The sequence below is a fragment of the Lentzea sp. NPDC059081 genome, assembly GCF_042738015.1.
Lineage (GTDB): Bacteria > Actinomycetota > Actinomycetes > Mycobacteriales > Pseudonocardiaceae > Lentzea.
The window spans coordinates 1-56860 of the sequence record NZ_JBHYGW010000010.1 but is presented as its reverse complement, the minus strand read 5'-3'; the positions used below and the strand labels follow the sequence as shown (position 1 = coordinate 56860).

Sequence of the window (56860 nt, the reverse complement as noted above, 5' to 3'; positions counted from 1 at the left end):
GTCGCGTTCGATCGGCGGCGTCGCCGGGGACTCCGCCACCTCCTGCGGGCGCGCCGCCTTCGCGCGCACCCGGTCCGTGACGATGTTGCGCGCCACGGTCAACAGCCAGCCGCGCACCGATCCCTTGCCGTTCACGAGGGCGTCGGGGTGGCGCCACGCTCGGACGAGGGTCTCCTGGACCACGTCCTCGGCAGCCGCCCGATCGCCGGTCAACCGCGTCGCGTAGGCCAGCAGAGCCCGACCGTGCTCCTCGTAGAGCGATCGGATCAGCGCCTCGTCGGCCGCGGTCTCCCGTTTCCGGGAGAACAAAGCCGCCATCCACCCACTCCTCCCCGCCCGCGAACACCACTTGCGGGCGTCCTGTTCAAGACCTCAGCCGTCACACGAGTGGGGGCTGGTCTTGGTTCAACGAAGCCTCGAAAAGAATCGGGGCATGTTAGCGGGCACCGTTGAGGTGCCCGGTCAGCTCGGTCATCAACGCCTCCGGCATGGCGTTGATGAACATCGCGTGGTCGGTCGCCGGGTCGCGCATCTCCTCGGGGAAGCTGTCGATCGCGAACGGCCTGCCCTCGGGGACGTCGTAGCCGACCGTGACGCGCAGCCGCGGGATCGGGAACGTCTTCTGCGGGCACGCGCCGCCCGCCAGCGGGAACACCACGTGCGTGCGGTGCGAGGCGCTGTCGGTGTTGTTGCCGTCCCAGCAGCTGCCGAAGTCGTAGGTGCGCACCGTGGTCGCGCTGCCGCACAACGGGTACTTCGTCGTGTACCGGCCCGGCTGGTCCGAACAGCCCCACCGCGCCCGCGTGTTCGGCCCGTACCCGCCGGTGAACGCCGCCGGGTCGCCGGTGATCAGCCGCAGGAACCGCGGCATCGGCAGCACGGCGCTCACCGGGCTGCCCTCGTACCGGATCTCCACGCTCTTCGGCGGGAGCACCTCACCGGTGTTGCCGTGCACGCCACCGCCCTCGGCGTGGGCGTCCGGCCCGGTGCCGTCGGTCAGGCGCAGCACGGGCCAGTAGTAGGTCGAACGGTCGTCTCTCTCGCACGTCGTCGGGGCGGCCGCGAGAGAGTCGTTCGTCGAACGCGCGTCAGCCGACTTGTTGCCCACGTACTCATGGGTGTGGTGCGCGCCGAAAGGGATACCTGGTGAGACGACCGGGTTGTCCGCGTTGAGGTGGCGGTCCTCGTTCGTGCCGCAGCGGACCACGAAGCTCGCCGTCTCGGGCTCCTGCGCCACCTGGTCGAGCTCGCTGACGTACTGGCCGGCGCTCGACGTCCCGTACAGCACGACGGAGGTCGCCAGCACCAGTACCGCGACCGCCGCGACGGCGACGGTCACCGGTTTGTTCCGGACCACGGCTACAGCTTGCCAATCGGAGTCGTCGGCGTGGCAGGCGGCCGCCTGGACCACCTGTCCGAGAACTCCTACGCACGTCACCGGCGCCGGGTTCAGCCGTGCGTCTCGATAGGCGGTGGGGAACGCGGCGACCGCGTTCCCCACCCCCGCCCGCCTGGACCGGCGGGAAATCGGTTTCCTGCTCTAGTGGTGTGGCTCGGAACGTTGCCGGGGGAATTCGCGGTCAGACGGGTGCATCGCGGTGCCGCCCCCACGCTCTCGTACTGGTTGTACGGGGGCGTGGGGGCGGTGCCGCGAGGTGCCCTGCTGAGCGTGGATTACCTCGCCGACGTTCCGAGACGCGCCACTAGCTCGCGGTGACCAGCGGCTGCCGGTCGTGGTTGACCACGCTGACGCCCGCTACGTCCCCCGCCCGCACCATCGCGGACCCGGCCAGCGTCACCTCCCCCGCGTGCGCCCTCCACGAGCCCGCGGTGAAGGTCCTGCCGTCCCTCGTGTGCACGACCAGCCAGCAGGCTTCCCCGTCCTGCACGCCGTCGACGGTGGCCACGAGCCTCAGGCCGCCCTCGGTGTCCGTCACCTGGACGGCCATGTGCGCGCCCTCCGCCGAGGTCCCCTGCAAGACCGCGTCGGTGCCGCCCACCCCCATGCCCTGGCCCATCCAGACGCCGCCGGCCAGTACGCCGGCGACCACGAAGGTCGATGTCACGGCCGCGATCCGCCCTCGGCGGCGCACGGCCTGGTGTCTCTCCTCGCGGACCGTGCCCAGCGTGCGCAGCAGCAGGTGGTCCGCGTTCGGCGGAGGCCCGTCCAGCATGGCCTCCGGTGGCAGTTCTTCCATCAGCATGTCGTTCTCGTTCAACTCGTTGGTGCCCAGGACGTTCGGTGCCATGCGCTGGCGGACGCGGCAACGGACACGATCACGCGGAACGATCCACTCACATTTCTCCTACTCCAGTCCCGCGCACAGCGGTGACCAACACCTTCAAAACGAGCCTGCGAGGAAGTTGGTTCAAACCGGATACACGGATTTTCCGGACGCCTCGACGACCGGTTGACCGGGAGAACTCGCAGCTCCTAGGGTCTCGTATATGATGTATGACCCGTTCTCGGCAATTTTCTTGAACCATTCAAGAAAACGGTTCGCCGCGGAAAACCGGCGTTCCCGGAAAGCGGGGAGCTGACGATGTCGTTCGACGACCTCTCCGGCGCGCTGGCGTCCGTCGTGGGGATCACCGTCACGCCGTTCGACGCGGACGGGGCGGTGGACGAGAAGAGCTACGCCGCGATCGTCGGCCGGATGGTGGACGGCGGTGTCTCCGTGGTGACGCCCAACGGCAACACCGGCGAGTTCTACGCGCTGTCGCCCGCCGAGACCGAGCGGGCGGTGCGGATCACCGTGGATGCCGTCGGCGACCGTGCCGCGGTCGTCGCCGGTGTCGGGCACGACGTCGCCACCGCGGTCGAGGCCGCGCGGTTCGCGGACCGGGCCGGCGCGCGCGGCGTCATGGTCCACCAGCCGGTGCACCCGTACGTCTCGCTCGACGGGTGGGTCGCCTATCACCAGGCGATCGCGGCCGCGGTGCCCGAGCTGAGCGTGGTCCTCTACGTCCGCACGCCGCGCGTCGGCGGTGCGCGGATCGCGGAGCTCGTGGACGCCTGCCCGAACGTCGTGGGCGTCAAGTACGCGGTGCCGGACCCGGTCCGGTTCGCCTCCGTCGCGCGCGACGCCGGGCTGGAGCGGCTGACGTGGGTCGCGGGGCTCGCCGAGCTGTCGGCGCCGGGCTACTTCGCCGTCGGCGCCACGGGGTTCACCTCCGGGCTCGCGAACGTGGCGCCGCAGCTGTCGGTGCAGCTGCTCAACGCGCTCAGGGCAGGTGAGTTCGGCGCGGCGATGCAGCTCTGGGAGTTCGTCCGCGGGTTCGAGGAGCTGCGGGCGGCGAACGAGTCCGCGAACAACGTCTCCGTCGTGAAGGAGGCGCTGGCCCAGCTGGGGCTGTGCCGCCGGGACGTGCGGCCACCGGCGTCCGTGCTGAGCGAGGCCGACCGGTCCGCCGTGGGTGTGCTGCTGAACTCGTGGTCGCTGCTGTGACGTTGCGCAGCGCCCAGTGGTTCGACGGCGACGGGCTGCGGGCGTACTCGCACAACGCGCGGATGCGCCAGCTCGGCCTGGGTTCCGGCGAGCACCTCGGCAAGCCCGTCATCGCGATCCTGAACACGTGGAGCGGTATCAACCCGTGCCACCAGCATCTGCGGGAACGGGCCAGGCAGGTCGAGCGCGGGGTGTGGCAGGCCGGCGGGTTCCCGCTGGAGTTCCCGGTGTCCACGTTGTCGGAGACGTTCCAGAAGCCGACGCCCATGCTGTACCGGAACATGCTGTCGATGGAGGTGGAGGAGGTCCTCCGCTCCTACCCCGTCGACGGCTGCGTGCTGATGGGCGGCTGCGACAAGACGACGCCGGCGTTGCTGATGGGCGCGGCGTCGGCCGGTCTGCCGGCGGTGTTCGTGCCCGCCGGGCCGATGCTGCGCGGGCACTGGCGGGGCGAGCCGCTCGCGTCCGGCACGGACATGTGGCGGTTCTGGGACGAGAAGCGCGCCGGCACGATCTCGTCCGGCGACTGGGCGGAGATCCAGGAAGGGCTCGCCCGCTCCCCCGGCACGTGCATGACGATGGGCACCGCGTCGACGATGACGGCGGCGGCCGAGGCGCTCGGGCTCACCCTGCCAGGGGCGTCGTCGATCCCGGCGGTCGACTCGGCGCACCACCGGATGGCGGCGGCGTCGGGCGCGCGGGCCGTCGAGATGGTGCGCGAGGGGCTGACGATCGGTGACGTGGTGTCGCCCGGTGCCTACGAGGACGCGGTCAGGACCGTGCTGGCGCTGGGCGGGTCGACGAACTCGTACATCCACCTCATCGCGATGGCCGGCCGGTCGGGGATCCCGTTGACGCTGGACGACTTCGACGCGGTGTCGCGCGAGGTCCCCGTGCTGGCGTCGGTCCAGCCCGCCGGGGAGCACCTGATGGAGGACTTCTACTACGCGGGCGGGTTGCGGGGGCTGCTGTCGCGGTTGCGGGAGTCGTTGCACCTCGACCGGACCACGGTGACCGGGCGGACGTTCGGCGAGGACCTCGACGGCGCGCGGGTGCACGACTCCTCGGTGATCAGGACCCTGGACGACCCGGTGTCGCCCGAGGGCGGGCTGGCCGTGCTGCGGGGCAACCTCGCCCCGGACGGCGCGGTGATCAAGTACGTGGCGGCGGATCCCGCGCTGTGGCGGCACACCGGGCCCGCCGTGGTGTTCCACGGCTACCAGGACCTGCGGGCACGGATCGACTCGCCGTCGCTGGACATCACGGAGGACTCGGTGATCGTGCTGGCCGGTGGCGGGCCGAAGGGCGGGCCCGGCATGCCGGAGTACGGGATGCTGCCCATCCCGGACAGGCTGCTGCGGCAGGGTGTCCGGGACATGGTGCGCGTGTCGGACGCGCGGATGAGCGGGACTTCTTATGGCGCCTGCGTTCTGCACGTGGCCCCGGAGGCGCACGTCGGTGGTCCGCTGGCGCTGGTGCGCGACGGCGACCTGGTGACGCTGGACGTCGAGGCGCGGGTCCTGCGGGTGGAGATCTCCGACGAGGAGATGGCGCGGCGCCGGGCCGCGTGGACACCGCCGCCGCCGAAGTTCGAACGCGGGTACGGCGCCCTGTACTACGAGCACATCACGCAGGCCGACCAGGGCTGCGACTTCGAGTTCCTGTCCCGGCCGGGGCGCAACCCCGAACCGGACGCGCACTAGCTCTTGGACTCGACCTTGCCGAGTTCGGTGGTGGCGAGCCATTCCTGCGCGCGCTGCCAGTCGTCGGTCTTGTCCAGCTGGGTGCGCAGGTAGGCGGTCGTGAGCTTCTGGACGGCCGCGACGCGCTCGGGGCTCTCGTCGGTGGTCTCCGCGACGTCGTAGCCGGAGACGCCGCCGAACCCGTGCTCCGCGCCGAACAGCGTGAGCAGGTCCTTCTCACCGGGGGCGAGGTGGTACGGGTCCTCGTGCCACGCCGGGCCGGCGACGGTGAGGTGCTCGGACGCGTCGTTGTCCCCCGCGACGACGAGCGCCGGGGTGGTCATCGTGCCGAAGTCCGTGTCCAGCATGAACGGGTAGTGCTGCCGCACGAAGTCGCTGACGGCGTCGCCGCGGCCGGGTGCGCCGAGCAGCACGCCGGCCAGGATCCGGGGCTCCCGCAGGTCGACGCCGCCGGTCCGCACGCCCAGCAGCAGGCCCGCGGTGTGGCCGCCCATGGAGTGCCCGACGACGGCGACCTTCGCGCGGTCCAGCCGGCCGCGCAGCTGCGGCACGGCCTGCTCGATCTCGTCGAGGCGGTCGAGGACGTGCGTCATGTCCTCGGCCCGCGAGTGCGGGAACAGGGGTGCGCCGGGGGTGTCCTCCGGCAGCGTGAGCGTGCGGCTGCTCAGGTGGGTCGGCTGCAGCACGACGAAGCCCTGCTCGGCGTAGTGGTTCGCGAGCGGCGCGTAGCCGTTCAGCGAGGAGAGGTGGTTCGAGTAGCCCTGCCCGTGCGAGAGCAGCACGATCGGCAGCTCCTCGCCCTCGGCCGGCGCCGAGACCTTCACCTGCAGGTCGACGGGGCGGCCGGGGATCCGGAGCACGACGGGGCTCACCGTGAGGACGGTCATGACTTTCCCTTCCGGTAGGCGCTCCACATCAAACGGAGCGACGTTCCGGAACGATACGGAGCGTTGTTCCGCTTGTCAACGGGAGGCGGTCCGGCTCCCCGGCGCGAGATCGCCGTCCACTTCGGACCCGGCTGCCGCGCGGGCCGTCGGCACCCCGCCCGTCATGATTGGATCAACGGGGGAGCTCGAGGGTGAGGTGCAAGTGGCAGTCACGATCCGCGACGTGGCACGCAGGGCGCACGTGTCGGTGGCCACCGTGTCGCGCGCGTTGACGTCGCCCGACCTGGTGCGGCCGGAGACGAGGTCGCGGGTGCTGGCCGCGGCGACCGAGCTCGGCTACCAGCCCAACCGCGCCGCCCGCGGGTTGATCACCGGCAAGACCGGCAACATCGGCATCGTCGTGCCCGACCTCGACAACCCGTTCTTCACCGGCGTGCTCAAGGCCGTGCAGGCGCGGGCGATGCAGGCCGACTACGCGGTGTTCGTGGCGGACAGCGACGAGGACCCGGTCGCCGAGGCGAAGCTCGTCCACGCGATGGCGAAACAGGTCGACGGCGTCGTGCTGTGCGCGCCGGGGCTGGAGGACTCGCAGGTCCACGAGGTCGCCGGGGTGACGTCGCTGGTGCTGCTGAACCGGCGGCTGCCCGGCGTGCCGGCCGCGTTGATGGACTCGGCGGGCGGGATGCAGGCCGTCGTCGACCACTTGGTCGCATTGGGACACCGGCGGATCGCTTACCTGAACGGGCCTCGCACGTCTTGGTCCAACCAGGAGCGTCGCCGTGGACTGATGACCGCGGTGGCACGCCACAAGGTCGGCCTCGTGGACCTCGGGCCGTTCGCGCCGCGCTACGAGGGCGGTCTGCAGGCGGCCGACCTCGCCGTGGCGGCGGACGTGACGGCGATCGTGGCCTACAACGACATCATGGCGCTGGGTGTGCTGGCGCGGTTGCGCGACCGCGGGATCGGGGTTCCCGGCGACGTGTCGGTGACGGGGTTCGACGACCTCACGTACGCGGCGCTGTGCTCGCCCGCGCTGACGACGGTGGCGATGCCGGTGGCGCAGGCGGGCCGCACGGCGGTGAACCTGTTGCTGGACTGGCTCGACTCGGACCACTCGGAGGTTCCGCAGATCGTGGCGGACACGCAGCTCGTCGTGCGCGGAACCACGGCGCCGCCGAGGCGCTGAGGTACAAGGCGCTGCGAGACAAGTGCTGAGACGCAAGGCGGCCCCGGCTGGGCGTCTGGGGGGAGTACGCCTTGAGCCGGGGCCGCGAAGCGGCTGGGCCCGAGGGGGGAGGGGGCCTGGCGCCGCTTGGTGTCCCACTCTGCCCTGAGCGGACCGAAACCGCCAGGGTGGATGTACCTGTTTTTGGATTTCTCGTACGTACGGGTTACTCGTAGAGGCTTTCGTACAACCCAGAGTGAAGACGGTGCACCACACCGCGCTTGACCTTCAGCGTCGGCGTGAGCTCACCTTCCTCCTGGGACAGATCCCTGGTGAGCAGCGCGAACTTCTTCACCTGGGAAACACTGGCGAAGTGCGAGTTCGCTTCGTCGACAACTCCCCGCACGAGCGCCACCACGTCCGGGTGTCCCACCAAAGATTCGACGTCGGACGGCAACCCGCGCTCCGCCGCCCACGGCAGGATCTCGTCGGCGTCCAGTGTGATCAGTGCCACGCAGTAGGGCCGCCGGTCGCCGAACATCACCGCGTGCGAGACCCAGCGCGACTGGCGCAGGGCGTTCTCCACGTTGGCGGGCGCGATGTTCTTGCCGCCCGCGGTGATGATGATGTCCTTCTTGCGCCCCGTGATCGTCACGAAACCGTCCGCGTCGATCTCGCCGAGGTCGCCGGTGCGCAGCCAGCCGTCCTGGATCGTGGCGGCGGTCGCCTCGGGGTTGTTCCAGTAGCCCGCGAACACGTGCGGGCCGCGCATGAGCAGCTCGCCGTCGTCGGCCACCTTCATCTCCAGCCCGGCGACACCGGACGCGCCGACCGAGCCGATCTTGAAGCTCTCCACCGTGTTCAGCGTTCCCACCGCCGTGGACTCTGTCATGCCGTAGCCCTCCAGCACCGGAACCCCGGCCGCGTGGAAGAACTGCAGCACCTCGCGGGAGATCGGCGCGGCACCGGACAACGCCTGCACGAGCCGGCCGCCGAACACGCCGCGCACCTTGGCGAACAACGCGTCGACCTGCTCGAACGCCGCCGCCATCGCCGGCGGGACCGGTTCCCCGACGGCACGGCGCCGCCGCACCTCCAGTCCCAGCGTGATGGCCTGCCCGAGCTGGTCCGCGGGAACGGCGGAGGTGACGAAGGTGTAGATCTTCTCGAAGATCCGCGGCACCGACGGCAGGAACGTCGGCTTCACCTCGGCCAGTTCGGGCACGATCGCCGCCATGTCCCCGCCGAAGTAGGCCAGCGCACCACCGCGGTACATCGTCCCGAACACGACGACCTGCGCGAAGACGTGCGCCAGCGGCAGGAACAGGTAGACGGTGCCGGTCATCGCCTCGATGCCGGCCTCCTCGACGAGACGGCACAACGCGACCCAGTTCGCGTTGGTCAGCACGCAGCCCTTCGGCGGGCCGGTCGTGCCCGAGGTGTAGATGATCAGGCTCGGGTCGCCGGGGCCGATCGCGGCACGGCGGGTGTCGAGCTCGGCGGCCAGCGGTGACGTGCGACCGGTGTCCTGCACCGACGCCACGGTCGGGCGGATGCCGGCGGGGTCGATCGTGAGGACGGTGCGCAGCGCGGGCAGCCGCTCGGCGACCGACTCGACCTTGGCGCACTGCTCCTCGTTCTCCGCCACCACGATCGACGCGCCGGAGTCGCCGGCCACCCACTCGACCTCCTCCGCCGTGCTGGACGGGTAGATCGGCACGACGACACCGCCCGCCGCGAGCACGGCCAGCTCGACCGCCGTCCACTCCGGACGGGTGGCCGCGAGCACGCAGACGCGGTCGCCCGCCTCCAGTCCGGCGTGGACGAACCCCGACGCGAGGTCGAGCACCAGCTCGGACACCTCGGCGAAGCTCTGCTCGCGCCATTCGCCGTCCCGCTTGAACCGCCACGCCACCGCGTCGCCGTGCGCCTGCTCCGCGAGGAACGGCAGGTCGGCGATGCGGCGGACGGCGCGCACCGCGCTCGGGCTGGTGACTCCGGCGGTCATGGCGGCTCCTGGGCTCGTCGGGGAGGTCAGGCGGGGACGACCTGCACGCGGGTGCCGTTCAGCACGGCGGTGCCCGAGAGCGGGTCGACGCGGAGGTCGTCGGTGAGGAGGTTGACGTTCACGCCGGCGTGCTCCCCCGCGACGGTGAGCCGCGTGCCGGGCTGGTCGTGGCCCCAGCCGTGCGGCATCGAGACGACGCCGGGCGCGATGTCGGCGGTGACCTCGACGAGCACCTCGATCTTGCCGACGCGCGAGGTGACCTGGGCGGTCGCGCCGTCGGTGAGGCCGATCCTGGTGGCGTCGCCGGGGTTCACCAGCAGCGTGCACAACGGCTTGCCCTTCACCAGCGCGGGCACGTTGTGCATCCAGGAGTTGTTGGTGCGCAGGTGCCTGCGGCCGACGAGCACCATCCCGGTCTCGGGCGTGCGCAGCGCTTCCAGGACGCGCGGCAGGTCGTCGACGATCGGCTGCGGGGTCAGTTCGATCTTCCCGGACGGCGTGCGCAGGACCTCCGGCAGGCGCGGGGTGAGCGGGCCGAGGTCGATGCCGTGCGGGTGGTCCAGCAGCTGCCGCAACGAGATCCCGTACGCGCCGGTGCGGAGCTTCAGGTCCAGCAACCGTTCCTCGCGGGTCTCGCCCTCGGGTTCGAAGTCGACGCCGGCCTTCTCGACGAGGCCGGCCAGCTGGAACGCCGAGATGGCGTCGAGGTCGGCGTCCGGTCCGAGGCCGCTGAAGATGGTGGCCAGCCGCAGGAAGATGTCCGTCTCGTCGACCCTGCCCTCCTCCAACGGGATCGCGGCGCGCGAGTACTTCGCGACGTTGCGCACGGAGTTGTTGAGGAACGCGATGTCGTAGTGGTCGCGGCGGGACGGTGGCGGCGTCGGCAGGATGACGTCCGCGTGCCTCGTGGTCTCGTTGAGGTACGGGTCGACGCTGACCATGAAGTCCAAGGAGGACAGTGCCTCGTCGACGCGCGCCGAGTTCGGCAGCGACAGCGCGGGGTTGCCGCCGATCGTGACCAACGCGCGCACCTGGCCCTCGCCGGGCGTCTCGATCTCGTCGACCATCGTGACGGCCGGGAACTCCCCCATGACCTCCGGGTGGCCCTGGACGCGGCTGTGCCAGCGGCCGGTCGTGAACCCCTTGCCGGTGCCCGTGCCGCGCCTGCTGTGCGCGGGCAGCGGCCACATCGCTCCGCCCGGCCGGTCGAGGTTGCCGGTCAGGACGTTGAGCGTGTCGACCGCCCACGACGCGACCGTGCCGAACTCGACGGTCGTGGTGCCGATCCGCCCGTAGACGACCGCGCGCTCGGCCTGGGCCAGCTGCCGGGCCAGGTCGCGGATCGTCGCGGCGTCGATGCCGGTGCGGTCGGCGACGGCGTCCGGGCTGAAGTGCTCGACGTGCGCGCGGATGACCGTGTGGTCGGTGACGTGCCCGGCGAGGTCCTTGAGGTCGACCAGGTCCTGCGCGAACAGCTCGTGGACCAACGCCAGCAGCAGGAACACGTCCGTGCCCGGCCTGATCACGACGTGCTGGTCGGCGGCCTGGGCGGTCCGGCTGCGCCGCGGGTCGACGACGACGAACCGGCCGCCGCGCTTGCGCAGTTCCTTGAACCGGCCGGGCGCGTCCGGGACCGTCCACAGGCTGCCGTTGGACGAGAACGGGTCGGCGCCGAGCACGAGCATGAAGTCGGTGCGGTCGATGTCGGGCACCGGGATGGAGAAGATGCCGCCGAACATGTAGCCGACCTGCACGTGCTTGGGCATCTGGTCGACGGTGCTGGCGGTGAAGACGTTGCGGCTGCCCAGCGCCTTGCGCAGCGGTCCGGCGTAGAGGCCGCCGGCGAGCGAGTGCACGACGGGGTTGCCGAGGTACATGCCGATCGTGTCGCGGTCGGGGAAGTCCTTCAGGCGTTCGTCGACGTACCGGAACGCCTCCTCCCAGGTGACCTCGTGGAACTCCCCGTCGCGCTTGACCAGCGGCGCGGAGAGGCGGTCGGGGTCGGCGTCGAGGGTGCCGAGGGAGGCGCCCTTGGGGCAGAGGAAGCCCCGGCTGAACTCGTCCTCGCGGTCGCCGCGGACCTTCGTGATCCGGTCGCCCTCGACCGTCAGCTCCAGCCCGCACGTCGCCTCGCACAGCGGGCAGGTCGTGAACACGGTCCTCATGCGTCTCCGTCCACCGGGTCGTCATCTCTGGTTACTGGTCGGTCACCACCGTGCGCAATCACCCGGCCGAGGTCAACCACGAAAGCTCGCTCACCTACGGGGTGAGTCCAGGTGGGTACGGCGGGTCACCAGGTCTGGCGGACATGTGTGCACAGGTGCAGCATGTTCCGGTGAACGCCGCACTGCGCACCGCCGTCACCATCGTCGCGGTCGCGCTCGCCTACTACGCGACCGCCCAGGTCGGCCTGGTCCTGGCCCTGGTCAACGGCCAGGTCACTCCACTGTGGCTGCCGACCGGCATCTCCGTGGCGGCGTTGCTGATGCGGGGCCGCGGGATCTGGCCCGGCATCGCGCTCGGCGCGTTCGCCACGAACATCGCGCTGAACGCCGGCTTCTGGTCGGTCGTCGTGATCACGGTCGGCAACACCGCGGCGCCGCTGGTGGCCTGGTACCTGCTGAACCGGTTCGGTTTCCGCCCCGCGCTCGACCGGCTGAAGGACGCGCTGCTGCTCGTCTTCGCCGGGGCGCTGGGGGCGATGCTGGTCAGCGCGCTGGTCGGGGCGACGGCGCTGCGGATCGGCGGTGTGATCGAGTGGCCGGACTTCCTCGCGGTGATGTCGGTGTGGTGGACCGGCGACGCGATGGGCGTGCTGGTGTTCACTCCGCTGCTGCTCACGCTGCCCCGGCGGTGGACGGTCTCGCCCCGCCGGCTCGTCGAGGGCGGGGTGCTGCTGGTCGTCACCGCGGGTCTCGCGTCGGTCGTGACGGTGTCGGAGTCGCGGTTGCTGTTCCTGGTGTTCCCGATGCTGATCTGGGCGGCCCTGCGGTTCCAGCACGCGCTCGCCGCGCCGTGCGCCGTGATCATCTCGGTGGCCGCGGTGATGGCGGCGGCCGGCGGCCACTTCTCGACCCAGGCCCTGCCGGCGACGATGATCGTGCTGCAGGCGTTCAACGGGACGGTGGCGCTGACCGGGTTGATCCTGAGCGCCATCACCCGCGAGCGGAACCAGGCGCGGCAGGCAATCGAGCGCGCCTGCGAGCAGCTGGCCGAGACCGTGGCGCGCTACCAGGAGGAAGGCGTGCGCAAGAGGCTCGGCAGGGTCGTCCCGCCCGGTTCGCCCGCTTCGTAGCGTCGCGGGCGGAACGACCTCGGTGCGTCAGAACGGCTTGGGCTCCGCCGCGATCTCGCCGAGGATCTCGCTCAGCGGCCGGTGCTGCCGCAACGCCTCCCGCGACACCATCTCGCCCGGTGGCACGGTCTCCGCGATGTCCGTGCCGGCGCAGGTCACCCTCGACGACGGCAGGATGCCGGACACCAGGTACTTGGTGACCAGCGCGTCGACGCAGGCGTTGCCGCGCAACGCGTAGTGGCCGTGCTGGCCGTCGTTCTGCACGTTGATCAGCGGCACGTTGAGGTGCTCGGCCATGACCCTGCCGTTGGCGAGCGGGGTCTGGGTGTCGCCGTCGGAGTTGACCACGACGCCCGCCGGGTAGTTCCGCGTGATGGCCGGGATGGGCTCCGGCCGTTCGAACGCGCGGAACGTGCAGTTGGTCGGCGCCATGTAGTCGACGGTGCCGCCGTAGGGGTTGGTGTCCCGCCAGCGCTTCATGTCGTTGTAGTAGGTGTTGACGTCGGTGGACCAGTTCCACTCGCAGGTGACGGCCTGGTAGGTGCCGGGCGACGTCGGTTCGACGTCGCCCTTCTTGAGCGCGGCCACGATCGCGGAGGCCTCGGCGGGGTCGGCGACGCCGGCCTTGATCGAGGCGATGTGGCGGGAGAACGCGGCCCAGGAGCGGCGGTAGCGGGTGGCGCCGACGGCGTAGTCGAACGACGTCACGTCCTCGTAGCCGCCGTAGGAGCCCGTCTTCAGCAGTGCGGCGATCTTGTCGAGCTCACCGCGCACGGCGGCCGGGGTGGTGCCGAGGCCGTAGGTGCCGTTGCGGGCGGCGGTCCACTCGGTCCACTTCCTCAGGTTGTCGGTGATGGCGTCCACCACGTCGACGTCCTGCTCGTGCCACGTCTTCAGCGGGTCGAGCGCCGAGTCGAGGACGCTGCGGTCGAGCGACTTCGGGAACATCGAGCCGAAGACGGCGCCGAGCTGCGTGCCGTAGGAGTAGCCGACGTAGGAGATCTTCTTCTCCCCCAACGCCCCGCGGATGACGTCCATGTCGCGGGCGGTGTTCATCGTCGACACGAACCGGCGCATCTCACCGCCGCCGCGCTGGCAGTCGGCCTCGACGGAGCGGTAGTACTCGGTCCAGTTCGAGAGCTGCGCGTTCGTCGGGCGAGAGGGGAACTCGTCGTCGGTCTGCGTCGCGATGCACCGCAGTTGCGTGGAACGGCCGACGCCGCGCGGGTCCATGCCGATCACGTCGTAGGTCTTCAGCACGTCGGTCTGGGCGTTGAACCAGTGCACGGCGCCCAGCCCGGAACCGCCGGGGCCGCCGGGGTTCGTCAGCAGCACGCCGCGGCGGCGCACGGGGTCCGAGGCCTTCTTGCGCGAGATGGCGATCTCGAGGTTGCCGTTGTCCGGGTTCTGGTAGTCCATCGGCACGATGACCGTGGCGCACTCGACCCCCGTCGAGGGCGTGACCCAGCCGGCCGGGCACTCGGCCCACCCGACGGTCTGGTTGTAGTACTCGTACAGCGGTCCCGGTATCGCCTGCGCCGTCCCCGCCAGCGACATGAACAGCGGGACGGCCACAGCCGCCGCGCCCCAGCGCTTCCTCACGCGTTCCCCCTCCGAGTTCTTCGGTCAGCTGCGCCACGCTTCCGCAGTGGTGGGTCCGAACGACACCTCCGAACGTCGGATTTGCACCCGCCCCGCCGAGCCGCGCGGGAGAGGGGGATGGGGTAGGAAGGGGTATGGATCCGGTCAAGGCGTTGAAGCAGGTGGCCTTCCACCTCGAACGGGCGGGCGAGCCGACCTACCGCGTCCAGGCGTTCCGCACCGCGGCCGCCGTTCTCGCCGACCTCGACCCCGCTGACGTCGAGAAGCGCGCGAAGATCGGCACGCTGACCGACCTCAAGGGCGTCGGGAAGTCGACGGCCGGGGTCGTCGTCGACGCGCTGGCGAACCGCGAACCGTCCTACCTCGCGAAGCTGCGGCACGTCGACATCTCCGGCGGCGAGGAGATGCGCGCGAAGCTCAAGGGCGACTGCCACGTCCACTCCGACTGGTCCGACGGCGGCAGCCCCATCAGGGACATGGCGGAGGCGGCGCGCGACCTCGGCCACGAGTTCATGGTGCTGACCGACCACTCGCCGCGCCTGACCGTCGCGAACGGACTGTCGAGGGAGCGGCTGGAGAAGCAGCTGGAGGTCGTGGCGGAGCTGAACGCGGAGCTGGCGCCGTTCACGGTCCTCACCGGCATCGAGGTCGACATCCTCGACGACGGCTCGCTCGACCAGGACGAGGACCTGCTGGCCCGGCTCGACGTCGTGGTCGCGAGCGTCCACTCGAAACTGAAGATGCCGCGCGCCGAGATGACCCGGCGGATGGTCAACGCGGTGCGCAACCCGCATGTGGACGTCCTCGGCCACTGCACCGGCCGCCTGGTCGTGGGCAAGGGCCGGCCGGAGTCCCAGTTCGACGCGGAGAAGGTCTTCGAGGCGTGCGCCGAGCACGGCACCGCGGTGGAGATCAACTCGCGACCCGAACGGCTTGATCCCCCGCGCCGGCTGCTGAGCCTCGCCGTCGACGCCGGGTGCGTGTTCTCCATCGACAGCGACGCGCACGCGCCCGGCCAGCTCGACTGGCTGAACTACGGCTGCGCGCGGGCGGAGGAGTGCGGAGTCACGCCGGACCGCGTGATCAACACGAGGCCCGCATCTCGGCTGCTGTCCTGGTGAGGTGCTCGTACCAGGACACGAGCGGGCCGGTGTCGGCCAGCGCCCTGGTCAGCGCGACCCGGCACAGGTCGCGGACCGGTTCGGGGTCCCAGGCCCCGACCAGGTCGTCGAGCGACCCCAGCTCGCCCAGGGCGTAGCTCTCCAGGCCGGCGCAGATGGGCACGACCGTGCCGTCCTGCTTGACCACCAACGGGTCCACGCGCACGAACGCCGCCGGGTCCGCTCGCAGCAGCGCGGCGGACGTGACGTCGAACTGGACCTCCACGGCGTCGTCCTCCGCCACCCGGTTCAGCTCCACGGCCGCGTAGACGAGGTCGACCCGGTCGACGCCGTGCGGCCGCACCCGCACCTTGCGAGCGCCCTCACCGACGGCCTCGGCGGCCAGTGCCCTGACCGACGACACGGTGCGCGGCACGAGGTCGATCAGCACCGTCACGTGGTGCCCGTCGGCGGCGCACTCCCCCACTTCCTCCAGTCCGACCACGAGCTCGGCTCCCGGCACGGCCGTGAGCCAGCGAGGGTCGTGGACCTCGACTCCCATACCCCCTAAGAGCCGCCATTCGGCGGAGAAATACCTCCGTCTTGGTCAACAGACGAACTCCTTTGCCCGGCTGTCCGGATCAATGCCTTCATCACATTCATCAGAGGGCAAACGATCGCTCTGTGCAGCAGCGATAGGCCAATCGAGGGACTTGTAGTAACACAATCGGGAATGGCGGAAACAAGCGCAGAAGTGCGAGCGAAGTCATGGTTGGGAGGGAGCCAGCATGCGCCGCCAGTTCTTGGTTTCAGCGGAGTCATGCGCCAAAAGTGCGGCTGAAGCGCGCCGCACGGTGCTACGTGACCTCCATGACGGGATAGGTCCCTCGCTCGCCGCTGTCGCTCTCGGACTGCGGTCGGCGCGACGGCTTCTCGCCTCCGACCCGGCGGGCGCGGCGAGGCTGCTCGCGACGCTCGAGGAGGAGGTGCACTCGGCCATCGGCGACATCAAGACGCTGGTGGCGAGCGAGAGCCCGTCCGCGGTGTCCCGGCTCGGTCTCGTCGGGGCGGTGGAGCAGTTCGTGGACGACCTGCGGTCGCGGCTGCACATCGCGATCGACGTGGTGGTGCTCGGGGAGATCCCGGCGCTGCCGGACGCGGTGGGCGTCGCCGCGTACCGGATCGTCCGGGAAGCCTTGACCAACGTTGTCACCCACGCCGACGCGCGCACCTGCCTGGTGCGGCTGTGGTTCGACGCCGAGCTGCACGTCGAGGTGGTCGACGACGGCGTGGGAGCGTCGGCCGAGGTCACCGGCGGGGTCGGGCTGGCGTCGATGCGGCAGCGGGCGAGCGACCTCGGCGGGAACTGCCACGTCGAGCGCGGGACCGACGGCGGCACGCGGCTGGCGGCCGCGCTGCCGGTCTCATGACCCTGCGCGCCCTGGTGGTGGACGACCACCCCCTCTTCCGCCGCGGCGTGATGGAGGCCCTGGAGGACGGCGGCATCGACGTCGTCGGCGAGGCGTCCGGCGGCACCGGCGCGGTCGACCTGGCCGCGGAGCTGCAGCCGGACGTGATCGTGATGGACATCAACATGCCGGACCTCGGCGGGATCGAGGCCACGCAACGGATCGTGGCCGCGCGGCCGTCCGCCCGCGTGCTGGTGCTGACGATGTTCGAGGACGACGAGTCGTTGTTCGCGGCGATGCGCGCGGGTGCGCGGGGCTACCTGGTGAAGTCCTCGCGCCCGCAGCAGATCGTGGACGCGGTGCGCGCGGTCGGCGAGGGCGAGGCGATCTTCAGCCCGGCGGTGGCGACCCGGCTGCTGGCGTTCTTCGCGACCGCGCAACGGCCGAGCACGCTGCCGGAGCTGACCGGGCGCGAACGCGAGATAGCGCACCTGATGGCGGCGGGCAAGGGCAACGCCGCGATCGCGCGGGAGTTGTTCCTGAGCACCAAAACCGTGCGCAACCACGTCTCGAACATCCTGCGCAAGCTCCAGGTGGCCGATCGCGCGCAGGCCGTCCACAAGGCACGAGAGGCGGGTTGGGGAAGTTAAACCCGTTCCGGGACAGGTCGGGACAGGTGCCCATGTCTCCCGGGACGGTCCCGGACGGAGAATTGAGCAGCCGACGTCAGAAGGGGAGAGCTGATGAACGCCGATCCGGTCACCGTCGTCCTGCACGCCACCGACTCCATCACCCGCGCGGGCGTCACCGTCGCACTGCGGTCCCGCCCCGAGATCAGGCTCGTCGAACCGGAGACCGCGGAGGGCTGCGTCGCCCTCGTCGTCGCCGAACGCCTCGACGAGAACGTGTTGCAGCTGTTGAGAAAGCTCCAGTGCCGGCCCAACCCCGGCATCGTGCTGATCGCCGGGGACGTGGCCGACGCCGAGCTCCTCGACGTGGTCGGCAGCGGGGTGTCCGCGGTGCTGCGCCGCGCGGACGCCACGCCGGACACCCTGGTCCGGCTGATCCGCGCGGCCCACGCCGGTGAGGGCTCACTGCCCGCCGACCTGCTCGGCCGGTTGCTGGGCAGGGTGTCCCAGCTGCAGCGCAACGTGTTGCGCCCCAACGGGCTCAACCTCGCCGGCATGTCCAGCCGGGAGACCGAGGTGCTGCGGATGATCGCCGACGGCCTGGAGACGCGGGAGATCGCGGAGAAGCTCTGCTACTCCCAGCGGACCGTGAAGTCGATCCTGCACGACATCACCAACCGGTTCCAGCTGCGCAACCGGGCGCACGCGGTGGCCTTCGCGTTGCGGGAAGGCCTGATCTGAGCTCACTCCGCCCGTCCGTTCAACACGACCGAGGGCGTGCACGCGCCCTTGGGCTGCGGGTTCTGGCAGCTCACCCGGAACACGATCTTCTCGCCCGGCTGGAAGCGCAGCGGCTCCTGGAAGTGCTCGTCGCGGTCCCGGAAGTTCCCGAGCCCGATCACCCGGATCACGCTGCGCGTCCCGCCCGCGTCCCGGACGAGCTGGGCGGTGCCCGTGTCGCCCTTCGCGTTCTCGAAGAAGAGGTCCTTGATGAGCAAGGTCTTCTTGTCGTCGGGCGGGGTGAACGTCACCTCGGTGAACGTGCCGGCGTTCGCCACGATCGCCGAGGTGGAGTCGATCCGGAACGTCACCGGGGTGCCCTCGGCGGCGGGCGGTTTGGGCAGGGTCGGGGTCGACGAGGTGTCGCCCGGCTTGATGCCCAGCGCGTCGAGGGCCTGGCCGGCGTTCGCGGCGGCCTGCTTCGACTCGCTCTTCGCGGCACCGGCGGCACTCGCGGCCTCGTCGGCCTTCTCCTGGATCTGCTTGGTCTCCTGCTGCATCGCCTCGCGCGCGGCGGACTTCACGGCGGGGGCCAGCACGGAGAACCACAGCCCCGCCAATGCCGCCAGCACCAGCAGCAGGGCGATCAGGGCCGGCAGCAACCACTTCGGCAGCAGCTGGCGCTGCACCATCGTGCCCTGGGCGAGCAACGGGTCGCCCACCTCCGGCACGACCTCGACCTGGAACGGGTGCCGCTTCGGCTCGCCCCGCAGGTAGGTCCTGCGCGGTCTGGCCTGCAGGCGGACGAACGTCGTCGTGCCCGGTGGGAGCGCGATCTCCCTGCGGTCCAGCCGGAAGTCGAGCTCGTCCTCGGGGTCGAGCGCCCGCAGCCGCAGCAGCGCGGGCGCGTTGCCCACGTTGTCGACGGCGACCTCGAACCTCGCCCTGCGCGAGCCCTCCGCCTTGGCGGGCACCAGTTCCGCGGTGACGTCGGTGAACGCGCCGACCACGACGACGCCCTCTTCGACGACCGAGCCGTGCGGGTCCTCGTGGGAGATGACCCGCACCCCGAACGGGACCGAGCCCGCGTACACGCGTGCGTCGCGCGGGGGTGCGAAGCGGACGAGGACCGGCGCGGACTCGCCGGGGTTGAGGTTGAGCGCGGCCGGTTCGGCGTGGCTCCACGACGCGGCGTCACCGACCACGTCGATCGTGAACTGGTCCACCAGCTCGCCGGCGTTGCGCACCACCACCTGGCAGGTGACGTCACCACCCGGCACGACGGACAGGTCCGCGGTGGACAGCGTCGCAGTTGCTCCCATGGTCAGAAGTCTCCTAGTTCGGCTGCCGGGAGGCAGCGGCGGTGAAGGCGTGGCCGGGTGCGCCCCGCGCTGCCCCCGAGGGCAGCCGCGGCGTCACCCCCGTTCGACGAAGTCCAGCGGCTGCACGGTGTTCGGCACCGCGAGGAAGTCACCGGAGGACACCTCGCCGAACCGCACGCCCTCGACCGGGTTCGCCGTGGCCCGCCGCACACCTTCCGTGTCGTTGTGGAAGACCAGCATCTGCGCGGTGAACGTCCCGTCGGCGGTGGTGAGCTCGCCGGGGGTCTCGGCGATGCCGGGACTCCAGCCGAGCCTGATCCTCGCGCCGGGCGGGAAGTCCTCGCCCTGCACCGAGACCACACCGCCGAGCGGTCCGGCCTGCTGGTCGAGGGTGAGAGTCGGTTGCCTGATGACGACCTGCGTGGCCGCCACGTTGTCGAGCGAGTCCTCGTCGGGGCCGGTGGCGACCACGACGCCGACCAGCTCGCGGTCGACGGCCTCGGTCGCCGGGATCCTGAGCTCGACCTCGGCGTCGCCGTCGGGGCCGAGCGTGCCGACCGGGCACGCCGGCAGGCAGCCGAACGCCGAGGCGATCACCCGCACGTCGGTGAGCGTCGAGCCGGAGCTGTTGAACAGCGCGAACTTCACGACCACGTCGTCGCCGCCGACGAACGCCGGCTGCGGGCTCGCGGACACCTTGAGCGACAGCGACCCGGTGCGTTCCAGGACCTTCACGGTGGCGCGCGCGGTGATCGCGCCGACCGCGGCGGTGACCACGTGCTCCCCCGCCGTGACGCCGGTGGCCTCCGCGCTCACGGTTCTCCTGCCGCCCGGGACGATCAGGCCCAGATCGGTGCCGGCCGGCCCACCCTCCAGGCCCGGCGGCGTCGTCACGGTGAGCGCCGCGGGCGACGGGGCGAACCCGGTGTTGGCGACGGTGACCTCGATCGTCGTCTCGCCGTTGAACGGGATCTCCGGCGGTGTCGCGGTGATGCTCACGGTGAGCCGCGGAAGTCGTTGCACGGCGGGCTGAGCGGCGTTGCGGGAGTAGAGCCGCGGCGTGCCGCCGTTGCGGACGGTCCACAGCTCCGGTGCTCCCTCGACGTCCGGCAACGACTCGAAGACGATCCCGCTGCCGTCGGGGAGCCAGGCCGCGTCGCGCGGGCGGACGACGTCCTCGCTGTTCTGGACGAGCACGCGGGCGGCGGACCCGTCGGCGCTGACCTCGCAGATGCGGGCTTCCTGCGTGACGGCGAGGGTCTTGCCGTCCGGTGACCAGGCGGGGTCCTCGCCGTGGCGGTCGCGGCACGGCTCGCCGAACCGCGCGGACAGGTCGGTCTGGCTCGTGCCGTCGGGGGTGACGAGCCAGATCTCGGGACCGCCGGAGTCGGTGGTGGTGATCGTGACGACGGCGGTGTCGGTGCCGGTGTTGCCGAGCGCGTCGGTCGCGGTGCAGGTCACCGTCGTGACGCCGATCGGGAACCTGGTGCCGGACGGTGGTGTGCAGGTCGGGGTGAGCGGGCGGTTCTGGCTGTCGGCCGCGGTCGCCTGGTAGGTGATCGTGGCGCCGGTGCCGTCCTGGGCCGGTGTGCGCACGTCGTCTATGCGCACCAACGGTTTCACGGCGTCAGCGACCTGTATTTCGATGTTCTGGACGTAACCCGGCCTGGCCTGCTGCTCGTCGTTGAGCCGGAACTCGACGGTGCAGCGCAGGGTGCTGCCGGGCACGGCGTCCGGGGCGATCGTGACCCGCTCGGTGAACCCGGCGTCCTGGCCGCTCGGGACGACCGCCTCGGCCGGGGTGAAGGCGAGGCCGAGCTTCGGGTCGCACCGGGGCACGGGCGTGATCTTGACGTCGAGGTCCCGGATGCCGGCGAGGATCGCGGTGCTGATCTCGTCCGGTTTGGTCTGGTCGTAGGTCTGCAGGGAGCCGTTGGTGGCCGAGACGAACCGGGTGGCCTGCCCGAACTGGTCGAGCCCGCCGCTGTCGATGCCGACGAACCGGATGTTCTCGGCCTTCAGGGCGGCGATGGCGTTCGGCACGGTGTCCTGCCCGCCCGGCATGAGACCCTCCGCGGTGCCCTCGTCGCCGATGACCACGACGACGCGGCTGGAGTCGGGCCGGAAGTCGAACGCGCCGGTGGCGGTCTGGATCAGCGCGTGCGCCCACACCTCGGTCGAGCCCTCGTTCGTGATGATGTTGACCTTGTCCTGCCAGTCGCCGACGTTCTCGGTGAGCGGGACGTGGACGGTGAAGGTCCGGCCGACGTTCTCCGGTCCGGCGTAGGAGCCGATGCCGAACCGGGTGTCCGGCTGCTGCGCGCGGATCTCCTTGATGATCTCGTCCAGGGTGCGCTTGACGCTGCCGAGCTCCTCGCTCATCGAGCCGCTGATGTCGATGAGGACCACGACGTCCGGCTTCGGCGGGACGCGCGGGGTGTGCACGACCTGGGCGACGTCGAACGTGCTGTTCAGGCGGGCGGGGCGGTCGGTCTCGGGTTCGGTGATCTGCGGTGGTGTCACGGCGATGGTGCTGGACCGGCGGGTGATGGCGATCGTCCTGCCGTCCGGGGACCAGTCCGGCTCGGTGTCGTCGGCCACGAGGTGTTCCGGGACCGGGATCTCGCCCGTGCGCACGCCGTCGGCGACACGGTAGATCTGCACGACGGGGGTGGTGCCCTCGCCGTTGGGGACCCACGTGACGAGCGCGATCGAGGTGCCGTCCGGTGACCACGCCGGTTCGGTCTGGTCGAACGGGTCGGCGGTGAGCCTGCGCGGGCTGCTGCCGTCCGCGTTGGCGATCATGACGTGGCCGTCGTCGACGAACGCGAGCCGGGTGCCGTCGAGGGAGAACGCCGGATCCTGCTGGCTCCGCGGGTTGTTCGTGAGGTTGGTGCGCGCGTTTCCGTTGCTGTCCGCCTTGACGACGTCGTCATCGCTGGTGAAGCCGACGTTGAACGGTTCGGGTGCCGGCGCCCGGGCGTACGACGCCGGCACCGGTAACGCGAGAAGAGCCACCAGCAGCAACGGAAGCGCGCGCACGGTCAGTTCACCTGCTTCGCGAACAGCTCGATCTCGCTGATCACCGTGTCGGTGCTCTCCGCGGACGGGTAGACGCCCGCGACGAGGACCTGGACCTCCCGGACGCCGTCGCCGTTCGCGATGGCGTGCTCCTGCTGGTCCGGCTGGTCGGTCAGCGTGATGTCGTGGGTCTTGCCGGTGTCGAACACCAGCGTGAGGCGCTGAGGTCGCTGGGAGCCCAGGTACTTCTTGGGGTCGCCGCTGTAGACGATCATCCGGCGGAGGTCGGCGGGGTGGTCGAACTTGATCGTGAGCGCCGCGGTCTTCGGGTCGGTGGGAGCGGCCCAGAAGGTGCCCTTGTCGTTGTCCATCGCGAGCGCGGCCGGGTGGTCGGGGCGTTGCTGCGCGGCCGAGATCGAGGACTGCCGCAGCGGCACCCAGTCCTCGACGAAGATGCCGGCGACGGTGTCCTTGGCCGCGATCGCCTTCGTGTTGACGCTGGTGCGGAACGGTTGCGAGAACGCGTACAGGCCGCCGAACAGCAGCAGGACCACGACCAGCGTCCAGCGGATCGCCTTGCCGACGCCCCGCCCCACCCCGCGGGCGCGGCGCGGGCGGCTGCCGTGCTCCCTGATCTTCGGGCCCCTGCTGGGGACCCACCGCTTCCACCACGGCTGTTCCTGCTTCACCGCGTCCACCAGCGAGTGGCCGCAGATGCCGCAGAACCGCCGGGTGTCCGGGTTGCCCGATCCGCACATGCCGCAGATAAGGTCGCCGGGCTGCGGCTCGCGCTTCAGCGTCTGTTGTGGACGGTGGTGGGGCTGGGGTTGCTGCTGGGTGGCATCCGGCCGGACCGCGGCGGTCTGCGCCTCGGCACCGGTCCACTGGAGGAAGTCGCCGCAGTTGCCGCAGAACTCGGCGTTCCGCGCGTTGTGCTCACCACAGCTCTGGCAGACGATCATGAGGTCACCTCGATGGTCGTGGCGACGTGGGCGGGCACCATCCGGCGGACCGCCGCGGTGATCCGCGCCCTGTCGACGGCGTCCGGGTCCGCCACCCGGATCCTGATCAGCGCGTGGGCGGGCGCACTGCCCGGCAGGGGGCCTTGCGCGTGGGCGGAGGTGGCCGTGCCGCCGCTGTCCACGACGTCGACCCGGCCACCGGTGAGCAGCCGCACGTGCTCCGCGATCCCCCTTGCCGTGCCGCGGAACCGGTGCAGGTGCACGGCCCTGGCGACGAGCTCGCGCCGTTGGGCCGCGGACCAGCTCTCGTCGAGGTCCAGCGCCACCCAGCCGGCGAGCCAGTCGACGAAGTCCTCGGGGGCGATGCGAGGGTCGAGGTAGGCGGTGAAGCAGTCGAGGACGGTGAAGACCGGGGCCAGCACCTCGTCGAGGGCACGGGTGAAGCGCTGGGTGAAGTCGTCGTCGGTGTAGACGGCGGGCATCCGCTCGCCGAGCGGGTGCGGGGAGACGAGGTCGTCGACGGCACTGCGCATGTCAGCTCCTCGCCACCCGGACCTGGTGCCCGTACGAGAAGGCCAGCCCGTTCGGCGGCAGGTCCACCCGTTGCACCGACTGCCCGCGCTCCCCCGTCACCAGGTTGGCCGCGAACAGCTTCACGTCCTCCACCAGCTCCACCCCCGCGATCCGTTGCAGCACCGCGTACACCTCGCCCGAGTGCACCGGCCGGCCGAACGGCCAGCCGCCGCCCTCCGCACCGCCGCGGATCGGGTCGAGGTAGTCGCCCAGCGCGTCCATCGCCCGTGCGCGCACCGCTTCTGAGGGCGTGCCGGGACGTGCCTTCAGGTCCGCCACCACCGTGACGCCCTGGTAGAACGGTGGTTCGACGCTCACCCGCGCGCCGACGCACCTCCGTGCGTCGAGGTGGCCCGCGATCCGTTCGAGGGTCTCCTGGTCGACCTGGAAGGCCGCGAAGTTCGGTTCCTCGTGCGCGGGAACGGCGGGGACGACCAGCACCCGCACGCCGTCCTCCCCCGGCGCGCACCGCACCCGTGCGACCTCGGGTGCGGCTTCCTTGGCGAGGATCTCGTAGTCCTCGGCCGTCACGGCGCGGTCACGGGTGCGCAGCGACAGCGGGCCTCTCAGCGCCGCGTCCTCCACCGACTCACCGGACACGCCGCCCCTGCCTGGCTTGCGGTTGGTGACGTTGCTGACGAACGGGACCGGATCCCGTTGCACCGTCACGAGGTTGCGGGCGACGTTGCCCCTGGTGCCGCCGCCGGTGCGGTACTCGGGCACGCGGATCGCCGCCGACTTGGCCGGCACCGCGCCGTAGTGGCGCAGGCTGCCGTCCTCCCGGCGGACCGCGGGGCCGAAGATGATCTGGCCCTCGGTGTTGTCCACCAGGAAGTGCCGGTCGTCCGGGCCCGACTCGGTGAACGCGGGGACCTCGGTCCAGGTGTCCCAGCCGTCGGTGGTCGCGACCTCGACGGTGATGGGCGCGCCGGCGACGACCGGGGTGCGGGCGAGCGGGAACCGCTGCCCCGCCACGCCTTCCGAGACGCCGACGGTCTCGCCCCTGACCACGTCGGCGTGCACGGCCTCGGTGGTGCCGCCCATCGTGACCGCCGTGACGTCGCGGATCCGCGGTGAGCGCTGGTAGAACGGCTGGCCCTGCCACAGCTCGGCGGCGCGGCACCGCAGCCAGCCGGCGCGGTTGCGGGTCAGGACGGACGTGGTGTGGCCGGCCGGGACGTGCACGACGACGTCGCCGGCGGAGTTGAAGCCGCCGTTGGTGAAGCTGTCGACCTCGCAGGCGGTCCAGCCGTCGTCGGTCCAGGCCTCCCACGCCCACGGCGGGTCGGCCGGGTTGATGCCGGAGCCCATCGGGTCGCAGTCGAACCGCAGCAGCACCGCGCAGCCGGGCACCGCGGCGGACAGGCCGAACAGCACGGCGTCGCCCGGTTCCGGCCGCTCGCCGAACGCCGGTGGTTCCTTCAGCGCCCTCAGGTCGTCCGTGCGGTCCACGGGCTGGCCGTTCGCCGTGGCGGTGGCAAGGTGCGCGAGCTCGCAGGGCACGATCGTGAGCGGGCGGTCGACCGTGAAGACGACCGGGTCCTCGACGCCCTTGCGCTGGGTCGCGACCTGGTTGCCCCGCGGCACCTCGACCGGGGCCGGCTGCGGTGCGGAGAGCCAGTAGGTGACGTCGACGCGGGCGGCGGTCGGGGCGAACAGCTCGACCCCGATCAGGTCGAGGAACTTGAGGTAGTGCAGCTTGGGGACGCGGTTGAGCCGGTACATCAGCTCGTCGACCATGTGCGCGAACGCCTCGATCAGCGTGACGCCGGGGTCGGAGACGTTGTGGTCCGTCCACTCCGGACAGCGCTGCTGGACGCGGCGCTTGGCCTCGTCGACGAGCTGCTGGAACCGGCGGTCGTCCAGGTTCGGCAGGGGAAGCGGCATCAAGCACCGTCCTCGTGGGGCGGAATGACGTAGAACGGGAAGACGAGGTTGCGCGGGTCGTTGGTGGTGCGCAGGGTGTAGCGGATGTCGATCAGCAGCGTGCCGCTCGCGACCTCGGCGAAGTCGACGACGACGTCGGTGAGGTCGATGCGCGGCTCCCACCGCTCGAGCGACTGCCGCACCTCGTACGCGATCTGCCCGGCGGTCGTGGAGTCGGCGGGCGCGAACACCAGGTCGTGGATCGCGCAGCCGAACTCGGGCCGCATCGGGCGTTCGCCCGGCGCGGTCGCGAGGATCAGCCGGATGCTCTCGACGATCTCGCGGTCGCCGTCGACGAGCGCGAGCGAGCCGGTCGCGTCGGTGCGGACGGGGAAGCTGATGCCCCTGCCGATGAAGTCCACCGCTCACCCTCCGATCAGGACGGTCGGGGCGCCGGGCGGCAGGATCGGCGCGCCGCAGCCGCTCATGTCGGTCACGCGGGCCGCGGGCTTGCCGCCGATGAGCACGGTGGGGCAGCCCGGCGGGACGATGGGTGTCGGCGGGTGGACGGCGGGCGGCGGGAACGAGCACGTGTGCAGGTCCCCCACCGTCGCGGCGGGTTTGCCGCCGATCAGCACGGTGGGCACGCCGGGTCCGGTGATGACGCCCGGATGTGCCGTCATGTCACCGACTCTGGCCGCGGGTGGCATCGCGTTCCCCCTAGTTGATCTTCACGATGGCGCCCTTGACGGTGAGCGGGCCACTCGCCGTGACCTCCGTCTGGGCCTGGCCGGCGATCTTGACGTTCGTGCCCTCCGCCGTGAGGTCGGTCTGCGCCTTCACGGACACCTTCTGGCCCTTGAGCTCCAGCGGACCGGTGCCCGCGTCGACGGTGATCCCGTTCTGCGCCTTGACCGTGATGGTCTTGCCGCTGGTGATCTCGACGCTCTGCGCCTTCTGGTCGAGCTTGACGACGAACTTCCCGTCACCGCTGGAGATCACGATGCCGTCGTCCTCGACGAACTCGACCTTGTGGCCCTTGCGGCTCACGAACCCGCGTGCCGCGATCTCGCCGCTGGCGCCGTCGACCGCCGGTTTGCCGAGCTTCGGCGGCTTGTCCTTGCCGTTGTAGAGGCCGCCGAGCACGTACGGGGCGTCGAAGTCGCCGTGCTCGAAGCCGACGAGCACCTCGTCGCCGACCTCAGGGACGATCAGCGTGCCGCGGTTCGCGCCGGCGCCCTGCTGCACCGTGCGGGCCCAGACGCTGGTGAGCTCGCCGGACAGCCACGGGAACTTGACCTGGACGCGGCCGATCTGCAGCGGGTCCTTGGCGTTGGTGACGATGGCGGGCACGAGTCCGTTGAGCTGCCTGTCCTTCGTGCTGTGCACGAGCCCGTAGAGGGAGCGCTCCTGCTTGCCGGAGACGGTGAACTCCGTGGTGTAGCCGGTGTGCTCGGCGAACAGGTGCCGGGTGCTGGTGAGCGTGTACTTGCCCTGGAACTGCTCGCCGACGTTGGTGAGCGCCACCGCCGTGCCCGCCTTGAGCTCCGGGTTCCCCCGTGCCACCCCGGTCAGTTCGGCGCAGGCCCCGCCGAGCTGGGCGGCGAGCGCGTCCGCGGCCGTCTTGGCCTCGGCGTGCGTGCGGTAGGGCAGGCCCGCTTCGAGGTGGGGCGGTGCCTTGAACTTGTTCGCGAGCGCGGCGGGGTTCGCCTGCGCCACCTCGACTCCCGCCGTGTTCGGGACGGCGGTGGCGACGACCTCCTGCTTGTTCTCGAAGTCCCAGCCCCTGACCTGCACCTCGGGCACCTGGCCCGCGGTCGTGATACCGGCCCTGAGCGCGACGAGCGTGCTGTGCAGCTCCAGCACGAGCGGGTTCGACTTGGCCTTGGCGCCCGGCTGCGGTGCCTTCGCGGGTGGTTCGGGCAGCTTGAAGTCGAGCTTGCCGTCCTTCACCGCGATCTGCGCGCCGACGGTGCGCGCGAGGCGGCTCAGGAACTCCCAGTCGCTCACGTTGTCCTGGCTGAGCTGCGTGTCCGGCCGTCCGCCGAAGCCCGGCACGGCGTCGATCGTCCCCGGCCTGATGCTGGCGCGGTCGGCGACCTTGCGGACGACGTCGGCGACCGTCATGTTCGGGTAGACCGCCACGCGCTTGCCGCGGAAGAGCCGGTGCGCCTCGTCGTAGCCGCGGACCTCGGTGAAGGTGCCGTGCGCGTCCAGCTCGACGCCGACGGCCGTGATCTCACCGCTCATCAGCGGTTTCGGCCCGCCGGGGTCGGCCGTCTGCACCTTGAGCGCGGCCTTGGCGCCGATCTTGAACCCCGCCTTGGCGAGCACGACGTGGCCGGGGTCGCGGAACCGCAGCACGAACATGTCCGGCAGGTTCCGGCTGTCGTCGACGTAGGCGTAGGTGAGCAGCAGCTTGACGTCCGCCGGCAGCGGCTGCCCCTCGACCTCGACGACGAGGTTGTTGGCGAAGCTCTCGTTAGCCATGCTGGATCTCCTCCAACGCCGGAACGAGGACGGTCGTGCCGAGCTGGAGCCGCATCGGGTCGTCGATGTCGTTGGCCGCGGCGATGTGCCGCCACAGCTCCGGGTTGCCGTAGGCCTGGTACGCCAGGCTTTGCAGGCTGTCGCCGGCCGTGAACGTGTGCGCGTCCCGCGCGGCGAGTGCCCCGCTGGTCGGGTTCTGGCCGCCGGGCTCGCCGCTGACCTCCTCCAGGTTGACCGTGCAGACGGCCCTGACCGGCATGCCGCCGGGCGTGAAGAGGGTGTACTTGGCGGTGACGCCGGAGACGTAGCTCGGGAACCCGGTCGTGGTGCCCCACTTGAAGATGACCCACGGCGGGCTGCCCTTGCCGTTCTGGCGGGAGTCCTTGGTGGGCACGGTGAGGTTGAAGAGCTGCTCGACCTTCTTGATGGTCGCGTCGCCCATGGTGTCGGTGGAGTCGAGGAAGATCTCCAGCGCGAGCTTGGCGGGTTCGGCGCCCTTGAACTCCGGCACGCCCGCCTTGGCCGCGTTGGGCTGGGTCTGCCGCTGCCACTTGGCGTTCTTGGCGAGCGTCAGCTCCTTGGGGTTGAACTGGAACCTGACCTCGTCGATCTGCGCCCCCGGCTTCTGCAGCCCGCCCGGCTTCGGCGGCTCGTGCACCGTGAGGGTCGCGTGCTCCATCTTCTTGGACGTGGTCGCCGACCCCGCGCTCGTGAACGTGACGGTCATCGCGCGTCCAGGAAGCCGTGGTGCGCCAGCTCGAGCGTCTCGGTGGCGACCTTGGTCTGCTCGGCGCTGAGCTGCGGCCCCGTCCACCGCACCGGGATCACCTCGGACAGCGACCAGCTGGCGATGATCGTCCCCTCCAGGGTCTTGGCCTCGATGACGGCGGTTCTCCTCTTGATCCCCGCGGCCATGCCCGCGATCCAGCTGGTGATCTTCTGGCTGTCCCTGGTGACCGGCCTGGACAGCTTCACGTTGGGGTACTTGATGCGCGTGGGCAGCTGCCACACCATCCCGTTGTTGCCGCCCTCTTCGCGCTGCTCGATGACGAACTCGCAGCCGAGCCCCTCACAGCTGTTGAAGGACCCCAGGTCGTCCTTGTCGACGGACACGCTGAAGCAGACGGCGACGGCTTCCTCTGGTGCGGTCATGGCAAGTCCTCACAGGTCGGTGAGCGCCCCACGACGCTCGCGGTCGAGCCACAGATCGGCCTTGAGCCGGCGCAGCAAGGGGTCGTACAGCTTGCGGAGCAACTCGTCGGCGCTGGGCCCGGCCGCCTCCGCCTGCGCGGGCGCCTCGGCGGCTTGCGCGGGCGGTGCGGCCTCGACCCGTTGGACGACTTCCCTGTGCACCACGGGTTCGGTCGCGCGCTGCAGCTCCGGCTCGGGCTCCGGCTTCGACCTCGGTTCGGGCGTGCGGGCGATGACCTGCTCGACCACCGGCATGGCCTGGACGACCGGCCCGCTGACCCGCTGCACGAGGGGCTGACCGCCGAGCGGGGTACCGAGTTGGCGGCCGGGTCGGGTTCCGGGTGGGGTGCTGAGCTGGCTGACGGGGTGGCTGGCGAGCTGGTTGCCGGGCTGAGTGCCGTAGTCCGCTTGTGCTGGTGCTCCCACCGATCTCTGCACGGCGGGCGAGTCCGCACCGAGGTTCAGCACGGTCAGCTGCCCGACCAGTCCGGCGGTCGGCGCCTCACCACCTGGCCCTGCCTCCGGCAGCGGAGCGTTCCCGGCCTCGACGACTCTCTGCACGAGAGGCATGCCCGCACCGGTGAGCGGCGCGGACTGCAGCGGTGCGGGTTGCGGCGAAACGGACTCGGCCGGCGCGGACAGGGGCGGCGCGGACAGCGGCGGCGCGAAGTCGGACGGCGCGGACAGGGTTGGCGCGGACTCGGGCAGCGTGGACAGCATTGGCGCCGACTCGGGCAGCGCGGATAGGAGTGGCGCAAACTCAGGCGCGGCGGGCTCAGGCGCGGTGGACAACGGAGCTGCAGGCGGGGGCGGCATGGTCTGGAGCGGCATCCCCTGGGGTGAAATCCCCTGGGGCGGTGCCACCTGGGCCGGCGTCGACTGGCGCTGTATCGACTGAAGCGGCATCGACTGGCGCTGCACGGACGCTGGCGGCGCGGTGTTCTCCCCCACCGTCTGCCTCGCCGCGGGAACGTCGGGCCCCGCGTCCACCGCACGCCACACCGGCACCTCGCCGACCCGTTGCACCACCGGAGTCACCGCAGGTGTGTCGACCTCGACGACCCGCTGCACAGCGGTCTCGACGGCACCAGCCGCCCGAACCTCCGGCAAGGCACCCGACTTGGCCGACCCGACCGACGGAACAGCCGGCGGGACAACGAACTCGGCCTGCCGCTGCACCGCGGTCTCGGCAGGAACCTTCGCCTCGGGCACCCGACCCGTCCGCACCACCGGCGCGACATCCCCTACCAGCGGAGCCGTGGACGACGTGCCGACTTCGTGGACCTCGGGAGTCGCGGGAACTACCGGAAAGACCTCCGGCAGAACCTCTGGTTCCGGCTCCACCGCCCTCTGCACGACAGTCGCCGCAGGCCCTGCCGGTGGCATGTTCGGCACAACAGGCAGCGGAGCCGGCGCGACCGTTGGCGGCGGTGGGACCGAAGGAGCCTCGGGAAGCCGCACCGCCCGTTGCACCACGGAAGTCTCGGCAGGCCGCACCGCCCGTTGCACCGCAGGCCCACGCACCACTGGGCTCGGCACCACTGGGCTGGGCACCACAGGGCTGGGCACCACAGGGCTCGGTACCGCTGGGCTCGATACCACTGGCGCTGCGGCAGTCGGCTTCTCCCCTGCTGCCGTAGCGGGCGGCGGGCCGCTGGGGTCCACCGCGCGTTGCAGCACGGGCGAGATCGGCTCGCCGAGTCCCAGCCTCCGCGGCCTCACCGCAGGTTCGGGCGCGTCAACGTGCCTCTGCACCGGCGCGGACACCGAGGGAGCTGGATTTGCCGGCACGGTCGCGCCGACCAGCGGCGCGACTTCCGACGGCTGGTCCACCGGTTCCGGCACCACCGCGTCTGGCTCCACCGCGTCCGGCACCGCCGGTTCTGGCGCGACCACGTCCAGCGCCACCGGCTCTGGCGCGGCCGGCTCCGCCGAAACCTCCGCGGCCTCCGGCTCGGGCGTGACCGGCACCTCCGGCACGCCCACCTCGGGCGCACCCATCTCCTGCACACTCACTTCCGGCACTCCCACATCCGGCGCATCTACAGGCGCCGCAACGGCATCCGGCACAACCGGACCCGACTCCACCCTCTGCACCACCGGCTCCGGCGTCACCACCCGAGGAGCCGCAGCCCCAACCCCCTCCACAACGCGCGACACCACGGGCCGAGGAGCAACCGCCCGCGACACCACCGGCCCCTCCCGGGGAGGAGCCGCGGGCGACGCCACGTCAGCGATCGACCCCGAAGGCTCGGACGGGCTCACGAGGTGTGCCAGCGGCTCCAGGAACGACGGGTTCTGCCACGACGCCAGCTGCGACGTGAAGCCCGACACCGGGTTGGTCAGCGGGTGTTCGGCGACGAGGCGTTGCAGGCGCGGCAGGGACCGCCAGTCGGCGCGCACCACGGGCAGCCGGGTGGGGCGCCGTCGAAAGGGCCACACAGCGATTCACCTCCCCAAAGCAGAGAACCCCGAAGCCGAAAACCCAGAACCAGAACCAGAACCGGACCCCGCCGACATCCGCGTGTTGATGCGGCCGATCTCCTCCACGTAGCGCAGCCGCTCGCCGTGCTCCAGGTCCAGGATGGAGTCGAGCGACCAGTGGAAGTGGTAGGCGACGTACGCGACCTCCGAGTACAGCCGGTCCGGCGCGTACGTCACGATTCCCCCAGGCGCCCGCCCGCGATGTCGACCTCGAACCCGTGCCCGCACGACGGGCACGCGACCGGCGAGCGCGTGTGGCCCTCGCTGTTGATCCGGCGGTACATGTCCTGCAGGAAGGCCAGGTCGGAGGCGAACAGGTTCTCGATGATCCCCGCGTGCACGTCGGTCACCGACCCGATGCGCACCACCACGCGCCCCAGCAGCACGACGGTCAGGTACGCCGCGTTCTCGCGGACCCGGTCGTCCCGCAACGGGATCAGCTCGTCGCGGGCCGTCGCCAGCCTCATCACGCCGGAGCGGTGCAGGACGCCCGAGTCGTCCACGTAGCCGCGCGGGAGCTCGAACGCGAACTCCGTGCGCATCTCCGGAGCAACCGCAGAAGAGCGCTTCACTCGACGTCCATCTCCTCGTAGGTGACCGTGAGCTTCTCGGTCAGGACGGAGGTGTCGCCGGCCTTCAGCGTGCCGATCTCCAGCGCCTTGGGCCACGCCCGCATGATCTTGTAGCGCTTGATGGCCTGGCCCTCGTAGTCGTAGACGACGACCACGCCGTTCTTGCGGGCGCTGCCCATCTTGCCGAAGCGGGAGTCCTTCACCCACTTCTCGAACGAGTTGTCGGAGGTGAGGCCTCGGGTGAAGACGACCTCGCCCGCCTTCATGCGGCCGGGCAGCTTCTTCACGACGTACTTGCCGTCGGCCATGTTCTGCTTGAGCTCGATGACGTCCTGCTCCATCTTCAGGCCGGTCACCTCGGAGATCTGCTTGATCGTGATGCCGTCGACCTCCAGGCCGAACGAGTGGCCTACCGACGTGTCGAGATCGGGGAGTGCCATGTCGATGAACCGCCTTTACTCGTTGACCAGACTGGTGCCGCCCTGCATCTGGGCGAGCCGGAAGATGACGAACTCCGCGGGCTTGACCGGCGCGATGCCGACCTCGCAGACCACCTGGCCGAGGTCGATGCCCTCCGCCGGGTTGGTCTCGCGGTCGCACTTGACGTAGAACGCCTCGTCGGGCGTCAGGCCGAACAGGGCGCCCTTGCGCCACTCCATCACCAGGAACGCGGCGATGGTGCGGCGGATCCGGGCCCACAGGGCGTCGTCGTTGGGCTCGAACACGACCCACTGCGTTCCGTCCAGAATGGACTCTTCGAGGTAGTTGAAGAGCCGCCGGACGTTCAGGTAGCGCCAGGCCGGGTCGGACGACAGGGTGCGCGCTCCCCAGACGCGGATGCCGCGGCCGGTGAACGAGCGGATGCAGTTGACGCCGATCGGGTTCAGCAGCTCCTGCTCGGCCTTGGTCAGCTGCGTCTGCAACGCCACGGCGCCGCGCACGGTCTCGTTCGCCGGTGCCTTGTGCACGCCGCGGGTGGCGTCGGTGCGCGCCCACACGCCGGCCATGTGGCCCGACGGCGGCACGAAGATGTTGTCCGAGGTGGCCGGGTCGTAGACCTTGATCCACGGGTAGTAGAGGGTCGCGTACTTCGAGTCGTAGCCCGCCTCGACCTGCTTCCAGTTCTTCACCTGGTCCGGCGAGAGGTCCGGCGGCGGGTCGAGGATCGCCATGCGGTCGCCCATGAGCTCGCAGTGCGCGATCATGGCGGCCTGCACGGTCTTCACGGCCTCCAGCGTGATCAGCCCGCGCTGGTAGGAGCTCATCAGGTCGGGCACCGAGACCATCGTGATCTCGTCCACGGCCTCCAGGCCGCCGAAGCCGGTGCGGTCCGCGACGTCGCCGACGTAGTCGTCCGCCACGACCTTGCGCGGCACGGGCGGCGTGGCAGGAGCCTCGCGCAGCGCGACCGTCGCCTTGTCCGGCTTGGCGACCGACGCGCCGGCGACCTCCTCGATCGTGATCAGCTTCGACGCCGTGTTCACAACGGTGAGGACGTTCTCCTTGCCGCGCTTGGAGGTCACCTGGTGCGTCTCGACGACCTTGCCGTTGTCCTTGACCAGCAACGCGAAGCGGTCGTCCGGCGGGTTCTCGCCCGCGGCGTCGCCGACCTCGACGGACAGGGTGCCGGCGCCGAGCTCGCGCGCCGCCACGCGGTAGCTGCCGAGCACGGCCGACGGACCGGCGGGCAGGGCGGGCGCGGACCGCTCGCCGCCGACGCGCACGACGTAGCAGTTGGTGCCACCGTTGAGGAAGTAGCCGTAGACGGCCAGCGGCAGGTAGCAGCCCTCGGCGAAGTCGCCGAACTTCTCGGTGTACTGCGCCCAGTTCGACACCAGCGTCGGGGTGTTGTAGTCACCCTTGGCCGCGAACCCGACGAACGCGGCGACGGCGGTGCCGACGCCCTCGATCGGGCGGGCACCTGCCTCCACCTCCTCGACGTACACGCCCGGCGAGAGATAGGTGGGCATCGACGGCCTCCCAAGTCGTACGGAATGCTGTGCGACCAATGCTGCGTCGATCACCGGGAACCCGACACGACCCGGCGACGGTGCTGGAGGGAGCCGGTGACTGCCCGAAGGGGCAGTGGTCGAGGAAGAGCCAGGACGGCGACGCGGCGGTCACCCCGGGGAGGGGTTTTCCGACCGTTCACCCAACTGCCGCCGAACGATCATTGGTGACCGAACCAGTTCGCCCTACTCTCGCCGACGGCCCATGTCCGCCCACCACCCCGAGGACAGGCATGTCACGTCGCAGGGCTCCCCTGGCCGTGCTCTCCACGGTCATCGTCACGGCGGCCACCCTCACCGCCTCCACGGCCGCCCAAGCGGCCACCACGACCTTCACCCCGACTGCCGACACCTACGTCGACAGCTCCGCCACTGGAACGAACTACGGCACCGCCGGGCAGCTCGGCACGGACGGCTCGCCCACCAAGCGGACGTTCCTGAAGTTCACCGTCGCGGGCATCAGCGGCTCGGTGAGCAGCGTCAAGCTGCGCGTCCACACCGACGACGTGTCCGGCTCGCAGAGCCCGAGCGGCGGCACCTTCCGGTCCACGTCCGCCGTCGGCTGGACCGAGACCGGGGTCACCTGGAACAACCAGCCCGCGGTCGACGGCGCCACGCTCGGCTCGCTCGGCGAGGTCGTCCGCAACGCCTGGTACGAGGTCGACGTCACCAGCTACGTCACGGGCAACGGCACCTACAGCATCGCGATCACGTCCAGCAGCACGGACGGCGCCGACTACGACTCGCGCGAGTCCGGCACGACCGCACCGCAGCTCGTGGTCACCGACGGCACCACGCAGCCACCCGGCGACCCGGTGTGGGTCGGCGCGGGCGACATCGCCGACTCCGGTTCCGGCGACACCGCCACCGCGGCGTTGCTGGACAACATCCAGGGCACCGTCTGGACCACCGGCGACAACGTCTACACCAACGGCACCGCGTCGGAGTTCGCCAACTACTACGAGCCCACGTGGGGCCGGCACAAGGCGCGCACCAAGCCCTCCCCCGGCAACCACGACTACAACACCAGCGGCGCCACGGGGTACTACAACTACTTCGGCTCGCTCGCCGGTCCGTCGGGCCGGGGCTACTACTCCTACGACATCGGCGACTGGCACATCGTGTCGCTGAACTCCAACGTCAGCATGTCGGCGGGCAATGCGCAGGAGCAGTGGCTGCGCGCGGACCTGGCGGCGAGCACGAAGACCTGCACCGCGGCGTACTGGCACCACCCGCTGTTCACCAGCGGCGCCAACCACGCGCCCTCGACGGCGACCAGGCCGTTGTTCCAGGCGCTGTACGACTACAACGCGGACGTCGTGGTCACCGGCCACAACCACCAGTACGAGCGGTTCGCGCCGATGAACCCCAACGGCGGCCTGGACACCACGCGCGGCATCCGGTCGTTCGTCGCGGGCATGGGCGGCGCCGGGGCGTACGGGTTCGGCACGATCCAGCCGAACAGCGAGGCGCGCAACACCGGCACCCGCGGCGTGCTGAAGCTGACGTTGCACAGCGGCAGCTTCGACTGGCAGTTCGTCCCCGAGGCGGGCAAGACCTACGCCGACAGCGGCACCACGAACTGCCACTGACGGGCCGGCACGCCACGAACCGGGCCGGAGGCCGATGATGTACCTGTCCACCATCGACAAACCCAGGACGGCGAACTGGAAGGGGCTGAGCGGCAACGTCTTCGCGCTCGGCACGGTCAGTCTCATCACCGACGTCTCGTCGGAGATGGTGGCCGCGATCCTGCCGCTGTACCTGGTCATCGGCCTCCAGCTCAGCCCGGCCGCGTACGGGCTGGTCGACGGCGTCTACACCGGCGCCACCACCCTGCTGCGGCTCGCGGGTGGCTACCTCGCCGACCGCACCCACCGGCGCAAAGCGGTGGCGGGCCTCGGGTACGGCCTGTCCGCCGTGGCCAAGCTCGGTCTGCTCGCCGCGGGCAGCTCGCTGACCGCACTGGGGTTCGTGATCACGGCGGACCGCGCGGGCAAGGGACTGCGGACGGCACCGCGCGACGCGCTGATCACCCTCTCCACGCCCAGCGACGACCTGGGCCGGGCGTTCGGCGTGCACCGGGCGATGGACGGCATCGGCGCGTTCGCCGGGCCGTTGGTCGCGATGGCCGTGCTCGCGGCCTCGGCACAGTCGTTCGACGCCGTGTTCGTCACCAGCTTCTGCATCGCCGCGTTCGGCGTGCTGGTCCTCGTGCTCTACGTGCGTGACCGGCCGGAACCGGTGGAGCGCAGGCAACCCCTGAAGCTCGCACTGCTGAAGGACCCGGCGGTGCGCAGGATCGTGCTGGCCGCGTCGTTGCTCGGGCTGGTCACCATCGGCGACGGGTTCGTGTACCTGTTGCTGCAGAAGCGCGAGGGGCTGGCGTTCGGCTGGTTCCCGTTGCTCGCCGTGGGAACCAGCCTGGTGTACCTGCTGCTCGCCGCTCCGCTGGGCGCGCTCGCCGACCGGATCGGGCGGCTCAAGGTCATGCTGGCCGGCTACGGCGCGCTGACGCTGGTCTACCTGCTGCTCTTCGGACCGCTGGGCGGCTGGCCGCTCCTCGTGCTGGTCGTGCTGTTGTACGGCGTGTTCTACGCCTGCACGGACGGCGTGCTGATGGCGCTCGCGGGGCCGGTGCTGCCCGAACGGCTGCGCACCACCGGCATCGCGCTGATCCAAAGTGGACAGGCGCTGGCCTACCTCGGCTCGTCCGTGCTGTTCGGTCTCGCCTGGCAGTTCTGGAGCCAGGAGACCGCCACCAGGGCCGCCGCGGTCGCGGTCGTCCTGGCCCTGCTCACCACCGCCGGACTGCTGGGACGCCGCTCATGAACAGCCGCCTGCTGATCACGCTGACCGCCGCCGTCCTGCTCGGCGGCGTCGCCGTCGGCTACACCGCCCTGTCCGGTGCCACGCCGGACGACGCCGCGCGGTCCGTCCCGGCGGGTGCCGGGCCGCGGTTGATGGTCCTGAGCAACGGCAAGCTGTCCACGGTGTCGCGCACCGACCCGGCCGGTTCCCGCGAGGTCACCGGCCAGAGCTGCGACCGCGCGTACTCCGCCGCCGGGACGATCTCGTGCCTGCGCCCGGCCGGTGCGTTGAAGGCGAGCGAGCTGGCCGTGCTCGACCGCGACCTGAAGGAGCTCAAGACCGTTCCGCTGACCGGGTTCCCGAACCGGACGCGGGTGTCGGCCAGCGGCCGGATGGTGGCGTGGACGCTGTTCGTCGACGGGCACTCCTACGCGGCCAACGGTTTCTCGACCAGCACCGGCATCCTCGACACGCAGACCGGCGCGCTGGTCACGACGCTGGAGGAATTCGCCGTCGAGGGCATGCCGCAACGACCGGTCGACACGAACTACTGGGGCGTCACGTTCACCGGCGACGACAACCGCTTCTACGCCACCATGTCCACCGGCGGCCACCGCTACCTGCTCGAAGGCGACTTCGCGGGACGGAAGCTGCACCCGCTGACCGACCTGGACGACGTCGAGTGCCCGTCGCTGTCCCCGGACGGCACCCGCATCGCCTACAAGAAGGCGGTGGGCGGCGATCCGCAGAAAGGCTGGCGCGTCTCGGTGCTCGACCTCGCGTCGAAGAAGATCACCGAGCTCGCCGAGACCCGCAGTGTCGACGACCAGCCGGCCTGGGTCGACGACCGGACCGTCGCGTACGGCATCCAGCGCGACGACGGCCTGAACGACGTGTGGTCGGTGCCCGCCGACGGCACCGGTGCTCCCGCCGTCCTCGTTCCCGAGGCGAGCTCACCGGCGCCGATCAGCTAGTCCTCACTCCGCGGGCGCTTCTTCCTCTTCCTCTGCCCGCTGCACGAACGTCTGGGCGGTCTCCTCCTCGGCGGGCGCCTCTTCGCGCTGCACCGCCATCTCACCGCCGTGGCTGCCGTGGTCCGCCAAGCGCTGCACCGGAGCGGGCGCCGACATCACTCGGTCGGCATTGGAGACCGCCTCGCGCTCGAAGCGGTCGGACGGGTCGCTGACCTTCACACCGCTGCCGTTGTCCGTGCCCTCGACCGGCCCGGACCGCTGCTGCACCACGTGCGTGAGCTCGTGGGCCAGCATGTGCTTGCCGGAGTCCGACGACGGGTCGTACTTGTCGCGCTGGAAAACGATGTTCGACCCCACGGTGTACGCCTGCGCGTTCACCGACTTCGCCGAGTCGTGCGCCGCCGACCCGGTGTGCACCCGGACGTCGGAGAAGTCCTGCCCGAACCGGCCTTCCATGTCCGCGCGCACCCCCGCGTCGAGCGGCGACCCGCCGGACGAGACGACGTCGCCGACACTCGCGTTGCCCACGGCCCGTTGCAGGCCGAGCATGCCGGAGTGCCCGAGCACGTCGGTGCGCCCGGCGACGGCGGCACGGCCCATCAGATCGGTCTGCTCCTGCGGGTGCCGGTCGCCCTGGGGATGCGACGACTCCTCGTGCTCGTGTTCGTGCCCGCGCATCACAACCTTCTTTCCACGTCATCCCACCAGGCGTTCGGTGGCCAGTTCGAAGTAGCGGCCGAACTCGCGCTGCCCGACCAGCCGGCCGAGCTTGCGGTACTCGCGCGCGACGGCGCCGATCAGCTCGACCATGCCGACGACGTGACCCGCCGCGGCCGCGAGGTACGCCGCCGTCACCGCCGCCGAGCGGATGTGCCCGCCCGCCAGCTCGAACGACTCGGCGAGGAACTCGAGGTCCACATCGGACGACCGCGGCACCGACGAGCCGAGGCAGCGGTCCCACAGGCCGCGCCGCAGGTCCGCGTCCGGCAACGGGAAGTCCACGATCACGTCGAGGCGGCGGGTGAACGCGTCGTCGAGGTTCGCCCGCAGGTTCGTGGCCAGCACGGCGATGCCGTCGAACGACTCCATGCGCTGCAACAGGTAGGCGCTCTCGATGTTCGCGTACCGGTCGTTCGCGTCCCGGACCTCCGAGCGCTTGCCGAAGATCGCGTCGGCCTCGTCGAACAGCAGCACGCCGTTGACCCCGGCCGCTTCGACGAAGATCCGCTCCAGGTTCTTCTCCGTCTCGCCGACGTACTTGTCCACGACCGTCGCGAGGTTGACCGTGTAGAGGTCGAGGCCGAGCGACGCCGCGACCACCTCGGCGGACATCGTCTTGCCGGTGCCCGAGTCGCCGGCGAACAACGCCGTCACGCCGCGCCCGCGTCCCCCGCCGGGCCGCATCCGCCACTCGTCGATGACCCGGTCGCGGTGCTTCGCCCTGGCCGCGAGCTCGTGCAGCAACGCCGTGATGGGCAGGGGCAGCACGAGGTCCGGCCACGTGACGGCGGGTTCGATGCGCCGCGCCAGCCGTTGCAGGCCGCCCGCGTTCTGGCTGCGCGCGCCCGCCCTCAGGTGCGTGACGTCGACCATCCCGTCGTCGGCCAGCGCCGAGACGGAGGCCGCGTTCGCCGCCCTGCTGATCTGGGTGGGCCCGAGCACGAAGTGCGCGGTCACCTCGGCCGGGTCGATGCCGTGCGCGAGCTTGCCGTCGAGCTCGGCCCGCCACAACGCCACCCGCACGTCGAACGGCACCTGCACGGCGTCGTGCTGCAACGGCGGCGTCCTGGTCCAGCGCGGCTCCCACGCCCCGGACCCGTAGGCGATGACCGGGATCTCGTCGTGCAGCAACGGGTCCAGCGTGAACCCCGCGTCGATCGGGCCGACGACGATCCCCGCGCTGCGCAGCAACGCCTCGCGCTTCACCACCAGCGGGTCCGCCAGCCGGCCCGCCTCGACCAGCAACGCCGGGAAACCGGCCTGCGCCAGCGCCGCCACGGCCAGCTCCGCCGCGCCGCCACCGGGGTGCTCGCGCAGGTAGACGAGCCGCACGCCGCGCTCGATGCCGCGCGCCAGCCGGTCGTCGCCCGGCATCCGCACCGGGTTGCCCGGCAGCGTCACGAAGTCGGTGAGCACCGGGTCCGGCCGGTCGTCACCGAGCAGGTGCGCGCCGACCCTGTCGGGCACCCGCAACGACCTGCTGAGCAACGGCCGTTCCGGGTCCTCGACCGTCACGAGCCCGCAGCGGACCAGCGGGCTGCCGTGGTCGAGCCGCGACCGGCCCTGCGGCGAGGCCTCGGCGAGCCCGCACAGCCGCAGGGCGAGCCCGGTGGTGGCCCTGCGCCGCGTCACGTCGTCGTTGAGGTAGCCGTAGAACTGCTCGAACCTGCTGTCGACGTCGGGTGCCAGCGCGACCAGCAGCAGCTCGACGTCCACTTCGGACAGTCGAGCCCGCGCGGCCAGCCTGCCGAGCCGCCCGTCCGCGACGGTCCCGGTGAACGGCGCGAACGGCTCCCGCCCGCTGTCCAGCAACGCCTCGATGACCTCGTCCGACAGGTAGAGCCCGCGGAACGGGTCGTCGGGGTTGGGGTCCGTCGCCCTGCGCGCGGCCACCGCCATCCGGATCCGCCGCTCGAGCCCCGCCATCCGCTCGAAGATCATGGCGCCACCTTGCGCATCGACACCCCGTCGGCGGTGACGTTGTGCCGCACCCGTTCCGAGCCGGAGCGCAGCTCGACGCCCTCGCTCACCGGCGGCCCGGCGGTGAACTTCCGGCCGGACGACACGGGTGCCGACACGACGACGTCCAGCGACGGCTTCAGCTCACCGCCCAGCGCGCTCCACACGTCGGCGAACGCCCGGTCCTCCGGCGGCGGCAACGCGATCGTCATCGGCACGGGCAACCCGATCTCGGCCAGCGACCCGCTGAGCAGCCCCGGCGGCACGGCGTCGTACCCGATGAACCCCATGAGCAGGTCGGAGAGCAGCCGGTGCTCGTCCTCCGGCCGTTGCGTCCACGCCGTGACGAGGTACGACAGCTTCATGTGCCGCGGCGGCAGGTGCCGTGCCGCGACCTGTCCCTGCGCGTCGTACTCGTTGAGCAGCCCGCGCTGGCGACGCTTGATGTCCTCGCGGATGTCGTAGAGGTAGATGTTGACCGTGGGCGCGTTGCGGCGCGCCGCCCAGTCCTTGGTCGGCGCGTCGAACGCGACCTCCAGGTCCGAACCGCGCAACGCCTCGTCGCGGACCAGGCGACGCAGTGCCTCGTCAACCTCGTGGATCACACCGTCCACGATCGCGTGGCGCGGCGCCGGGAACCATCAACGCACCGACGTCCCGGCGGGCACGAACGGCTGCCCCAACGGGCAGGTTCCTACACGGGCAGTGTCTATACGGGCAGGGGCTTCATCCGGTCCGGCATGTGCGCGCGTAACGCGTCGTGCAACGCCGACACCTCGTCGGCGTCGAGCAGCACGGACCCGGTCTCGCACCTCAGCTCCGCCTCGCCGGTGCGCTGGTCCGGCACGTACCTCAACGCCACGTCCGGGACCGAGCACGACTCGGCCTCGCGGATCGCGACCAACAGCTCCGACACCCGTTCGTACCCCAGCCGCGCGCTCCAGCGCAGCGCGGCCGGGGGACGGACGAACAACCGGAGGCCTCCCGCGGATCGGCGAACTTCAACGCACGACAACACCGCTGCAACCTCCTAGCAAACTTCTTCGGAAGAGACTAGCCAGGACGCGGTGGAGTCAGCGTCGAGCGTCACCCGTTCGGACTCACTGGTAGCAGGGCTTCTCGAACTTGAAATCCTTCGCTGTCGGACCCGTGAAGAACTCCTCCACCAGCGAAACCCCGGTCGGAGCGGCGTCGTCGGGCTTGTAGAGCAGCGTCTGGCGGAACGCGCCATCCTGGGGCGAAGCGGAGAAATTACCTGCACCCGAAGGAAGCATGCCCTCGTAGTCCACCGAGGTGAGCTGACGCACCGCGTTCAGCACGCCGGCGCGCGTCATGTCCTTGTTGGCGGCGGCCTTCTCCAGTGCCGCCTTCAACGGATAGGCCCACACCCACCCGGCGGTGTAGCCGTCGTTCGGCGTCACGCCGGTGAGCGCGGCGCGCATCGCGGTGTGGCCCACGGACTCGGTGTTCCACGCCTTCCAGGGAGCCGACTGCAGGTACAGCGCCTTGAGCGCGGGCGCGGCCGGCGACTTCAGCAGGCCCGGGTTCCAGGTCGGCGAGGTGCCGATGAACTTGCCCTTGAACCCGCGGGCCGCCGCCTGGCCGACGATCACGGCCGCGTCGGTCGGGCCGGTGGTCAGCACGACCAGGTCGGGCTTCTTGCCCACCACGGCGTCGATGGCGCCGGCCTGGTTGTCCTGGCCGGTCTGCGTCGTCACGCTCTCGAACGTCAGCCCGCGCTTCTCGGCCGCGATCTTGGCGCCCGCGGCCGCGTCGTCGCCGTAGTCACCGGCGAGGTGCACGGCCATCACGGACTTCACGCCCATCTTGTCGACGGCGTAGTCGACCGTGTTCATCGACTCGATGCAGTAGTTCGCGCCGGACTCCAGCACGACCTCCTCGAAGCCCCACAACGAGGTCCACGACGCGGGCACCGACACCATCTGCGTGTTCTCGAGGTCCGGCAGGATCGCGACGGTGGTGGGCGAGCCCAGGGTCTGCGTGAGCGCCAGAACGTTGCCCTTGATCTCCTGGTAGACCTGGTTGTGGATCTGCGGGTTGTACTTGTTGTCCTTGACGTACTTCGTCACGTCGATCTCGTAGCCGCCGATGCCGCCGCGGTCGTTCACGCGCTTCCAGAACGCCTTCTGCGAGTCGGTGATCGGCACGGCGAGGGTCTTGAACGGGCCCTCGGTGAGGTCGGAGATGGTGCCGAGGTAGATGCAGCCCTTGGCCTTGTCGACCGCCTGCGGGCACGGTTCCTTCGTCACGCCGAAGTCGACCTTGATGCCGCCGGCGCCCTCCTGCGGCGCGGCGCCGTCCCCGCCTCGGCACGAGGCGAGAGCCAGCACTGCGACCGCTAATGCCGCGAATCTCTTACCAGACATGAAGTCTCTCTCCTCAGTACGAGAACGGCCAGGTGCGCCAGTAGTTGCGGACGCGGACCCAGATGCCGAACAGACCGCGTGGCTCGACGATGAGGAACACGATGATGAGCACGCCGTAGAGCACGGCCTCCACCTGGAAGACCGTGATCGCGCCGGTCGCGTCACCGCTGATGAACGGCAGCACCGCGGGCAGCTCCCGAGTGATGCGTGGCAGCAGAGTGATGAAGAGAGCGCCCATGACCGCTCCCGAGATGGTGCCCGCGCCACCGATGAGCACCATCGCGATGTACTGCACTGACAACAGCAGGTTGAACGAACCGGGGTCGAAGAACCCGTTCACCACGAACAACAACGCGCCCGCGACCCCCGCGTAGAACGACGACACCGCGAACGCCAGCACCTTGTACCGGGTGAGGTCCACGCCGATCACCGACGCCGCCAGGTCGCGGTCCCGCACCGCCGCGAACGCCCGGCCGACGCGCGACCGCACGAGGTTGCGCGCCAGCACGCCGAAGATCACCAGCAGCACGAACATGACCAGGTAGAGCTGTTGTGCCGCGGTGAACAGGGCGTTGTCCCGGTCGAGCCGCACACCGAAGAGCTCGGGGACCGCGGCGGGACGGCCGACGCCGGGACCGCCGGTGAGCGACGTCCACTCCCGGAACACGTGCTCTCCCAGGAAGACCAGCCCCAGTGTCACGATCGCGAGGTAGAGACCGCGCAACCGCACCGCCACCGGTGCCACCAGCACGCCGAAGAACGCGGCCACCAGACCCGAGGCCAGCAGCCAGATCGGCAGCGACGTGATGCCGAAACCGATCACCCGCCCGGTCTCCGGCCCGGACAGCGCCGCACCCGTGTAGGCACCGATCGCGAGGAAGAACGCGTGGCCCAGCGAGACCTGGCCCGCGTACCCCGTGACGATGTTGAGCCCGATCGCGCCGATCGCCGCCACGAACCCGGTCGCGAGCAGCTGCAGCAGGTCGTCGGTGATGAGGAACGGGACCAGCAGCGCGAAGACGACGAGACCGCCCGTCCACGCGCGTTTCGGCCGCGTGTTCAGGAACGCCATGTCCTGCGCGTAGGAGGTGTACAGCTCCGGACGACCCTTCACAGCCGTTCCACCTCCCGCTTGCCGAACAACCCGTACGGTCTGACCAGCAGGACGAGCAGCATCAGCGCGTACGGCGCGACCAGCCCGAAGTTCGGCCCGAGCCACGGCGCGAAGTCGCCCTGGTAGGTGCCGAAGAGCGACTCGACGACCCCGACCGCGAGCCCGCCCACCACCGCGCCGCCCAACGACTCCAGCCCGCCGAGGATGATCGCGGGCAACGCCTTCAGCGCCACGATCCACAGCTGCTGGTCGACCCCGGCGCCGGTCGCCACGAACACGCCCGCCAACGCCGCGAGCCCGCCGGCCAGCGCCCACGACAGCGCGAACACCGAGCCGACCGAGATCCCCTGGGCCAGCGCGACTTCCTGGTCGTGGGCGACCGCGCGCATCGCGAGCCCCATCCGCGAGTACCGGAAGAACGCGAACAGCGCGACCGTCACGACGGCGGTGGTCGCGATCATCACCAGGTACCGCTGCTGCACCTCGACGCCCAGGAACCCGACGGTGTCGAGGCCCCACGGGTCGCCGACCTGCCGCACGTCGAGGCCGATGAACGCGTTGGTCACCACCCGGACCACGACGTCCACGCCGATGGTGATGATCGCGACGACGAACACCGGCTTGCCGACCATGGGCCGCAGCACCGTGCGTTCGACGCCCAGCGCCAGCACCGCGATCACCACGGCGGCGACCAGCACCGCGCCGAAGAACGACACGGCGGGTGCCAGGTACGAGACCAGCACCGCGCCCGCCAGCATGAACGCCGGCTGCGCGAAGCTGATCACCTGCGTCGACTTGTAGATGATCACGAAGCCGAGCGCGAGCAGCGCGTAGATCGACCCGGTGCCGAGACCGCGGACCAGCGACTGCAGGAGCTCATCCACGGGACCCACCCCCGTACATGGAGTCCACGAGCTCGCCGAACATCTTGCCCAGCGCGGACCTCTTCACCTTCTGGGTCGCGGTGAGCTCGCCGTCCTCGTGGTCCAGCTCCTTCGGGAACATCCGGAACTTCTTGATCTGCTCGACCTGGGCGAACTTCTCGTTCACCTCGGTCACGAGGGTCTGCACCAGCTCCAGCACCTCCGCCTTCTCCGACAGGTCGCGGTAGGTGGTGTAGGTGATCTTGCGCTGCCGCGCCCAGTGCCCGACCGTCTCGTACTCGATGCCGATCAACGCCACCAGGTACGCCCGCTGGTCGCCGATCACCACGGCTTCCTTGACGTACGGGGAGGTCTTCAGCGCGTTCTCGAGCTCCGACGGCGCGATGTTCTTGCCGCCCGCGGTGATGATGATGTCCTTCATCCGGTCGGTGATCTTCACGTGCGTGCCGTCGACCCACTCGCCGACGTCGCCGGTGTGCAGCCACCCGTCGGTCAGCACCCGCGCCGTGGCGTCGGGATCGCGCCAGTAGCCGGAGAACGTGCCGCCGTGCCTCGTCAGGATCTCGCCGGTCTCGGAGTCGATCCGCAGCTCGGTGCCGGGCTGCGGTTCGCCGACCGTGCCGAGCTTGACCCGTCCCGGCCGGTTTCCCGTTGCCACGGCGGTGTTCTCGGTCATGCCGTAGACCTCGTGCATCGGCACCCCGATGCCCATGAAGAACCTCAGCACGTCCGGCGCGATCGGGGCGGCACCGGACGCGGCGTACCGCACGTGCCGCATGCCGATCCGCGTCTTCAGCGCGCGAAAGCAGAACAGCCAGCCCAGCGCGTAGACGAGCCTGCTCCGCCCGGTGTGCACACCGCCGGTGCGCACGAGCGTCTCGCCGACGCTTTCCGCCTGCCGCAACCAGAACCGCGTCACCGCACGCTTGATCCACCCGGCGCTGGACACGCTGATCATGACGCCCGCCAGCACCTTCTCCCAGATCCGCGGGACGCCGAAGAGGATCGTGGGCTGAACCTCGCGCAGGTTCGCCTGCACGGTCTCGATCGACTCGGCGAAGTGGACCTGCACGCCGCTGGCCGCGCTGAACCACGTCGTGAAGATCCGCTCGGCGACGTGGCACAACGGCAGGTAGGACAGCGTGACGTCGGCGGACGACGGTGGTGGCGAAGTGAAACCACCGCCGTCCACCAGCACGTGGACGGCGAACTCGACGTTCGCCACGGTGAGCATCGCGCCCTTCGGCGGCCCGGTGGTGCCCGAGGTGTAGATCAACGTCATGACGTCGTCCGGCGTCGTCCCCGCCATCCGGGCGGCCAGCTCGCCGCCGCACGTGTCGCGGTGCCGCGCGCCCAGCGCCAGGAAGTCGTCCCAGGACATGAGCTTCGGGTTGCCGTAGCGTCCTTTGATGCCACGGGGTTCGACGTAGACGATCCACTCCAGGCCGGGCACGTCCTCCAGCACGGCGAGCGCCTTGTCGACCTGTTCCTGGTCCTCGGCGACGAGGACCCGCGCGCCCGAGTGGGACAGCAGGTACGCGACCTCGGACGGCGGGTTCGTCGGGTACAGCCCGACCGTGACGCCGCGCGCCGCGACGATCCCCAGGTCGGCGTAGAGCCACTCGCGCCGGTTCTCGGAGTGGACCGCCACCCGGTCGCCCGGTTCGAGTCCCAGCGCGAGCAGGGCGTTGCCGACGAGTTCGACGTTCGACCAGTAGGCCGCCCAGCTGACCTCCTGCCAGATGCCGAAGTCCTTGGCGCGCAACGCGATCCCGCCAGGTGTGGCGACGGCTCTGTCCTTCACCCTGGTGACCACGGTCGTGATCGTCTCCACGGTCATGAGGCGACGCTCCGATGCTGTTCGCCGAGGTAGGCGCGGATGACGTCCGGGTCCCGCTGGACCTCGGCCGGCGTGCCGGTGCGGATCGGGCGGCCGAAGTCCACGACCATCACGCGGTCCGCGAGGTCCATGACCAGGCCCATGTCGTGCTCGACCATGATCATCGGGATGGCCAGCTCCTCGCGGACGTCGAGGACGTACCGGGCCATGTCCTCGGTCTCCTCGGCGTTCATGCCCGCCACCGGCTCGTCGAGCAGGAGCAGCTTCGGTTCCATCGCGAGCGCCCTGCCCAGCTCGACGCGCTTCTGCACGCCGTAGGGCAGCAGGCCGACGGGGAACCGGCGCCACTGCTCCAGTTCGAGGAAGTCGATGACGTCCTCGACCGCCGCCCGGTTCGCCAGCTCCTCGCGCCGGGCCCTGCCGAGCCAGAGGAACGCCGACAGCGCGCCGTGCCGCATGTGGTTGTGGCGGCCCAGCATCAGGTTGTCGAGGACGGTGAGCTGGGAGAACAGCTCGATGTTCTGGAACGTGCGGGCCATGCCGAGCGCGGCGATCCGGTGCGGGCGCATGCCGATCAGGTCCTCGCCGGCGAACCGCACGGTCCCCTGCTGCGGCCGGTAGACGCCGCTGAGGACGTTGAAGATCGACGTCTTGCCCGCGCCGTTCGGGCCGATGACGGCGAAGAGCTCGCCCGCCTCGACGCTGAACGACACCCCGTCGACGGCCACCACGCCGTCGAAGGCGAGCCGGACGTCGGTGACTTCCAGGACCGCGCTCACGACAGCCACCGCTTCCTGCGCTTGTAGTGCTTGACCGCACGGAACGAAGAGGTGCCGAGGCCGAGGTAGAACTCGCGGATGTCGTCGTCGGCGAGGAGTGCCGCCGCGGGTTTGTCCATGACGACCTTGCCGGTCTCGAGGACGTAGCCGTGGTCGGCGATGGACAGCGCCATGCCGGCGTTCTGCTCGACCAGCAGGACCGTGGTGCCCTGTTCGTTGATCTTCACGACGAGGTCGCGGATCTGCTGCACGAGCAACGGCGCGAGGCCGAGGCTGGGTTCGTCCAGCAGCAGGTAGGAGGGTTCGGACATGAGCGCCCTGCCGATCGAGAGCATCTGCTGCTCGCCGCCGGACAGGTAGCCGGCGCTCTGTCTTCGGCGTTCCAGCAGCCGCGGGAAGAGCTCGTAACAGCGGTCGAGGTTGGACCGGAGGGTCTTCGGGCGGGCGTGGCCGCCGACCTTCAGGTTCTCCTCGACGGTGAGCTCGGACAGGATCCGGCGCCCCTCGAGCGCCTGCTTGACGCCCCTGTCGGCGATCTTCGCCGGTGAGAGGCGGTGGATCGGTTCACCGTCGAGGGTGACGGACCCCCTGGTGACCTTGCCGTCGTGCACGCCGAGGAGCCCGCCGAAGGCCCTCAGCAGGGTGGTCTTCCCCGCCCCGTTCGCTCCGAGCAGGGCTACGACCTGGCCTTTCGGCACCCGCAGGCTCACGCCCCGCAGCACCAGCATGACGTCGTCGTAGACCACCTCAAGGTTGTTCGCCTCGAGCACCAGCGCCTCCTCGAGCCGGTTGCATACCGAGCAGTATGCCGGTGATGAGACGTGGATCACAGAGCGATTTGCCCACCGTGGGCGATTTCGTGATGCGCGGATGGCGAGTGGTCCACCACTCAGCGTGACTGTCCTCAGTGGACAGATGTCGCAGGTGTAACAGCGCGTGACGCGGGTACTCCGTTTCCGACACCGAAAACCAAGGAGGAGGTTTCGTGACCACCATTGAGAAGACGGTGGACGTCCAGGTGCCCGTGAGCACGGCGTACAACCAGTGGACCCAGTTCGAATCCTTCCCGGCGTTCATGGACGGCGTCGAGAAGATCGACCAGCTCACGCCCACCAGGACCCACTGGACCACGAAGATCGGCGGGGTCGTCCGCGAGTTCGACGCCGAGATCACCGAGCAGCACCCGGACGAGCGTGTCGCGTGGACCACGGTCGAGGGCCCGCCGCAGGGCGGTGTGGTCACCTTCCACCGCCTGGACAACGACACGACCCGGGTCCACCTGCAGATGGAGTACGACCCCGAGACCCTCACCGAGAAGGCGGGTGCCGCGCTGGGCGTGGTCGGCCACCGGATCGAGGGAGACCTCAAGCGGTTCAAGGAGTTCATCGAGAACCGCGGCACCGAGACCGGCGCGTGGCGTGGCGACGTGACGCCACCGCCCCAGGTCTGATCGCCGGTGCGCGTTGACGCCAGACCAGCACGCGGCGTTCGAGGACCTCGCCCGCACCGGCCGTGACACGCCGCGGTACTACGCGATGCGTGACCGGCTGGTGCGCGAGTACCTCCCGCTCGCCCGGCACATCGCCCGCCGCTTCAGCGAACGCGGCGAGCCCATGGAAGATCTCGCGCAGGTGGCGGCGGTCGGCCTGATCAACGCCATCGACCGGTTCGACGTGGGCAGGCAGACGGACTTCCTGTCCTACGCCGTGCCCACGATCACCGGCGAGGTGCGGCGTCACTTCCGGGACCAGTGCTGGGCGGTGCGGGTGCCCCGCAGGTTGAAGGAGCTGTGCGACGCGATCGACGGAGCCACCGCCGAGCTGTCGCACCGGACCGGGCGGTCTCCCACTCCCTCCGAGATCGCCCGGCACCTCGGGGTGTCGCTGACCGACGTCTACGAGGGCCTGCGCGTGGAGTCCAACGTGTCCTTCGCGCCGCTCGACACCCTCGAGAGCTCGACGGTCGACGACCCCGCGCTGGAGGGGGTCGAGATCCACGAGGCCCTGCAGCCGATGCTGCGAGGCCTTCCCCGGCGCGAGCGGACCATCGTGGTCCTGCGGTTCTTCGGCCGGCTGACCCAGACGGAGATCGCGCGGCGCGTGGGGATCTCGCAGATGCACGTCTCGCGGCTGCTCACCAAGTCACTGGAGCAACTCCGCCACGACCTGCTGGCGGAGGAGTGAAATGGAAGAGCGGGGATGTCCGGTTCCGGCGATACTGACCCCATGACCCGGTTGCGGTGGCCGCAGAAGCTCGCGATCGGCACTGGCGCGCTGCTCGTCGTCTGGGGGATCGCGGGGTTCCTCGTCACCGGGTTCTCCGGCTTCGCCGGCCAGGCCGACACGTGGGTGGCCGGCCTGCGCGTGAACCCGTTGCAGAACACCCTTCACGTCGTCTTCGGCGCCGCGCTGCTGCTCGCGTTCCCGCGGCTGAAGGCGCTGAGCGGCACCGGGCTGCTGGTAGCGCTGGCGTCCCTCGTGACGTTCGGGTTCGGCATGGCCCGCTACGACGAGCAGGTCGTCAACTTCCTCAACGTCAACCCCGGCAGCAACGCGCTGCACCTGGTCGCGGGCTTCGCCGCACTGGCGGCGGCCCAGGGCGCCGCCTGGTGCCGCCAGTGCGACCGCGTCGCCGTGGTCAAGCCCGCCTGAGGAACCTCAGCACCGCCCGCTCCGGGTCGCCGCCGCCGATGACCTCGCCCTTCTCGAAGGCGTCGACCAGGCGCGGGTCCACGTAGGACTTCCGCGCCACGGCGGGCGTGTTGCCGAGGTGCCCGGCCACCTCCTTCATCACCGCGCTGACCGCCCGCTTCGACGGCTTGCCGCGGTCCGCCAGCTCGTGGGCGAACGCCTCGGCGGCCCGGACGGTGGCGTGCCAGGTCCGCAGGTCCTTCGCGCTGAACTCGGCGCCGACCAGCTCCCGGAAGCGCTCGTTCACGTCGTCGGCGGTGATGTCGAAGACGCGGCAGTCCGGCGTGCGGTCCTTGAGCAGCGACCGCACCGCCCGCGCGAGCTGCGGGTCGGTGAGCTCCTCGTCGACCTCGACGCCGTGCTTGGCGGGGAAGCGGAACCGGACCTTGTCGCCGCGCACGCTCAGGTGCTCGCACAGCAGGGTCGCGACGCCGTGGGTGCCGTTGTCCTCCGCGTACTGCTCGTGGCCGACGCGGAAGACGCCGAGGTCGAGCATCCGCAACGCGATGGCGAGCAACCGCTTGCGCCCGCGCGTCCTCATGTCCGCGACGATCTGCTCGCGGAACTTCCCGAGCTTCGGCGCGAGCTTCAGGACGCGGTCGAACTTCTCCGCGTCCCGGTCGGTGCGCCACTTGTCGTGGTAGAGGTACTGGCGTCTGCCCGCGTCGTCGTACCCGACGGCCTGGATGTGGCCGTTGGGGTGCGGGGAGATCCACACCTCGCGCCACGCGGGTGGGATGACCAGCGCTTTCACCCGCGTGATGTCCTCCGCGGTGAGGGTCTGGCCCCCCGCGGAGAGGTAGCGGAAGCCCTTGCCCTGGCGGCGTCGGGTCCAGCCCGGTCCCGCCGGGTCGCTGCGGCGCAGTCTCATGTGGTCACTCCGGGATTGATCAGGTTGGGGTCCGGGTACCCGCGATTCGATGAACGACTACACGGTCGGGGTGGAGCAGGAGTTCCTGCTGGTCGACCCCGCCACCCGACGACCCGTGCCGCTCGCCCCGCAGGTGCGTTCCCTCGCGCACGCGCCCGGTGACCTCGACGTCCAGGGCGAGCTGACGCCGTTCCAGATCGAGATCGCCACGGGTGTCACGTCGTCGTTCGAGGAGCTGGACGAGCAGGTGCGCCGCGGCCGCCGGGTGCTCGTGGACGCCGCCGGCGAGGCGGGCTGCCGGCTCGTGGCCGCGGGCATGCCGCCGATCGGCGAGGCGGGACCACCGCCCGGATCGGACGACCCGCGCTATCACCGGATCGAGCACTCCCACCGGCGGCTCGTCGCCGGCCAGGGCTCCTGCGGGCTGCACGTGCACGTCGGCGTCCCCTCGAAGGCCGAGGCGCTGGCCGCGTCGAACAAGGTGCGGGCGTGGCTGCCGACGTTGCTGGCGCTGAGCGCGAACTCCGCCTGGGCGGGCGGCGAGGACACCGGCTACGCGAGCTGGCGCTGGATGGTGTGGTCGCGCTGGCCGGTGAGCGGACCGCCGCCGCACTGGGACTCCCCCGAGCACTACGACGGCACGGTCGACGCCCTGATCAACTCGCAGGCGCTGATCGACAGGGCGATGGTCTACTGGGACGTGCGCCCGTCGGACGAGCACCCGACCGTCGAGGTCCGCGTCGCCGACATCCCCCAGCTGGCAACGGAAGTCTCCGTCCTCGCCGAGCTCGTCCGCGCCCTCGTCGCGACCGGACCCTCCGAACAGCGGGCGGACGACTCCGTGCTGCGAGCGGCATGTTGGCGGGCGTCGCGCGACGGGGTCGACGGGCTGGCCGCCGATCCGGACACCGGACAGCTCTCCCCCGCGTTCGACCGGGCGGTGGCCCTCGTGCGGCACGTCGAGGCCGCTCTGCGCGAGCGCGGCACACTGTCTACTGTGGAGCGGCAGATCGACTGGTTGCGCCACAACGGCTGCGGTGCCGCCCGCCAGCGACGCTGCCCGGACCCCGAGTCCCTCGTGGACGAGCTGATCGCCCGAACGCGTGAGGAAACCTGATGCGCCTGCCCGCTCCCCGCGGCCACATGAGCTCCGCTCTGGTCGCGTCCCTGCGCGTGCCCCCGCCGGCGCGCCCCGCCCTGCTCGTCAGCGGCGGCACCAGGGACGAGTGGGACGACGACGACCTGCTGCTGTCGCTGTGGGTCTGCTACGAGCTGCGGATGCGCGGCTTCGACGACGTCGCGCCCGGATGGGAGGGCCACCCGGCGCTGGCCCAGTTCCACGCGGCGCTGGAGGCCCGCTGGGAGGCCGGCCTGCGCACGCTGGCCGAGACGACGTCCCCGGCCGCCCTGTCCCCCGAGGGCACCGCCGAGCTGCGCCGCCACCACGCGTTCTGGCAGCCGCGCCGGGAGATGCGCTCGGCGCTGCGGGACTTCCAGGGCGGCGCGTACGGCGCCCGTTCCTCCGAGCGCACCCATTCGGTGCTGTTCACGGTGACGCTGCGCGACCTCGACCCTGCCGTCGGCGTGGACGAGATGCCCGGCCCGACGCTGGCGCTCGCGAACGCGCTGTCGTTGTTCGGCTTCCACCGCCGGCTGGTCGGCGCCCTGGTCGGGTTCCTGACCGCGGTGGACACGATCGGTGGAGATCCGTTCGCCCAGCTGCTGCCCGTGCACTGCCCTCCGGACGACGTCCGCCTCGGCTTCACGGTGTGCCACGAGCTGCACGCCCGCCTCACCCAGCACGTCCACGCGTCCCTGAGGACCGGTCGCACGTCGCTGAGGGGCCGTTGGCCGGTCTCGCACGGTCGTATTAACGTGGGGTGTTGACTTCTTGAAGGGAGAGAGCGTGCACGACCCCTCCGCTCTGGCGTCCGTGGTCGCCGACCGGCTCGCGCCCGACGTCGTCGTGCTGCGCGTGTCCGGCGAGCTCGACACCACGAGCAGCAGCGAGCTGACCGGTCCCCTGGAGAGCCACCTGGTGGAGGCGAACCGCGCGGTCGTCGTCGACCTCGGCGGTGTGCGGTTCCTCGGCTCGGCGGGCCTCGAGGCCCTGGTCCTGGGGCAGCAGCGCGCGTCCAGGGTCGGGGTGGACTTCGTCGTGGTGGCGTCGGCCCGTGCCGCGTTGCGCCCGATCGAGGCGACGGGGCTCGACGCGGTGTTCACGATCCTGGGGTCGGTGGACCAGGCGGCGGAGCGCTACACCGGGTAGGGCCCCACCCAGCCCGTCAGTCCTGGCCGTCAGTCCAGCCCGTCAGTCCTGGCCGATGTCCTCGTACCAGAGCTCGGGGCGTTCGGCGATGAACGTCGTCATCAGCTCGACCAGCGCCGGGTCCTCGACGACGGTGATGCCGACGCCGTGCTCGGCCAGCCAGTCGTGGCCGCCGTGGAACGTCGTGGCCTCGCCGATCAGCACGTTCGAGATGCCGAACTGGCGCACCAGACCGCTGCAGTACCAGCACGGCGACAGCGTCGTGACCATGGTCGTGCCGCGGTAGCTGCGCTGCCGCCCGGCGTTGCGGAAGGCCGAGGTCTCGGCGTGCATGGACGCGTCGCCGTCCTGCACGCGCCGGTTGTGGCCCCGGCCCAGCAGAGCGCCGTCGCCGTCGAAGAGCGCGGCACCGATCGGGATCCCGCCCTCGGCGAGTCCCGACCGCGCCTCTTCGACGGCGACGGCGAGCATGTCTTCAGCGGAAGTCATGCACCTCAAACTACTTCGTCTTGAACAACTTCACCGTCATCGACGTGCCGTTCTGCCGCAGCACCTTCAAGCCCACGCCGACGGCCGGCAGCTTGACGCCCGCGCCCGGCTGCTCGGCGAACCAGAACTGCTTGGTGTCGTCGAACGTCGGCTGGGCAGCCGCGCCGCGGACGTAGGACGCCTTGCCGTTGACGTGCAACGTGAAGGAGTCCGACTTCTGCAGCCCGAACGGCGCGTCGTAGCCGCTGACGGTGACCGACCAGCGCTGACCCTCCAGGTTGTAGAGCGGCGCCGGGTTGGCGTCGATCGGGAGGATCAGGCCCTCACCGGGGTGCTCGCTCGTGTTGTTGTCGAAGTAGCTGGTGTTCCACAACGAGACGAGCAGGCCGTCCTGGTACGGGAAGTGCTCCACGAAGTCGGGCTTGTCCGGGAAGCTGTAGCGGTACGGGCCGGTCTGGTTGTACTTGCCGTACGACTCGTAGGTGCGGTTCGACGCGATGTAGAACTGGTCGAACGTCTTGGTCTCCTTGCCCGCGGTCGTGCGGAACCCGCGCGTGGCCCACGGCCCGGTGGTCTCGGCGCCGTCCGTCAGCACGGCCGCGCCGTCGGCGGTCACGGTGATCTGGTCGGCGAAGAAGCCGTCCAGCACGTAGGCGCCATCGGTCCGGTACGCGATGCGGAGCTTGGTGTTCTTGCCCGCGTAGGCGTCGAGGTTGACGCTCAGGTCGACCCACTGCCCGCCGGAGGACGAGCTGAGCGCCGGCGCGTCGGCGGAGTCGCGCTGGAACGGCTGCCCGTTCGCGACGCCGTCGAGCTGCGTCCAGCTGCCGTCCTCGTTGGCCGCCTCGACGTAGAGGTAGTCGTAGTCGACCTCGATGTCGTAGCGGGCCTTCATGGTGAGCGACGCCGTGGTCTTGCCGCGCAGGTCGAGCGGCGCGGTCATGGAGTTGTCGAGGTCGTTGCCCTTCTCGCTCCACCACATCTTCGAGCCGGCGAAGGGCGTGCCGTAGTCGAACGACTTGGAGATGTCGGGCAGCACGACGACGAGCCCCTGGGCCTTGGCCGAGTTGTACTCGTGCGGGCCGAGCTCGAACACCTTCTCCTGACCGGCGACCGCGACCTCGTAGTCGAGCCAGCCGAGCTGCAGCTTGTCCCACGCGGAGAACTCGTTGGCGCGCTCACCGGGAGCCTCGCCCGGCGCGTTCACCCGGTTCTGCGCCATGATCGACCACCAGTTGACGCCGTTCGTGCCGCCGTTGGTGTCGTAGTGGTCCGGCAGGCCGAGGTCGTGGCCGAACTCGTGCGCGAAGACGCTGACGCCGCCGTTCTCGGGCTGCACGGTGTAGTCGCCGACCCAGACACCGGTGTCACCGATCTGCGCGCCGCCGAGCTTGTTGGTGCCGGGACCGGTCGAGTAGTTCTTGAACGCGTAGCCGCGGTGGCTCCACAGCGCGTCCTCGCCCTGCAACGGGTCCCCGTCGGCCTGGTCGCCACCGGCGTGCACGATCTGGAAGTGGTCGATGTAGCCGTCGGGCTCGTTGAAGTCGCCGTCGGCGTCGTAGTCGTAGCGGTCCCACTGGTCGTACTCGGCGAGCGTCGCCTTGATCTGCGCGGTGGTCTTGCCGGCGGCCTGCTGGTCCGCGACCCACTGCGTGACGGCGTCCTTGATCAGCTCACGGGAGTTGTTGCAGATGTTGTCGTTGCACGGGTAGCCGTTGCTGCGGCCGTAGCGCGCCTCGTTGTACTTGACCTTCACCCAGTCCGTGACGAGACCGTTGACCGTGTAGCGACCACTGGACTGCTTGTCGTAGAAGTTCGCGACGGAGTTGGCGTCCTTCTTGCGGGAGAAGTACAGGTCCTGGAAGTACTGGCGGCTGAAGTCGGGGCGCCAGATCGTCGTGTTGTCCTTCGAGCGGTCCGGCTCGGGAATCTGGTTGTGCGTCGGCCCGTCGAACCGCTGCGGCCCCGGCGTGTTCGGGGCGGTGTCGCGGTCGGGGTAGTCGGGGTGCCGCTCGTTGCCGAACTCCGCCAGGATCACGAAGATCTTGTCGGTCTTCTCGCGCTTCAGCTCGACGTACTGGTCCTTGTTCTGCTTCTTGCCGACCTTGGCGACGGTGCTGGTGCCGCGCTTCTCGGTCTTGGTGGTGCCGGTCAGCACGTCGGCCAGCGCCTGCTGCTTGAGCGCGCGGCGCTTGACCTCCAGCTCGTGCGGCTGCTCGTCGGACTGCTGCCGCACCTGCGGGTCGGGCTGCGCGGGCGGCGTCGCCGTGGCCGGTGTGACCAGGCCGGTGGTGATGAGCGCGAGCGCCGCGGCACCCGCCAGAACTCTTCGCACTGTGTGTCCCCTCTCGAAATCCCGAGGGGACGGTACGTAGCGGCCGGGTGGCTCGACACGTCCGAAAGTCTGGTGTGTGGGGTTCTTGGGGGTGCGGTGGTCCGGTTTTGTCGTTTGGTTCCTGTTTCGTGCGCGGGGCTCTGCCCCGGACCCCGCCAACTGATCAAAGACCGGCCAGCGCCGCGGGCGGGTTGATGGCACGCCTGTTGCTTTGGGCGGCTTGCTGTTGCGTAGGTGGGGCGCGATTCCGTGGGGTGGTCCCGTCACGAGCAGTGCTCGAT

General features: G+C 70.5%; 52 protein-coding genes and 1 pseudogene (1 of these 53 cut by a window edge). 17 read left to right on the top strand and 36 right to left on the bottom strand.

Annotation, left to right across the window (positions count from 1 at the left end; genetic code table 11):
- The 3 genes from ACFWV3_RS22765 to ACFWV3_RS22755 form a co-directional block, all read right to left on the bottom strand.
- A protein-coding gene (locus tag ACFWV3_RS22765) for a sigma-70 family RNA polymerase sigma factor (protein WP_089953784.1) crosses the window boundary here: on the bottom strand, nucleotides 1-318 show its 5' portion. The gene continues 234 nt to the left of window position 1, outside the view; 318 of the gene's 552 nt are visible here — the first part of the coding sequence; it begins with the start codon at nucleotides 316-318; the stop codon falls past the left edge of the window.
- 118 nt (nucleotides 319-436) lie between these two features.
- Nucleotides 437-1357: a DUF1996 domain-containing protein gene (locus ACFWV3_RS22760; protein WP_382413448.1), complete on the bottom strand. Its 921-nt coding sequence runs from the start codon at nucleotides 1355-1357 to the stop codon at nucleotides 437-439.
- 346 nt (nucleotides 1358-1703) lie between these two features.
- Nucleotides 1704-2249: an anti-sigma factor gene (locus ACFWV3_RS22755; protein ID WP_382413446.1), complete on the bottom strand. Its 546-nt coding sequence runs from the start codon at nucleotides 2247-2249 to the stop codon at nucleotides 1704-1706.
- A 294-nt stretch (nucleotides 2250-2543) separates the two neighbouring features.
- Here ACFWV3_RS22755 and ACFWV3_RS22750 point away from each other — a divergent pair, with 294 nt between their 5' ends.
- On the top strand, nucleotides 2544-3449 hold the full coding sequence (locus ACFWV3_RS22750; RefSeq protein ID WP_382413444.1) for a dihydrodipicolinate synthase family protein: 906 nt from the start codon (nucleotides 2544-2546) through the stop codon (nucleotides 3447-3449).
- Complete coding sequence (gene araD / locus ACFWV3_RS22745) at nucleotides 3446-5152, top strand: L-arabinonate dehydratase (protein ID WP_382413442.1); 1707 nt, start codon at nucleotides 3446-3448, stop codon at nucleotides 5150-5152. Before ACFWV3_RS22750 ends, araD begins: the two co-directional genes overlap by 4 nt.
- On the opposite strand, the gene ACFWV3_RS22740 is transcribed toward araD, so the two are convergent.
- Nucleotides 5149-6039: an alpha/beta hydrolase family protein gene (locus tag ACFWV3_RS22740; RefSeq protein WP_382413441.1), complete on the bottom strand. Its 891-nt coding sequence runs from the start codon at nucleotides 6037-6039 to the stop codon at nucleotides 5149-5151. The genes araD and ACFWV3_RS22740 overlap by 4 nt on opposite strands.
- Before the next feature lie 202 nt (nucleotides 6040-6241).
- On the opposite strand from ACFWV3_RS22740, the gene ACFWV3_RS22735 reads away from it, so the two are divergent.
- Nucleotides 6242-7225: a LacI family DNA-binding transcriptional regulator gene (locus ACFWV3_RS22735; protein ID WP_382413439.1), complete on the top strand. Its 984-nt coding sequence runs from the start codon at nucleotides 6242-6244 to the stop codon at nucleotides 7223-7225.
- Nucleotides 7226-7430: 205 nt separating this feature from the next.
- On the opposite strand, the gene ACFWV3_RS22730 is transcribed toward ACFWV3_RS22735, so the two are convergent.
- A complete protein-coding gene (locus ACFWV3_RS22730; RefSeq protein WP_382413437.1) occupies nucleotides 7431-9212 on the bottom strand; it encodes an AMP-dependent synthetase/ligase in 1782 nt (593 codons plus the stop codon).
- Between the two features lie 26 nt (nucleotides 9213-9238).
- The gene (locus ACFWV3_RS22725; RefSeq protein WP_382413436.1) at nucleotides 9239-11377 is read right to left on the bottom strand and encodes a molybdopterin oxidoreductase family protein; all 2139 of its coding nucleotides are present in this window, start codon (nucleotides 11375-11377) and stop codon (nucleotides 9239-9241) included.
- Between the two features lie 170 nt (nucleotides 11378-11547).
- Between ACFWV3_RS22725 and ACFWV3_RS22720 the strand changes: the two genes are divergently transcribed.
- Nucleotides 11548-12507: an MASE1 domain-containing protein gene (locus tag ACFWV3_RS22720; protein ID WP_382413434.1), complete on the top strand. Its 960-nt coding sequence runs from the start codon at nucleotides 11548-11550 to the stop codon at nucleotides 12505-12507.
- Between the two features lie 27 nt (nucleotides 12508-12534).
- On the opposite strand, the gene ACFWV3_RS22715 is transcribed toward ACFWV3_RS22720, so the two are convergent.
- A complete protein-coding gene (locus ACFWV3_RS22715) occupies nucleotides 12535-14109 on the bottom strand; it encodes an alpha/beta fold hydrolase (protein WP_382413432.1) in 1575 nt (524 codons plus the stop codon).
- Nucleotides 14110-14243: 134 nt separating this feature from the next.
- Here ACFWV3_RS22715 and ACFWV3_RS22710 point away from each other — a divergent pair, with 134 nt between their 5' ends.
- Nucleotides 14244-15230: a PHP domain-containing protein gene (locus ACFWV3_RS22710; RefSeq protein WP_382413431.1), complete on the top strand. Its 987-nt coding sequence runs from the start codon at nucleotides 14244-14246 to the stop codon at nucleotides 15228-15230.
- Here the strand turns inward: ACFWV3_RS22710 and ACFWV3_RS22705 are convergent.
- Nucleotides 15193-15771 carry a hypothetical protein gene (locus ACFWV3_RS22705; protein ID WP_382413429.1) on the bottom strand — a complete coding sequence of 193 codons (579 nt, stop codon included), beginning with the start codon at nucleotides 15769-15771 and terminating at the stop codon, nucleotides 15193-15195. The genes ACFWV3_RS22710 and ACFWV3_RS22705 overlap by 38 nt on opposite strands.
- 292 nt (nucleotides 15772-16063) lie before the next feature.
- Between ACFWV3_RS22705 and ACFWV3_RS22700 the strand changes: the two genes are divergently transcribed.
- From ACFWV3_RS22700 to ACFWV3_RS22690, 3 genes are all read left to right on the top strand, one after another.
- Nucleotides 16064-16639, top strand: coding sequence for a sensor histidine kinase (locus ACFWV3_RS22700; RefSeq protein ID WP_382413427.1), 576 nt, complete (start codon nucleotides 16064-16066; stop codon nucleotides 16637-16639).
- On the top strand, nucleotides 16636-17268 hold the full coding sequence (locus tag ACFWV3_RS22695) for a response regulator (RefSeq protein WP_382413425.1): 633 nt from the start codon (nucleotides 16636-16638) through the stop codon (nucleotides 17266-17268). The genes ACFWV3_RS22700 and ACFWV3_RS22695 overlap by 4 nt, the downstream gene beginning before the upstream one ends.
- Before the next feature lie 93 nt (nucleotides 17269-17361).
- The gene (locus tag ACFWV3_RS22690; protein WP_382413423.1) at nucleotides 17362-17988 is read left to right on the top strand and encodes a response regulator transcription factor; all 627 of its coding nucleotides are present in this window, start codon (nucleotides 17362-17364) and stop codon (nucleotides 17986-17988) included.
- 2 nt (nucleotides 17989-17990) lie between these two features.
- Here ACFWV3_RS22690 and ACFWV3_RS22685 read toward each other — a convergent pair whose 3' ends face one another.
- The 15 genes and pseudogenes from ACFWV3_RS22685 to ACFWV3_RS22615 form a co-directional block, all read right to left on the bottom strand.
- Nucleotides 17991-19289, bottom strand: a complete 1299-nt coding sequence (locus ACFWV3_RS22685) for a hypothetical protein (protein ID WP_382413421.1) — start codon at nucleotides 19287-19289, stop codon at nucleotides 17991-17993.
- Nucleotides 19290-19382: 93 nt separating this feature from the next.
- Nucleotides 19383-22331: a VWA domain-containing protein gene (locus ACFWV3_RS22680; protein WP_382413419.1), complete on the bottom strand. Its 2949-nt coding sequence runs from the start codon at nucleotides 22329-22331 to the stop codon at nucleotides 19383-19385.
- A gap of 2 nt (nucleotides 22332-22333) precedes the next feature.
- On the bottom strand, nucleotides 22334-23272 hold the full coding sequence (locus ACFWV3_RS22675) for an NADase-type glycan-binding domain-containing protein (protein WP_382413417.1): 939 nt from the start codon (nucleotides 23270-23272) through the stop codon (nucleotides 22334-22336).
- Nucleotides 23269-23805, bottom strand: a complete 537-nt coding sequence (locus tag ACFWV3_RS22670) for a phage tail protein (RefSeq protein WP_382413415.1) — start codon at nucleotides 23803-23805, stop codon at nucleotides 23269-23271. Before ACFWV3_RS22670 ends, ACFWV3_RS22675 begins: the two co-directional genes overlap by 4 nt.
- Before the next feature lies 1 nt (nucleotide 23806).
- Nucleotides 23807-25732 carry a putative baseplate assembly protein gene (locus ACFWV3_RS22665; RefSeq protein ID WP_382413413.1) on the bottom strand — a complete coding sequence of 642 codons (1926 nt, stop codon included), beginning with the start codon at nucleotides 25730-25732 and terminating at the stop codon, nucleotides 23807-23809.
- A complete protein-coding gene (locus ACFWV3_RS22660) occupies nucleotides 25732-26133 on the bottom strand; it encodes a GPW/gp25 family protein (protein WP_382413411.1) in 402 nt (133 codons plus the stop codon). The genes ACFWV3_RS22665 and ACFWV3_RS22660 overlap by 1 nt, the downstream gene beginning before the upstream one ends.
- A gap of 3 nt (nucleotides 26134-26136) precedes the next feature.
- Nucleotides 26137-26421 carry a PAAR domain-containing protein gene (locus ACFWV3_RS22655; protein ID WP_330856978.1) on the bottom strand — a complete coding sequence of 95 codons (285 nt, stop codon included), beginning with the start codon at nucleotides 26419-26421 and terminating at the stop codon, nucleotides 26137-26139.
- Nucleotides 26422-26431: 10 nt separating this feature from the next.
- On the bottom strand, nucleotides 26432-28201 hold the full coding sequence (locus ACFWV3_RS22650) for a VgrG-related protein (protein ID WP_382413408.1): 1770 nt from the start codon (nucleotides 28199-28201) through the stop codon (nucleotides 26432-26434).
- A complete protein-coding gene (locus ACFWV3_RS22645; protein ID WP_382413406.1) occupies nucleotides 28194-28928 on the bottom strand; it encodes a peptidase M23 in 735 nt (244 codons plus the stop codon). Before ACFWV3_RS22645 ends, ACFWV3_RS22650 begins: the two co-directional genes overlap by 8 nt.
- On the bottom strand, nucleotides 28925-29353 hold the full coding sequence (locus tag ACFWV3_RS22640) for a phage tail protein (RefSeq protein WP_382413404.1): 429 nt from the start codon (nucleotides 29351-29353) through the stop codon (nucleotides 28925-28927). The genes ACFWV3_RS22645 and ACFWV3_RS22640 overlap by 4 nt, the downstream gene beginning before the upstream one ends.
- A gap of 9 nt (nucleotides 29354-29362) precedes the next feature.
- Nucleotides 29363-30604 (bottom strand): hypothetical protein, encoded by a 1242-nt coding sequence (locus ACFWV3_RS22635; RefSeq protein ID WP_382413403.1) that lies wholly within the window; start codon nucleotides 30602-30604, stop codon nucleotides 29363-29365.
- Nucleotides 30605-31900: 1296 nt separating this feature from the next.
- Nucleotides 31901-32053: pseudogene (locus tag ACFWV3_RS22630) on the bottom strand (DUF6760 family protein); the annotation flags it as partial.
- Nucleotides 32050-32418, bottom strand: coding sequence for a hypothetical protein (locus ACFWV3_RS22625; RefSeq protein WP_382413782.1), 369 nt, complete (start codon nucleotides 32416-32418; stop codon nucleotides 32050-32052). The gene ACFWV3_RS22625 and the pseudogene ACFWV3_RS22630, both read right to left, overlap by 4 nt.
- Nucleotides 32419-32444: 26 nt before the next feature.
- Entirely contained in the window at nucleotides 32445-32888 is a 444-nt protein-coding gene (locus ACFWV3_RS22620; protein ID WP_382413401.1) for a phage tail protein, read from the bottom strand.
- Nucleotides 32889-32903: 15 nt separating this feature from the next.
- Nucleotides 32904-34418, bottom strand: a complete 1515-nt coding sequence (locus ACFWV3_RS22615; RefSeq protein ID WP_382413399.1) for a phage tail sheath family protein — start codon at nucleotides 34416-34418, stop codon at nucleotides 32904-32906.
- Nucleotides 34419-34690: 272 nt separating this feature from the next.
- Here ACFWV3_RS22615 and ACFWV3_RS22610 point away from each other — a divergent pair, with 272 nt between their 5' ends.
- The 3 genes from ACFWV3_RS22610 to ACFWV3_RS22600 are packed head-to-tail and all read left to right on the top strand — an operon-like array spanning nucleotide 34691 to nucleotide 38242.
- Complete coding sequence (locus ACFWV3_RS22610; RefSeq protein WP_382413398.1) at nucleotides 34691-36049, top strand: DNRLRE domain-containing protein; 1359 nt, start codon at nucleotides 34691-34693, stop codon at nucleotides 36047-36049.
- Between the two features lie 37 nt (nucleotides 36050-36086).
- Complete coding sequence (locus tag ACFWV3_RS22605; RefSeq protein ID WP_382413780.1) at nucleotides 36087-37289, top strand: MFS transporter; 1203 nt, start codon at nucleotides 36087-36089, stop codon at nucleotides 37287-37289.
- On the top strand, nucleotides 37286-38242 hold the full coding sequence (locus ACFWV3_RS22600) for a TolB family protein (RefSeq protein ID WP_382413397.1): 957 nt from the start codon (nucleotides 37286-37288) through the stop codon (nucleotides 38240-38242). The genes ACFWV3_RS22605 and ACFWV3_RS22600 overlap by 4 nt, the downstream gene beginning before the upstream one ends.
- A 3-nt stretch (nucleotides 38243-38245) precedes the next feature.
- On the opposite strand, the gene ACFWV3_RS22595 is transcribed toward ACFWV3_RS22600, so the two are convergent.
- From ACFWV3_RS22595 to ACFWV3_RS22550, 10 genes are all read right to left on the bottom strand, one after another.
- Nucleotides 38246-38920, bottom strand: coding sequence for a DUF4157 domain-containing protein (locus ACFWV3_RS22595; RefSeq protein WP_382413396.1), 675 nt, complete (start codon nucleotides 38918-38920; stop codon nucleotides 38246-38248).
- Between the two features lie 18 nt (nucleotides 38921-38938).
- A complete protein-coding gene (locus ACFWV3_RS22590; RefSeq protein WP_382413395.1) occupies nucleotides 38939-40903 on the bottom strand; it encodes an ATP-binding protein in 1965 nt (654 codons plus the stop codon).
- Nucleotides 40900-41526: a DUF4255 domain-containing protein gene (locus tag ACFWV3_RS22585; protein ID WP_382413394.1), complete on the bottom strand. Its 627-nt coding sequence runs from the start codon at nucleotides 41524-41526 to the stop codon at nucleotides 40900-40902. The genes ACFWV3_RS22590 and ACFWV3_RS22585 overlap by 4 nt, the downstream gene beginning before the upstream one ends.
- Nucleotides 41527-41630: 104 nt before the next feature.
- Nucleotides 41631-41894: a hypothetical protein gene (locus ACFWV3_RS22580; protein WP_382413393.1), complete on the bottom strand. Its 264-nt coding sequence runs from the start codon at nucleotides 41892-41894 to the stop codon at nucleotides 41631-41633.
- A 127-nt stretch (nucleotides 41895-42021) separates the two neighbouring features.
- Entirely contained in the window at nucleotides 42022-43308 is a 1287-nt protein-coding gene (locus ACFWV3_RS22575) for an ABC transporter substrate-binding protein (protein ID WP_382413392.1), read from the bottom strand.
- A gap of 13 nt (nucleotides 43309-43321) precedes the next feature.
- Nucleotides 43322-44422, bottom strand: a complete 1101-nt coding sequence (locus ACFWV3_RS22570) for a branched-chain amino acid ABC transporter permease (protein WP_382413391.1) — start codon at nucleotides 44420-44422, stop codon at nucleotides 43322-43324.
- Nucleotides 44419-45306: a branched-chain amino acid ABC transporter permease gene (locus tag ACFWV3_RS22565; protein ID WP_382413390.1), complete on the bottom strand. Its 888-nt coding sequence runs from the start codon at nucleotides 45304-45306 to the stop codon at nucleotides 44419-44421. The genes ACFWV3_RS22570 and ACFWV3_RS22565 overlap by 4 nt, the downstream gene beginning before the upstream one ends.
- Nucleotides 45299-47146 carry an AMP-dependent synthetase/ligase gene (locus tag ACFWV3_RS22560; protein ID WP_382413389.1) on the bottom strand — a complete coding sequence of 616 codons (1848 nt, stop codon included), beginning with the start codon at nucleotides 47144-47146 and terminating at the stop codon, nucleotides 45299-45301. The genes ACFWV3_RS22565 and ACFWV3_RS22560 overlap by 8 nt, the downstream gene beginning before the upstream one ends.
- A complete protein-coding gene (locus tag ACFWV3_RS22555; protein ID WP_382413388.1) occupies nucleotides 47143-47925 on the bottom strand; it encodes an ABC transporter ATP-binding protein in 783 nt (260 codons plus the stop codon). Before ACFWV3_RS22555 ends, ACFWV3_RS22560 begins: the two co-directional genes overlap by 4 nt.
- Nucleotides 47922-48695 carry an ABC transporter ATP-binding protein gene (locus tag ACFWV3_RS22550; RefSeq protein WP_382413387.1) on the bottom strand — a complete coding sequence of 258 codons (774 nt, stop codon included), beginning with the start codon at nucleotides 48693-48695 and terminating at the stop codon, nucleotides 47922-47924. Before ACFWV3_RS22550 ends, ACFWV3_RS22555 begins: the two co-directional genes overlap by 4 nt.
- A 215-nt stretch (nucleotides 48696-48910) precedes the next feature.
- On the opposite strand from ACFWV3_RS22550, the gene ACFWV3_RS22545 reads away from it, so the two are divergent.
- Genes ACFWV3_RS22545 through ACFWV3_RS22535 form a run of 3 tightly spaced genes read left to right on the top strand, consistent with a single transcriptional unit; the run spans nucleotide 48911 to nucleotide 50576 of the window.
- Entirely contained in the window at nucleotides 48911-49375 is a 465-nt protein-coding gene (locus tag ACFWV3_RS22545) for an SRPBCC family protein (RefSeq protein WP_382413386.1), read from the top strand.
- A gap of 13 nt (nucleotides 49376-49388) precedes the next feature.
- On the top strand, nucleotides 49389-50108 hold the full coding sequence (locus tag ACFWV3_RS22540; protein ID WP_382413385.1) for a SigB/SigF/SigG family RNA polymerase sigma factor: 720 nt from the start codon (nucleotides 49389-49391) through the stop codon (nucleotides 50106-50108).
- Nucleotides 50109-50150: 42 nt separating this feature from the next.
- Nucleotides 50151-50576, top strand: a complete 426-nt coding sequence (locus ACFWV3_RS22535) for a DUF4383 domain-containing protein (RefSeq protein WP_382413384.1) — start codon at nucleotides 50151-50153, stop codon at nucleotides 50574-50576.
- Here ACFWV3_RS22535 and ACFWV3_RS22530 read toward each other — a convergent pair.
- On the bottom strand, nucleotides 50563-51486 hold the full coding sequence (locus tag ACFWV3_RS22530) for a DNA topoisomerase IB (protein ID WP_382413383.1): 924 nt from the start codon (nucleotides 51484-51486) through the stop codon (nucleotides 50563-50565). The two genes, ACFWV3_RS22535 and ACFWV3_RS22530, sit on opposite strands and share 14 nt — an antisense overlap.
- Before the next feature lie 49 nt (nucleotides 51487-51535).
- Here ACFWV3_RS22530 and ACFWV3_RS22525 point away from each other — a divergent pair, with 49 nt between their 5' ends.
- From ACFWV3_RS22525 to ACFWV3_RS22515, 3 genes are read left to right on the top strand one after another with little or no spacing between them, the layout of a single operon-like run.
- Complete coding sequence (locus ACFWV3_RS22525; RefSeq protein ID WP_382413382.1) at nucleotides 51536-52603, top strand: glutamate--cysteine ligase; 1068 nt, start codon at nucleotides 51536-51538, stop codon at nucleotides 52601-52603.
- On the top strand, nucleotides 52603-53373 hold the full coding sequence (locus ACFWV3_RS22520) for an iron-containing redox enzyme family protein (protein ID WP_382413381.1): 771 nt from the start codon (nucleotides 52603-52605) through the stop codon (nucleotides 53371-53373). The genes ACFWV3_RS22525 and ACFWV3_RS22520 overlap by 1 nt, the downstream gene beginning before the upstream one ends.
- Before the next feature lie 19 nt (nucleotides 53374-53392).
- On the top strand, nucleotides 53393-53755 hold the full coding sequence (locus ACFWV3_RS22515; protein WP_382413380.1) for an STAS domain-containing protein: 363 nt from the start codon (nucleotides 53393-53395) through the stop codon (nucleotides 53753-53755).
- Nucleotides 53756-53797: 42 nt separating this feature from the next.
- Here the strand turns inward: ACFWV3_RS22515 and ACFWV3_RS22510 are convergent, their stop codons facing one another.
- Together ACFWV3_RS22510 and ACFWV3_RS22505 are read right to left on the bottom strand one after the other, a co-directional pair.
- Nucleotides 53798-54244 (bottom strand): nucleoside deaminase, encoded by a 447-nt coding sequence (locus ACFWV3_RS22510; protein ID WP_382413379.1) that lies wholly within the window; start codon nucleotides 54242-54244, stop codon nucleotides 53798-53800.
- Between the two features lie 10 nt (nucleotides 54245-54254).
- Nucleotides 54255-56579, bottom strand: a complete 2325-nt coding sequence (locus tag ACFWV3_RS22505) for an immune inhibitor A domain-containing protein (RefSeq protein ID WP_382413378.1) — start codon at nucleotides 56577-56579, stop codon at nucleotides 54255-54257.
- Nucleotides 56580-56860: the final 281 nt, after the last annotated feature.

Coding starts and splice junctions, on each gene's coding strand:
- ACFWV3_RS22755 (WP_382413446.1), bottom strand. CDS start 2,249: ATGGCACCGAACGTCCTGGGCACCAACGAGTTGAACGAGAACGACATG.
- ACFWV3_RS22750 (WP_382413444.1), top strand. CDS start 2,544: ATGTCGTTCGACGACCTCTCCGGCGCGCTGGCGTCCGTCGTGGGGATC.
- ACFWV3_RS22740 (WP_382413441.1), bottom strand. CDS start 6,039: ATGACCGTCCTCACGGTGAGCCCCGTCGTGCTCCGGATCCCCGGCCGC.
- ACFWV3_RS22730 (WP_382413437.1), bottom strand. CDS start 9,212: ATGACCGCCGGAGTCACCAGCCCGAGCGCGGTGCGCGCCGTCCGCCGC.
- ACFWV3_RS22725 (WP_382413436.1), bottom strand. CDS start 11,377: ATGAGGACCGTGTTCACGACCTGCCCGCTGTGCGAGGCGACGTGCGGG.
- ACFWV3_RS22710 (WP_382413431.1), top strand. CDS start 14,244: ATGGATCCGGTCAAGGCGTTGAAGCAGGTGGCCTTCCACCTCGAACGG.
- ACFWV3_RS22705 (WP_382413429.1), bottom strand. CDS start 15,771: ATGGGAGTCGAGGTCCACGACCCTCGCTGGCTCACGGCCGTGCCGGGA.
- ACFWV3_RS22695 (WP_382413425.1), top strand. CDS start 16,636: ATGACCCTGCGCGCCCTGGTGGTGGACGACCACCCCCTCTTCCGCCGC.
- ACFWV3_RS22690 (WP_382413423.1), top strand. CDS start 17,362: ATGAACGCCGATCCGGTCACCGTCGTCCTGCACGCCACCGACTCCATC.
- ACFWV3_RS22685 (WP_382413421.1), bottom strand. CDS start 19,289: ATGGGAGCAACTGCGACGCTGTCCACCGCGGACCTGTCCGTCGTGCCG.
- ACFWV3_RS22675 (WP_382413417.1), bottom strand. CDS start 23,272: ATGATCGTCTGCCAGAGCTGTGGTGAGCACAACGCGCGGAACGCCGAG.
- ACFWV3_RS22670 (WP_382413415.1), bottom strand. CDS start 23,805: ATGCGCAGTGCCGTCGACGACCTCGTCTCCCCGCACCCGCTCGGCGAG.
- ACFWV3_RS22665 (WP_382413413.1), bottom strand. CDS start 25,732: ATGCCGCTTCCCCTGCCGAACCTGGACGACCGCCGGTTCCAGCAGCTC.
- ACFWV3_RS22655 (WP_330856978.1), bottom strand. CDS start 26,421: ATGCCACCCGCGGCCAGAGTCGGTGACATGACGGCACATCCGGGCGTC.
- ACFWV3_RS22650 (WP_382413408.1), bottom strand. CDS start 28,201: ATGGCTAACGAGAGCTTCGCCAACAACCTCGTCGTCGAGGTCGAGGGG.
- ACFWV3_RS22645 (WP_382413406.1), bottom strand. CDS start 28,928: ATGACCGTCACGTTCACGAGCGCGGGGTCGGCGACCACGTCCAAGAAG.
- ACFWV3_RS22640 (WP_382413404.1), bottom strand. CDS start 29,353: ATGACCGCACCAGAGGAAGCCGTCGCCGTCTGCTTCAGCGTGTCCGTC.
- ACFWV3_RS22625 (WP_382413782.1), bottom strand. CDS start 32,418: ATGCGCACGGAGTTCGCGTTCGAGCTCCCGCGCGGCTACGTGGACGAC.
- ACFWV3_RS22620 (WP_382413401.1), bottom strand. CDS start 32,888: ATGGCACTCCCCGATCTCGACACGTCGGTAGGCCACTCGTTCGGCCTG.
- ACFWV3_RS22615 (WP_382413399.1), bottom strand. CDS start 34,418: ATGCCCACCTATCTCTCGCCGGGCGTGTACGTCGAGGAGGTGGAGGCA.
- ACFWV3_RS22610 (WP_382413398.1), top strand. CDS start 34,691: ATGTCACGTCGCAGGGCTCCCCTGGCCGTGCTCTCCACGGTCATCGTC.
- ACFWV3_RS22605 (WP_382413780.1), top strand. CDS start 36,087: ATGTACCTGTCCACCATCGACAAACCCAGGACGGCGAACTGGAAGGGG.
- ACFWV3_RS22600 (WP_382413397.1), top strand. CDS start 37,286: ATGAACAGCCGCCTGCTGATCACGCTGACCGCCGCCGTCCTGCTCGGC.
- ACFWV3_RS22595 (WP_382413396.1), bottom strand. CDS start 38,920: ATGCGCGGGCACGAACACGAGCACGAGGAGTCGTCGCATCCCCAGGGC.
- ACFWV3_RS22590 (WP_382413395.1), bottom strand. CDS start 40,903: ATGATCTTCGAGCGGATGGCGGGGCTCGAGCGGCGGATCCGGATGGCG.
- ACFWV3_RS22575 (WP_382413392.1), bottom strand. CDS start 43,308: ATGTCTGGTAAGAGATTCGCGGCATTAGCGGTCGCAGTGCTGGCTCTC.
- ACFWV3_RS22560 (WP_382413389.1), bottom strand. CDS start 47,146: ATGACCGTGGAGACGATCACGACCGTGGTCACCAGGGTGAAGGACAGA.
- ACFWV3_RS22535 (WP_382413384.1), top strand. CDS start 50,151: ATGACCCGGTTGCGGTGGCCGCAGAAGCTCGCGATCGGCACTGGCGCG.
- ACFWV3_RS22530 (WP_382413383.1), bottom strand. CDS start 51,486: ATGAGACTGCGCCGCAGCGACCCGGCGGGACCGGGCTGGACCCGACGC.
- ACFWV3_RS22525 (WP_382413382.1), top strand. CDS start 51,536: ATGAACGACTACACGGTCGGGGTGGAGCAGGAGTTCCTGCTGGTCGAC.
- ACFWV3_RS22520 (WP_382413381.1), top strand. CDS start 52,603: ATGCGCCTGCCCGCTCCCCGCGGCCACATGAGCTCCGCTCTGGTCGCG.
- ACFWV3_RS22510 (WP_382413379.1), bottom strand. CDS start 54,244: ATGACTTCCGCTGAAGACATGCTCGCCGTCGCCGTCGAAGAGGCGCGG.